This is a genomic window from Nocardia sp. NPDC056100, assembly GCF_042266325.1.
GTDB lineage: Bacteria > Actinomycetota > Actinomycetes > Mycobacteriales > Mycobacteriaceae > Nocardia.
The window spans coordinates 1877364-1918633 of record NZ_JBHJVY010000003.1; the positions used below are offsets into that span (position 1 = coordinate 1877364).

Sequence of the window (41270 nt, forward strand, 5' to 3'; positions counted from 1 at the left end):
GGGCCTCCCCGCCCCCCCCCCCCCAAAACAAACACAAAAACCACCCCCCCCGGGTGGGCCCCCCCCCCCCCCGGCCAGGGGGGGGGGGGTTGGGGCCCCCCCCCCCCAAACCCCCTATCATTCACGCCTCGGGCGTGGTCAGTGCCGGGTCGGCCCGACCACTTCCACGGTCGGCTGCTTACCGTCGGTGTGCTCGCCCTCGTGATTCATGGCGAGCGCACCGGCGATGGTCCCGCCGAGGGTGGCCGTAACCGCAATGGCCGCAACGAGTTTGCGGCGCGAGGGGATATCCTCGCCGCGCAGTCTCGGGACCGGATTGAAACGCACACTGCGCACCCGGCGCGCGGAGGGGCGCTCGGCGGCCAGCAGCACCGCGCCGCGGGTGGAGACGAATTCGGGTTCCGGATCGTAGATCAACGGCAGATCGAGCTGCTGTTCCAGCTCATCTCGAATGCTCTTGTTGCGGGTGCAACCCCCGAGCAGCGCCATCGCGGACGGGTGCACGCCGGTCTCATCGATCATCTGCCGCACGAACGACACCGAATGATGCACCCCCGCCGACACCAGATCGGCGAAGTCACTGCGGGTGATGACGGCGCGATGCCCGTTGATCGGATCGCACACCGTGATCACGCGATCACTGGCCAGGGCTTCCTTATGGCGGCGGCTGGTGGCCAGATCCACACTCACGCCGCCGCGGGCCAATAGCCAGCGTAGTAGCGAATCATGCCCGTCACCGCCGAGCACGGTACTGCGCTTACTGGCCAGAATCGCCTCGGTGCGGCAATCGATCTGGGTCAGCGTCAAACCGGAAGCGCCAAGGTCATAGAGCAGGATCGAGCCCTCGGCGGGCAGTCTGCCGGTGAACCGCAGATATCTGAGCTGCGCGACCTGCTCGTCGATCAGGGTCAGGCGATTGCGCCCCGCCGTGGTGCGAATGGCGTCCGCGTGCGTCGAACACCGGCAGGTGACCGCGATACCGGTAATGAATTCATCACGCCGAGCAGCGGATTTGCGCATCAGCCGGACGGCTTCGAAAACACCTTCCTCGATACCGCCACCAGTCCGGCGCGCCACTTTGCAGCGGTCGATGGGCGGCAGATGCGGCTGGTCGGAATGGGTGAGCATGGCGCGCGCACCCGCCGCGCCAGCTGACACCCCGAGGACCAGCACCATGGCCTCAATGGTGAACCTTTTGCGGTCCGATTCCAAGACTATGACGCAGGAAATTGGCTGACCGGATGCTGGACGGTTACTGGGCGGCCCATCTGGTCGGCGAGCCACCGCTGTCGAAGTCGCCTGCGGTCTGCCGGAATTCCGCCAGCAATCGCAGCAGCAGCTGTAAACGATCCGGTGGCAGGCCGGTATTCGCGAACACCTGCCGGTTCAGCTCGGTGGTGGCCTTGGACACCAATTCCCTTCCGGCATCGGTGATTTCGATCAAGGTCGCGCGCCGGTCACTCGGATGCGGCACCCGCTTCACCAAATGCGCGGCCTCCAGCCGATCCACGGTGTTGGTGACACTCGTCGGATGCACCTGCAAACGCGCGCTGGCAACCGCCATGGGCAGCGCACCCGTTTTGCTGAAGCTCAACAGCATCAGTAGCTCGTACCGGGAGAAGGTGAGCCCGGAGGGCTTGAGCGCCTCGTCGACCCGGGCCATCACGATCTGCTGCGCCCGCACCAGTGAGGTGACCGCGGCCATCCCGTCCGCGACCTCGGCCCAGCCGTGCTCGGTCCACTGGCGGTGCGCCTCTTCGATCGGATCGAGCGGCAGGGGACGTGGCCGAGACATGTCCACGATCATCGCATGCGAAGCACTCGTATTCCGCCGCACCGAGCCCTATTTCGGTGTCGTACTCTTTGCGGACAAGGAGGCAGTACGTGACCAACCCGCTCGGCCCGAAGTTCGACCCGGCATCATCCGCACCCCGGGGCCCGTACAGTGTGCCCTTCCCCGAATTCACACCGCGCAAGCCCGATCGCAAACCCCTCTTCATGGGCTTGGCCATCGCCGTGATCGCCGCCGGCGTCGCCGGAATTCTCCTGTGGCCGCAGAACGCCGGCGGCGACTCCGCAGCCGCCGCCGACGAATTCGTGCCCACCGCCACCGACCACGATCCCTCGACCCGGATCGACGGCGTGGTGCGCAAGGACTATCCGGCCGGTGTGCACGTCGCCGCGAACCAGCGCGTCGCCTACACCCAGAGCCCGCCCTTCGGCGGCGCGCACGACAGTTCGTGGCTGCCGTGCACCGGCGTCAACTACACCGTGCCGATCCGCAACGAGAACGCGGTGCACGCGCTCGAACACGGCGCGGTCTGGATCACCTACAACCCGACCACGCTCGGCGTCGACGGCGTCTCGGTGCTGACCGGACAGGTCGGCGCGAAGCCGTACATGCTGCTGTCGCCGTATCCGGGGCTGGACACGCCGATCTCGCTGCAATCGTGGGGTCACCAGCTCAAGCTCACCGATGCCCGCGATCCGCGCGTCGGCCAGTTCATCACCGCGCTGCGGCTGAACCCGTACACCTATCCGGAGCCGGGCGCGAGCTGCTCCAACCCCACCATCGACACCAATAACCCGCCGCCGTACGACCCGACACCGCCGGGACCGTACGCGGTCACCGAAGCCGGAGTCACCCCGCCGCCGCCTCCGCCGCCACCGGCTCCGGAACCCGCGCCCGAGCCGCCGCCCGGCCCGGAACCGGCGCCCGAAGGCTGATTGGAATCAGGCTGATTCGAACACTGGCCCCGAATGCGCACGCGCGGCATCATTTACAGCGATGCGGGTGTGACCGAGGGGCTAGGTAGCGGTCTGCAAAGCCGTATACGCGGGTTCGACTCCCGCCGCTCGCTCCAAAGGAAATGTCCCCCATGGAAATCCATGGGGGACATTTTCGTATGCCGCGGGGGTCTAGGCGCAGCGGAAGCGGAACGTGGCCGTCGGGATGATGCCGGGCACCGTGCTGACCTGCTGTGCCGCATCACCATCGAGGGAGCAGCCCATCGGCGTCGAGACCTGTACCCGATAGCAGCCCGAGCCGCCGATATAGGTGGCGCTGCCGTCCCGGCCCGTGGTGACGGTGCCCGCGACCGGGCCGCCCGCGCACGGGGTGACATCGGCGGTGACGCCCGCGATCGGGAACTGCTCCACCCCGTACACCGCCTGCACCTTCACCGCGGAGTCCCCGGCGGGCGGCGGTTCGGCGGCCGCGAGCGGGGCCAGGGCGACGGCCGCGCCCACGACGGACAGGGCGAACAGCATGCTGCGCAACGAGACTCCTCAGGTAGTACCCGGGGCAATTCGCCCCCGCGCCAATATAGGTGCTGGGCGACGTGTCCGGTGGGAGCACGCCGAGTAGACCGGCGGCGCTGTCACATTCACGCCGCGGGGACAGGCGTGAACCGGGCCGATTCCGCCTTTCCTGCGCGCTACGCGTAATCGCGTGCAGGCGCCGCTACGGGAAACGTCGTGGTGAAATCCCTCGCGTCGGGATGACGAGGCGAATGCCACGAGAACATGGCCGGACGCGGCACCAGGTTCGATGGGTCAGACGGTGAGCGCGTCTCGCACGCTGGGTGTGGGGTAGACGCCATTGGTCAACTGAGCGGCGGACGCGCACTGCTCGGCGGTGAATGCGACTGCCGCGCCGAGGACTTCGAGGTCCACGCGGTCTCCGACGGTCGGGGCGGCGACGCTGACGCGGCGCACCTGGATGGGGTCGGCGCGGCCGTCCAGGTCGAGGGTGAGCATGACGTCCGCACCGCGGAATTCGACGCCGCGCACCGTGGCACAGCCCGGATCGCCGTTCGAAACCACATGGGCGACAAGCTGTTCCGGTCGCATCATGACGGTCGCGGCACCGGCGGGGGCGTCCGGCTGCACCGGAATCCGGCCCAGGGCGGTCTCGGCGGTATCGGATCGCAGGGTCGCGTCCAGCAGCACGGTGTCGCCGAGGAATCCGGCCGTGAACAGATCGGCGGGAGCGGCGTACACCTGTTCGGGCGTGCCGACCTGGGTGAAGCGGCCGGTGCACATGACCGCGACCTGATCGGCGAAGGAGAGCGCCTCCTCCTGATCGTGGGTGACCAGAATGCTGGTCATGCCCGCCGCGCGCAGCGTATCGGCCACCGCCTGCCGGGTGGCGGCGCGCAGGCCGGTATCGAGCGCGCTGAACGGTTCGTCCAGCAGCATGAGATCGGGTTTGCGGGCCATGGCGCGGGCCAGCGCCACACGCTGCTGCTGCCCGCCCGAGAGCTGATGCGGCCGCCGATCCGCGTAATCCGCTCCCAGCGAGACCATATCGAGCAACTCGCGCACCTGGGCCGCATGCCGTCGCCGTCCTGCCAGTCCGCCGTTGAGACCGTAGGCGATGTTCTGCCCCACCGTGAGATGCGGGAAGAGCGCGCCGTCCTGCGCCACGTAGCCGATCCGGCGGCGATGCGGCGGCAGCGAGAACCCTTCCCGGGTAACCACTTCCGAGCCGACCGTGACCGAGCCCGAGTCCGGGTTCTCGAATCCGGCGATCACCCGCAGCAGCGTGGTCTTACCGCAGCCGGACGAGCCGACCACCGCGGTGGCGCTGCCGTCGGGCACCTCGAGCCGGATGCCGTCCAGCACCCGGGCGGGTCCGAAATTCTTGCAGACATTCTCGACGACAAGACGACTCATAGCCCGGCCGCCTTCCTGGATTGAGTGAACAGCAGATACGTGACCGGCACCGCCGCGATGATCATGATCAGCGCATAGGGCGCGGCCGCCGCGTAGTCCAGTTCGCCGGACAGCGACCAGAAGCGCATGGCCAGGGTGCGAGTTCCATTGGGGGCCAACAGCAGTGTGGCGGTCAGCTCGGTGGCCACCGCCACGAACACCATGGCCGCCGCCGAGGCCGCGGCGGGCGCGGTGAGCCGTAAGGTGATGCGCAGGAACGTCATCGGCCGCGAGGTGCCGAGCGCCTGCGACACCTCCTCCAGGCCGACCGGCACCTGCGCCAGGCCCGCGCGCACACCCACCAGCGCGCGCGGCAGGAACATCAGCGTGTACGCGGCGAGCACGGTGGCGGCGGTCTGATACAGCGCGGGCAGCCAGCGAATGCTCACCGTCACCAGCGCCAGCGCGATCACGATGCCCGGCAGCGAACTGGTGATGTAGTTGGCGCCCTCGATGATTCGCGCGAACCGCGAGGTGGAGCGCACCGCGATCCAGGCCACCGGGAAGGCGCACAGCGTGGTGATGACCGCGGCCGTGGCGGCCAATCCGATGGTCTGGCCCAGGGATTCACCGATATCGGCCATATCCCAGACCTTCGAACCACCCAGCCGCAACCAGCGGATGATGGTCCACAGCGGCACGCCCAGCGAGAACACCAGGGCGGCGGTCAACAACAGGAATACCGGAAACTTGTTGACGCCCAGCCGAACCCGGATGGCGGCACGCGGCACACCGCTGCCGATGCGGGCGTAGCGGGCATTACCGCGCGCCGCGGCCTCACCGGCCAGCAGCACCAGGCACAGCACCACCAGCACCCCGGCCAGCGTATTGCCCGCCGCCCCGGCGAAACTGGATTGGTACTGCTCGAAAATCGCGGTGGTGAACGTGGAGAACCGGATCATGGCGAACGCGCCGTATTCGGCGAGCAGATGCAGCGCGATCAGCAGTCCGCCGCCGAGAATGGCCAAACGCAACTGCGGCAGCACGATTCGCGCGAACACCGCGACCGGACCCGAGCCGAGCGCCCGCGCGGATTCCTCCACCGCCGGATCCAGCCTGCGCAGCGTCGCCGCGGCGGGCAGGTACACCAGCGGGAAATACGACACCGTCGCGATGAGCACGCCCGCCCACAGGCCGTGCAGGGACGGGAAGGCGCTCACCCAGCCGTAGCTGTTGACGAAGGCGGGCACGGCCAGCGGAGCCGCGAAGATCGGCCCCCACCAGGCCGCGCCCGGTACGTCGGTGCGCTCCACGATCCAGGCCAGCCCGATGCCGAGCACCAGGCAGATCGGCACCGTGATGACCACCAAACCCACCGTATTGCGCAGTAGTTCACCGACCCGCGGCCGGAAGATCAAATGCGCCGTCTCGGTGAATCCGGTGCTGAACAGCGTGGACACGATGTAGCCGAGCGGTACGAACGTCGCGGCCACCAGCAGCAGCGCGAGGATCGTGACGAGCAGCCCGGGCCGGGCGGCCCGGGTGGCGACAGCGGTCCGGACGGCCATGGGTTAGAGCAGACCCGCGTCGGTCATCAACTGGGTGACCTTCTTGGCGTCCAGCTTGCTGGGGTCGACCTTCGGCGCGTCCAGCGAAGCCAGCGGGGGCAGTGCCGGATTGGCGGCGACGGTGGCCGAGACCGGGTACTCCATCGAATCGCCGTCGCGCAGCACCTCCTGGCCCTTCTGCGAGGCGATGAAGGCGAGGAACTTCTGCGCGTTCTCCGACTTCTTGCTCGACTTCAGCACGCCGCCACCGGAAATGGAGACGAAGGCGCCCGGATCCTGGTTCTTGAAGTAGTACAGCTTGGTGTTGTTGCTGTTCTCCTTGGTATTGGCCTGATCGCGGTACCAGTAGTAGTGGTAGATCACGCCGCCGTCGAACTGCCCGGCATTGACGCCCTTCATGGTCGTCACATTGTTCTGCGAGGCGATCGCGTTGTCCTTCATGCCCTTGAGCCACGCCTTGGTGACGTCCTCACCCTTGAGAGCGAGCAGGGCGGCCACGATGGCCTGGAAGTCCGCGCCGGACACGCCCGCGCTCCAGCGGCCCTTCCACTGCGGCTGCTGCAGATCCAGCAGCGAATGCGGCAGCTGATCGGCCTGCACCTTGCCGGTGTTGTAGACGAAAACGGTTGAGCGGGCCGCGATTCCGGTCCACTTGCCGGTGGAGGGGCGGAACTGCTCTGGCACCTGCGCGAGCGTGTTGGGATCCACGTCGGCGAACAGTCCGGCATTCTCGACCAGCGCCATGGCGGGGGAGTTCTCGGTGAGGAAGACATCGGCGGGGGAGTTCTTGCCCTCGGCGACGAGCTGGTTGCCCAGATCGGTGTCGCCGCCTTGGCGCAGCGTCACCTTGATGCCCGTCTCCTTGGTGAAGGCCTCGGCCCACTCTTTGGTCAGCGATTCGTGCTGGGCGTTGTAGACCAGGATCTCGTTGTCGTCCTTGGACGAATTGGAGCATCCGGTTGCCGCCAGCAGGGTGATCGCGGCGACCGCGCCGGACACCAGTTTCCATCGAGCCGCTGCCATGACCGTCCTTTCGACATGCCAATCCTCATTCCTGAGGTTTGGCTAACCAACGTACCGTCTCTCGGGGCGGACAGATCCGGCACCCCACCGAATCGCAACCTATTTGCCGTAGTCTGCGGACATTCAGTGGTGGACCGATCGAAGGAAATCGATGACCCTGCCGCCCGGCGGACAACCGTACAATCCGGCAATGGACGTTCAGCGATCTGCTGGCAAACGCGGCGGGGGAGGTCGTAAACCACTGTTCGTCGGATTGGCCGTGGCGGCCGTCGTCGTGGTCGGCGGTGGCGTCGCCGCCGCGGTCTCGCTGTCCGGCAAGGATTCCCCGAGCGACAGCCAGCGCATCGACTCCGCCATTCGCGATTTCTACGGCACGCTGTCGGCCAAAGGTCCGGGCGTCGCGGTCACCAAGGCGTGCGCGGCGGATCGCGCCGAATACGATGCGCTGTCCACCGCGCAGAAGAGCGCGTCCGAACAGGGCCGGATGGATATCCGCATCGTGAGCATCGATCAGATCACCGTCACCGGGGATCGCGCGACGGCGAAAATGGTTGGCGCGCTCTCGGTTTCGGGAGCCGACGACAAGTCGACCACCGCGTCGGAGCATCTCCGCAAGGAGGAGGGCACGTGGAAGGTGTGCTCGACCGACGGCAGGTAGTGCGGTCGTGAACTGCTGCGGGCCGAACCGGCGCACCGTACTGGGTGCGCTCGCGGCGGCGACCCTGCTTCCGCTCGCCCGCCCGGGAGTGGTTCGCGCACAGCCGGGTTCGGTGATCGCGACCGATCTGGAGGTCGTCACGATCACCGCGGAGTCGGCGATCCTCACCTGGACGACGTTGGGGCCCAACGCGAATGGCGATCCGGTGCCGGTGGAGACCGACGCCGAGGTGTGGCTGGGCCCCGCCGACGGGACGAGTCTGCGGCAGGTGTTCGCCGATCCCGGGCCGACCGCGTACCACTACGCCGAGATCACCGGCCTGGAACCCGGCCGCCGCTACCGATTCGAGGCGCGCTCGGTGGGTGTGACCGCCGTGCCCGCGCTGAATGTGGCCACCTGGCTGCCGAATACGCCGGAGGCGAGCGGCGAGTTCACTACGCCGGTGCCGCCGCCGGGCCGACTGCTGCGCACCATCGCGCTCTGCAACGATGTGCACTACGGCGAGGAGATCAGCGGCCTGATCGCCGCCGGACTGCCGCCCGGCGTGCGCCAGGATCCCGGTCTCGCACCGTATCCCGAGGTCATGCTGGCCGCGATCCTCGACGATCTGCGCCGCCCCGACCGCGCCGCCGATCAACTGCTGCTCGCGGGTGATCTGACCGCGGAGGCGACGCCCGATCAGGTGCGCGGGGTGCATCGCGCACTCGCGGAATGGGGTGCGGCGGACCAGGATTGGTTCGCCTGCCGGGGCAATCACGACCGCCCGCATCTCGGCGGCGACTACGTGGGCTGCGCACCGTACGCCGATCACTTCGACTGCTGGGGCGAATCCTTCGGTCCCCGGCAGCAATTGGGGGAGTTCGAGGTGGGCGAGTTGCGCCTGCTGGCCCTGGACACCACCGAACTCGACGGCTCCGGCGGCAGTATCGACCGGCCGCAGCTGGATCGGCTGCGCGAGGTGCTGCTGGCCGATCCGGATCGGCCGACGCTGGTCTTCAGCCATCATCCGGTTACCGCCGAATCCGGCTGGACGAATATCGCGGGGCCGGGTTTTGTGCTCAACAGCGCCAATTCGGCTGAGCTGCAATCGCTCTACCGCTCCGCGCCCGGGGTATTCCTGCATCATTCCGGCCATACCCATCGAAATCGCCTTACCCGCCCCGACTTTCCCATTCCCGTCGAATTTCTCGAGGTGGCCGCGGCCAAGGAGTATCCGGGCGGCTACTCGCTGGTACGCCTCTACGAGGGCGGCTACACCGTCAACTTCTACAAGACCCGGACGCCGGGCGCGCGTCGCTGGAGCGCTCGGTCGCGCGGTGAGTACTTCGGTCTGCTGCCCGAGTACACCCTGGGCTCCACCGCCGACCGAAATCACACCGTGTCGCGCGATCTGTCGGGCCTGGTTCCGGCCTGACGGCAGTCTCGTTCCTGCCGGATGGCAATGGGCTGGGTCACTGGCCACGGCGGCAATGCTCATTTGCTGTTAATCTCGCAAACAGTTAGCTGTTTCGTTCGGCTGTAGCGCGAGAAGCGTTCGATCACCGGTGAAAGGGTGACGAGATGGGCGCGAAGTTCGCGTTGGTGCAACCCGTGAGCGTGTCCGAAATGCCTGATATACGCAGGTTCGACGGGATCCTCCAGCCTGCCTCCGCCTTCTTCGGGGCGGTGGTCGCCGGACTGTTGCTCATGGCCCCGCTCGATCTCGGCTGGTCCAATGACGCCCCGCTGGAACTCGACCTGCTGGTCATGAACATGCCGCGCGCCGCCGCGGCCGGCGGCATGTTCGCGGTCATCGCCGCCGCCCTCGCCGTCGCGCTCGGCCGCCGCACCGCCTGGATCGTCTCCTTCGGCAGCGCCACCGTACTGGCCGCCGATCACCTGTGGAATATGCGCTCGGCGCTGAGCGGCACGCTCATCACGGTCAATTACATCGACGCCATCTTCGGCGGCATCCTGCTCGGCGCACTGGCCGTCGCGGTCTTCGGAAAACCCATCGCCACCGGCGCGTACCTGCTGGGAGCGGTGGTCAGCATCACCATCGGCGACCTCACCGCGCTACCCGCGCCGGGGGCCGAGAGCCGCACCCTCATCGAATGGGCCTCCAGCGGCACCCCGCCGCTGTGGATGATCCTGGCCACCGCCGTACTGCTGGCCTGCGGGGCGCTCGGCGAACGCGTCGACCCGGCCGCCGATCCGGCGGAGAACGCAGACCTGCCCATCGGGCCGATTCTCGCGGCACTGCTGCTCGTCGGCGCGACCGCGTTCTCCACCGACTGGTACGTCCGGCACGCGGACACCGTCCCGCAGACCGTGCTGGCGGTGGGCGTCACCGTACTGGCCGCGTTCGGGGCCGCGCTGCTGCTGCCCGGGCGGGACGGGGTGCTGGTATTGCTCGCGGTGGCGGTCACCAATTCCGGCAGCTCCATCTTCACCGTGCCGCGTCCGGATTGGAGCGCACCGCTGCCCATCATCGCCGTGGCGATCGGGTGGTACGCGGGACGGCGCAGACATCTGCCCTGGGCGGTCTTCGCGGGCACCGGTGCGCTCGCCGTCTTCGCGGCCGGCACCTCGGGCAGCGCGCATCACGCGATGCTCATACCGCTGATCGGCATCACCGGTCTCGGCTTCCTCATGGGCTACTGCTTCGCCGGGCACACCCCGCGCAACGCCCCCAGCATGGTGGTCGCGCTGGCGGCGCTGGTGGTGCCGTGCCTGGTTATCGCGGTGCGCGGCAGCGGTTTCGGCCGGGTCGCCTACTCACCGCGCTGGTACCGCGACCCATCGAGCATCACCTCGGCCGCGCCCGGCTGGGTCGCGCTGGCCGTCACCGTCGGCTGCGCCGCCGGACTGGCGCTACTGTATCGGTGGCGACCCGCCGATCACCTGCCGAAGCGGCCGTCGACCCAGCTCAGCGCGTCCGCGTAGGACGCCTCCAGCACGCCACGGTGATCCGCGCCGGGATATCCGCGATACTGCACCGGCTGGCCCGCGGCGCGCTGGCGCACCACCATCACATCGGTGGCGGCCGCGGGCACCGTGGTATCGGCCCGGCCCTGCAGCACCAGCAGCGGCTGCGCGAAAGTCAGTGTGCTGGGATCGTTTTCATTCAGCACCCGGGTGAGCGCGTGAATATCACCGTCGGGTGCGAACACCTCGCTCGCGGTCAGCCCGCCCCACTGCTGCGGACTCCGCAGTTGCGCAATGCATCCCACGTCCGCCAGGGTGACCATGGCCGCCGCGTCCGGGGTCAGGAAGCGCGCCGGATCGATATCGGCGACCGTCTGCGCGCCCCGAATGATCAAGGGCAGGAACGCGGTCGACCCACCCGTGAGCGGACCGAGCGCGGTGGACGCGCCCACCGCCGTGGCCAACTGCGACGCCTGGATACCGATGCCCTGATGCGATGCGGGAGCCAGCGCCACCGCACCCAGCAGTTGGAGCTCCGGCGCCCACTGCTGCGCCTGCGCATCGGCGAAAACGGCCGCCTGCCCACCCTGTGAATGCCCCATCGCCACCCAGCGGGTGCCGATCTCCGGTTCGATCTGCCTTGCGGCCCTTGCCATATCGGTGACCGCGCGCTGCTCGGCGGTACCGATCAGATAGCCGTGCGGACCGGGCGTGCCCAGGCCCTGATAGTCGGTCTGCGCCACCGCGTAACCCGCGGATATCCACTGCGCCTGCACTTTTCGAACCAGGGAGGTGTAATCGTGCGCGGGGAAGTCGTCGGAGGTGTCGTGCGAGGGCGCGCAGGAATCATCGACCCCGGTGGTGCCGTGCGCCCACGAGATCAGCGGCCAGCCGCCCGGGGGCGGGGTGCCCTCGGGCACCGCCACGGTGCCCGATACCGCCACCGAATTCCCCTGCATATCGACGGATCGATACAGCACCAGGTAATTCCGTGCCCCCGGGATCCCCGGATCGCCGTCGATGGGCCGCAACTGGATCACCGAGCCGTGCGGACCGGCGATCCGATCCTCGGGCGCGGTGTAGAACGCCGCGACATCGGTGGTCTCATCCACGATCGCAATGGGGGTGACCGGGGTGGCATGGCCCGGCGCGACGGCGATGCAGGTTCCCGCGATGCCGGCCAGGGCCGCGCCGGCTATCGATCCGGCCCGTCGCGCATGTCGCCGCCGTGGTAGGTCCGCGCACCTCTCCTCGATGTCCGACATGCCCAAAAGATACCGGTCTGTTGGCCAATTAGGGGGCAAGGCAACACGCCCTGGTGAGTGTCAGCCCTCACCTCCGCGCGCCCGCCACCTGCCCGGACGAGTCCGAATATGCCCAGCGCAAGCGTTTATTTCACGGTGCGCGCATCCCTCGCGCGACACCCGCCACTGCGCCACGGTCGATGCAGAGATTCGCATGTCCTCACCCCACCGACGCAAGGACGCGACCATGACAGTCACCGACGAATACCTCGCCAACAACGCCGAATACGCGTCCCGCTTCGCCGGGCCGCTGCCCCTGCCGCCCAGTAAGCATGTCGCGGTGCTGGCCTGCATGGACGCCCGGCTCGACGTGTATCGCATTCTCGGCCTGGGGGACGGGGAGGCGCATGTCATCCGCAATGCGGGCGGTGTGGTCACCGATGATGAGATCCGCTCGCTCGCCATCAGTCAGCGCCTGCTGGGCACCACCGAGATCATCCTCATCCACCACACCGACTGCGGCATGCTCACCTTCACCGACGACGACTTCAAACGCACCATCCAGGACGACACCGGCATCAAGCCCGCCTGGTCCGCCGAAGCCTTCCCGGATCTGGGCGATGATGTGCGGCAATCGATTCGGCGCATCGAGGCCAGCCCGTTCATCACCGCGACAACGTCCTTGCGCGGCTTCGTATTCGACGTGGCCACCGGCAAACTCAACGAGGTCGTCGGCTGAGGTCGTATCGGCCCGAGACGAGAAAAAGGCCCCGATCGGCGAATGCCGTTCGGGGCCTTGCTCTTCGGTGCCCTCGGCAGGATTCGAACCTGCGGCCTTCTGCTCCGGAGGCAGACGCTCTATCCCCTGAGCTACGAGGGCGGGGGTGGACCCGCTCGGACTTCTCGACTTTCCGAGTGGGCTGGGAAAGCGTATCGCATTGCCTGCGCTGCGCCAAAAACCCGGGTGGACCGGGCGTTTTGCGACGCCCGGCACCGAACTCAGTTGAGCGGAAGCGGTGTGGCTTTGCGCTCGGCGAGCATCTGGGTCATCAAATCGGCTTCGCTGGACTGGGTTTTGGCCATGCTCTGCGCCAGTGAACGCACCACATCGATATCGGCGCGCTGCTCGGCGTATTCGATCATCGGCATACCGCCCTGATGATGCCGCAGCATCAACTGCAGGAACATGGTGTCCAGCGCCGGACCGGTGGCCGCGCGCAGCGCCGTGATCTCCTCGGTGGAGGCCATACCGGGCATGACCGCCACCGGACCCGAATGCTCGGCGGTGCCCATGTGGTGATGCGCCGACATATCGGTCATCCAGCCCATGTAGCCGCCCGTGGGCAGCAGCGGTTCGCCCCAGGATTGCAGCCACGCCTGCATGCGGCCCGCCTGATTGCCCTGGGTGGTGAGGATGTCATAGGACAGCCGCTTCACCGCCGGATCGGTGGTGCCGCTGAACGCGATCGCGGCCATCTCCACCGCCTGCGCGTGATGCACCGACATGTCCTGGCTGAAGCCGATATCCACCGCGCTGGGCTCGGGATCCGAGGCACGCAGATTGCCGACCATCAGGCCCGCGGCGAATCCTGCCAGCAGCACCGCGATCACACCGAGGATCAGCAGCGCGGGCCGCTGACTGCGGCCCGTCGCCTCCACGGGTTCGGCTGCCTCGGAATCGCCGGGCTCGTTCGCGTGCGACAAGAACGGCGGCATTACTGCGCCGGAGCCGGCTGCTCCGGCTGCGGGTCGCCGGTGGGCACGGGAATGCTCGGGATGCCGCCGGGCAGCGTGCCGTCGCCGCCGGGCGCGGTCGCGTCACCGCCGGGCAGGGTGCCGCCGGGGATGGTGCCACCGGGCAGGCCGGGGATGCCACCGGGGATGTTCGGCATGCCGCCGGGAATCTGGCTGCCGCCGGCACCGCCGAGCTCGGTGGTGTCCTTGGTCAGGCCCTTACCGTCCAGCGGCACCGCGTCCGGACCCGGCTTGGACGGATCGAACGGCGGCGGGTTGTTGGTGTCGAAGGTCGGGTTCGCGCAGCTCGCGCCGACCTCGGGGTAGGTGTTCGAGTTCAGGCGCAGATCCTTGATGAACCGGTCCACCCGCGAATCGTCGGCCTTCTGCAGCTTGAGCTGATGACCCCACGCCTGCAACGAGATCGGGGTGTCCAGACCCGGGTACGGCGACATCAGCATGTACTGCTGGCCTTCGACCTTCTTCTTCAGCGTGTCGATGGTCGCCTGATCCACCTTGTCGGGGTTGTAGGTGATCCACACCGCACCGTGTTCCAGCGAATGCACGGCATTCTCCGTGCGGATCGCCTTGGCGTACACATTGCCCATGCACGCCGCCCACGAACCGTCGTGCGGGCCACCGAACGGCGGTGCCTGGTCGTATGCCACGCGCTGCGTCGAGGACACGTGCAGCCCGGCCGGATAGTCCTTTTTGACCACGCCGTCGATATACGCGGAAGGGTTCTTGATCTCTTCCTTGGCGTTGTACTTCGGCACCAGGAATGCGGCGATTCCGCCGATCAGCGCCAGCACGGCCACCACCGCGGCAATGGTCATCCACGGGATGTTCCGTTTCACGGGCAGTTTGCCCCCGGACCCGCCTTTACGGCCCGATCCCGACGATTTGCCCGCGGCCTTAATAGCCTTGGCCGACTTGGCACTGGTGCTGCTCGGCATAACTAGTTGTGCTCTCTTCGACGTGTTCGGACAATCAAGCGATGCGGCCGCATCGTTTGCTGGGCGCCTGCCCGTGCGATGCCCGCGCGCGGCGTGCACCTGCTCAGACCATAGGATAGTGACTCGTGACTCCAGCTGACCTTGCAGATCTCCTTCGCGCAACCGCGGCGAAGGTACTTGTCGAACGTGGATCCGACCCTGCGGTCCTGCCCGACGAGGTCAAGGTGGAGCGTCCCCGTAACCCCGAGCACGGTGACTATGCCACGAATGTGGCCATGCAGGTAGGCAAGCGGGCCGGAATGAACCCGCGCGACTTTGCGAATCTGCTCGCCGAGGCGCTGGGCCAGACCCCCGATATCGAGGTCGCCGAGGTCGCCGGACCCGGCTTCCTGAACATCCGCCTGGCCAAGGCCGCGCAGGGCGCGATCGTGGAGAACATCCTCGCGGCGGGCGCGAAGTACGGCAGCGGCGACGCGCTCGCCGGGACCAAGATCAACCTGGAATTCGTCTCCGCCAACCCGACCGGACCCATCCACCTGGGCGGCACCCGCTGGGCCGCCGTCGGCGACGCGCTCGGCCGCATCCTGTCCGCCCAGGGTGCGGATGTCACCCGCGAGTACTACTTCAACGATCACGGCGCGCAGATCGACCGCTTCGCCAACTCCCTCGTCGCCTCCGCGAACGGGCAGCCCACCCCGGAGGACGGGTACGGCGGCGCGTACATCAAGGAGATCGCCGACACCATCGTTGCCGCGCATCCGGATGCGCCGGGTTTGCCCGCGGCCGAACAGCACGAGCTGTTCCGCCGCGAGGGCGTCGAGCTGATGTTCGCGCAGATCAAACAGAACCTGCACGAATTCGGCGTCGACTTCGACGTGTACTTCAACGAGAGCTCGCTGTTCGCCTCCGGCGCGGTCGAGAAGGCCATTCAGACGCTCAAGGATTCGGGCAAGCTCTACGAGAAGGATGGCGCCTGGTGGATCGCGTCCACCGAATACGGCGATGACAAGGACCGCGTCGTCATCAAGAGCGATGGCAAGTCCGCGTACATCGGCGGCGATATCGCCTACTTCCAGAACAAGCGCTCACGCGGGTTCGACCTGTGCATCTACATGCTGGGCGCGGACCATCACGGCTACATCGGCCGTTTGAAGGCCGCCGCCGCCGCGTTCGGCGACGATCCGGACACCGTCGAGGTGCTCATCGGCCAGATGGTGAATCTGCTCGAAGGCGATGTGGCCGTGCGCATGTCGAAGCGCGCGGGCACCGTGGTCACCCTGGACGATCTGGTCGAGGCCATCGGCGTGGACGCCGCGCGGTACTCCCTGGTGCGCTCCTCGGTGAACTCCAGCATCGATATCGATCTGGACCTGTGGACCAAGCAGGACACCGAGAACCCGCTGTACTACGTGCAATACGCGCACGCCCGCACCAACAACATCATCGGCAATTCCGCCGCGTTCGACTTCGCCTCGGTCGCACCGGATTTCAGCCTGATGACCGCAGACCGCGAGGGTGAGCTGATTCGCACCCTCGGTGAATACCCGCGCGTCCTCGCCACCGCCGCCGAGATGCGTGAACCGCACCGGGTAGTCCGCTACCTGGAGGAGCTGGCCGGGGCCTACCACCCCTTCCAGTCCGATAAGGAAATGCGCGTCATCCCCATGGGTGACGAGCCTGTCACCCCCCGAAACGCCGCTCGCCTCGAGCTGGTCAAAGCCACCCGCCAGGTGCTGGCCAACGGCCTCGGCCTGCTAGGCGTCACTGCCCCGGAGCGTATGTAGATGAGTGCACATCCCGCCGGTCCCCGCCACGCGGACATCCCGCCTGCTCAGAACCTTCCCGAGCGGCCGGAGAACACCCAGCAGATGATCACGCTGCCCGCGAATGTGTGGCCGCGCAACGCTTCTCGCGATGCCGACGGCGTCGTGCGGCTCGCCGGGGTACCGGTGCACGAGCTGGCCGCCGAATTCGCCACCCCGCTGTTCGTCATCGACGAGGACGACTTCCGGTCCCGCTGCCGCGATATGGTCAGCGCGTTCGGTGAGGGTTCGCGAGTGCACTACGCCTCCAAGGCTTTCCTGTCCGCCGAGATCGCGCGCTGGATTCGCGATGAGGGCCTGCACCTGGACGTGTGCTCCGGCGGCGAACTCGCCGTCGCACTGCACGCGGGCTTCCCGGCCGAGCGAATCGCGTTGCACGGCAACAATAAATCGGTTCCGGAGCTGGAGACCGCGGTCGCGACCGGCGTCGGTCACATCGTGCTGGACTCGCTGATCGAGATCGACCGCCTGGAAGCGGTCGCCAAGACCGCGGGCAAGGTCGTCGATGTGCTGGTGCGCGTCACCGTCGGCGTGGAAGCCCATACGCACGAATACATTTCGACCGCGCACGAGGATCAGAAGTTCGGTTTCTCGATCGCCAGCGGTGATGCCATGCAGGCCATCGCCCGGGTCTTCGAATCCGACAACCTGCGCCTGGTCGGCCTGCACTCGCACATCGGCTCGCAGATCTTCGAGATCGACGGTTTCGAGATCTCCACCCGCCGCATGCTCGGCCTGCTGCGCGAGGCCGCCGACAAGTTCGGCATGGAGCGCGCGGCGCAGATCAATGTGCTCGATCTCGGTGGCGGCCTTGGTATTTCGTACCTGCCGCACGAGGACCCGCCGTCGCTGGCGGACTTCGCGGCCAACCTGCGCCGCATCGTGGCCGAGGAGGCCGAGCGCGCGGGCCTGCCCATGCCGACCATCGCGGTCGAGCCGGGCCGCGCCATCGCCGGACCGGGCACGGTCACCCTGTACGAGGTCGGCACCACCAAGGATGTGGTGCTCGACGCGGGCGCGCGTCGCCGTTACGTCAGCATCGACGGCGGAATGAGTGACAATATCCGGCCCGCGCTGTACCAGGCCGAATACGATTGCCGTCTGGTCTCGCGCTCCAGCGAGGCCGCGCCGGTGGTCGCTCGGGTGGTCGGAAAGCATTGCGAGAGTGGGGATATCGTCATTCGCGATACCTGGCTCCCGGCCGATGTCGGCCCGGGTGACCTGGTCGCGGTGGCGGCTACCGGCGCGTACTGCTACTCGATGTCGAGCCGTTACAACATGCTCACCCGGCCCGCCGTGGTCGCGGTGCGAGACGGCAAGGCGCGCTTGATTCTTCGCCGCGAAACGGTGGAGGACCTACTCAGCTTGGAGGTGAATGCATGACCGAAATCGCCAAGACCGGCGTGTGGGGATCGGATCATCCGATCGGAATCGCGGTGCTCGGAATGGGCACGGTCGGCACCGAAGTGGTTCGCATCATTCGCAACCAGGCCGAGGATCTCTGCAATCGCGTCGGCGCGCCGGTCGTGCTGCGCGGGGTCTCCGTGCGTGACCTGAGCAAGGATCGCGGCATCCCCGCCGAGCTGCTCACCACCGATGCCGAAGCCCTCGTCGCCCGCGACGATGTGGACATCGTGGTCGAGGTCATGGGCGGTATCGATCCCGCCCGCGCGCTCATCCGCACCGCGCTCGAGCACGGCAAGTCCGTGGTCACCGCCAATAAGGCGCTGCTCGCCGACCACACCGGCGAACTGTCCGCCGCCGCCGAATCGCACCGCGCCGACCTGTATTTCGAGGCCGCCGTCGCCGGTGCGATCCCGGTGCTGCGCCCGCTCATCCAGTCGCTGTCCGGCGACCGGGTGAACCGCGTGGTCGGCATCGTGAACGGCACCACCAACTTCATCCTCTCGGCCATGGCCGAAACCGGTGCGGCGTATGCCGATGTGCTGGCCGAGGCCACCCGCCTGGGTTACGCCGAGGCCGATCCGACCGCCGACGTCGAGGGTTATGACGCCGCCGCCAAGGCCGCCATCCTGGCCTCGGTCGCCTTCCACACCCGGGTGACCGCGGCCGATGTCTACCGCGAGGGCATCTCCAAGATCACCGCCGAGGATCTGGAGACCGCCGCGGCCGTCGGCTGCACGGTGAAACTGCTGGCCATGGCCGAGCGCGTCACCTATGACGGCGGCAAGGAGTCCATCTCCGTGCGCGTCTACCCGGCGCTCATCCCGCGTAAGCACCCCCTGGCCTCGGTCAGCGGCGCGTTCAACGCGGTCGTGGTGGAGGCCGAGAACGCCGGCCGCCTGATGTTCTACGGACAGGGTGCGGGCGGCGCGCCGACCGCCTCGGCCGTGATGGGTGATCTGGTGATGGCGGCGCGCAACAAGTTCTACGGTGGCCGCGCTCCGGGCGAGTCGGTTTATGCTGAGCTGCCGATCGCCTCGATCGGTGAAACCCCGACCCGCTACCACGTGAATATGCAGGTCGCCGACCGCACCGGTGTACTCCAGGCGGTCGCGGGCGAATTCGCCAAGCATGGGGTCAGCATTTCGACGGTCCGCCAGGAAGGTCATGACGCGGGCGCCCGCCTGGTCGTGGTGACCCACCACGCGCAGGAATCGGCCCTTGCCGATACCGTGGCCGCGTTGGCCGAACTGGATTCCGTCACATCCGTGACCAGCGTTCTGAGATTGGAAGGCACCGAGGAATGAGTACGACTGCGCGGTCTGCCGTGCATACCCCGTGGCCCGGTTTGATCACCGCGTACCGGGATCGTCTGCCCGTGCCCGCCGACTGGGAGCCGGTGACGCTGTTCGAGGGCGGCACCCCGCTGGTGCCGGCCACGCATCTGTCCGAGCTGACCGGCTGTGAGGTGTACCTCAAGGTCGAGGGCGCGAATCCGACGGGTTCGTTCAAGGACCGCGGCATGACCATGGCCATGACCGATGCCAAGTACAGCGGTAAGACCGCGGTGCTGTGCGCCTCCACCGGCAATACCTCGGCCTCTGCCGCCGCGTACGCGACCCGCGCGGGTCTGCACTGCGCGGTGCTGATTCCGCAGGGCAAGATCGCCATGGGCAAGCTGGCGCAGGCGGTCATGCTGGGCGCGAAGATCATTCAGGTCGAGGGCAATTTCGACGATTGCCTCGAACTGGCGCGCAAGGTCACCGCGGACTTCCCCGAGGTCGGCCTGGTGAACTCGGTGAACCCGGCTCGTATCGAGGGTCAGAAGACCGCCGCGTTCGAAATCGTGGACGCGCTCGGCAAGGCTCCCGATGTGCACGTGCTTCCGGTCGGCAACGCCGGAAACATCACCGCGTACTGGAAGGGTTACGGCGAGTACTACGCCGACGGCACCTCCAGCTCGCGCCCGCGCATGCTGGGCGTACAGGCCGCCGGTGCGGCTCCGCTGGTCAACGGCGCGCCGGTGAGCGATCCGGAGACCATCGCCACCGCCATCCGGATCGGCGCCCCGGCGTCGTGGAATGCCGCGATGGCCGCGAAAGAGGAGTCCGGCGGCGCGTTCCGGGCCGCCACCGATGAGAAGATCCTGGAGGCGTACCGCCTGGTCGCCGCCACCGAGGGTGTTTTCGTGGAGCCCGCGTCGGCCGCTTCGGTCGCCGGTCTGCTCGCGGCGCGCCAGGAGGGCTGGCTCGATTCCGGTCTGACCGTGGTCTGCACCGTGACCGGCAACGGTCTCAAGGATCCGGATAACGCGCTGGCCGGTATGCCCGAGGTCAAGCCGATCGCGGTCGATCCGGTCGCCGTGGCGCACGCACTCGAGCTGGCCTGAAAGTGAATTCGCGCGAAGGTCAATTGATGACCAGGACGCTGCCCGCCGGAATCACCGTCACCGTGCGGGTTCCGGCGTCCAGCGCCAATCTGGGGCCGGGTTTCGACACCCTCGGCATCGCGCTGGGGGTGTACGACGAGATCGTGGTCACCACCACCGATTCCGGTTTGAACATCCGGGTCGAGGGTGAGGGCGCGGACGATGTGCCCTGGGGCCCTTCACATCTCGTGGTGCGCGCCATCGAACGCGGCCTGCAGGCCGCGGGCGTCTGGGCCGATGGCCTGGACGTGCTGTGCCGCAACGTGATTCCGCATTCGCGGGGGCTGGGCTCCTCGGCCTCCGCGGTGGTCGGCGGGCTGGCCGCCGGTCGCGGTCTGGCCGCGAAATTCGATGCCGCACTGGCCTATGACCAGGACGTCATGGTGCAGCTGGCGGCCGAATTCGAAGGCCACCCGGACAATTCCTCGGCCAGTGTGCTCGGCGGAATCGTGGTGTCCTGGACCGAAACCGACCGTCCCGACGCAAATGGCCTGGCGGACCACCACGTTCGCGCCTACCGCGCGGTGCGCCTGGAACCGCATCCGTCGCTGCGGCCGGTCGTGCTCATTCCCGAAGAGCGGTCCTCGACCGCGCACACCCGGGGTCTGCTGCCGGACAATGTCCCGCACGCCGACGCGGCCTTCAATGCCAGCCGTGCCGCGCTGGCTGTCGTAGCCTTGACGCAACGCCCTGACCTGCTGCTCCCCGCCACCGCGGACCGGCTACACCAGGGTTACCGCGCGTCCGCGCTGCCGCTCACCACGAAATGGATCGAACGCCTGCGCGCCGCGGGCATCGCCGCCACCGTTTCCGGTGCCGGACCGACCATTCTGGCCCTCGGGACCAGCGAATTCCCTGCGGAACTGCGCGAACTCGCCATTGCCGACGGACTGCGAGTTCTCGAACCCGGTATTGCCGGTGGGGTATCGGTGGATTGACAGCGCGCCTGCCTTGCCGATGTAAAGGCCGGGAGCTATCCTGAGCGAGTCCGTACATCGTGCGCGTCAGACGCCGGTGCTTCATCAGGGCAAATCGCTCCAGAGGCTCCTTGCTCAGGCTCGAGGCTTGAGGCTCGAAACTTGGGGGTAGCCAGTTCACTGGAATGATCTCTCCCACCTTTTCACTCGGTGGCGAAGCCCACGCGGTGGTAAAACCACCAATCCGGCGCAGCACGCGATACGGCATCCGAGTCCGGCATACGACCGGACTGCAGGAGGAACCCTCGAACAGGCACACGGCAGTCGAGGGAAGGAAAGGATTTCCGTGACAGATACGGACCTGCTCGCGACACCCGGGGTGGAAAGTGATTCAACCTCCTCGGATCGCGAAAGTGAATCCGGACAGATTTCGAAGATGAGCGAACACACTGACATCGCACGATCGGGGCTGACTGGAATGTTGTTGCCGCAGTTGCGTGCGCTTGCGGGGGAACTCGGAATTCGAGGCACCTCCGGGATGCGTAAGGGTGATCTCATCGCCGCCATCAAGGAGAATCAGTCCGGCGGCGCCGCGAAGGAGACCGGTGGCAAGGCCACCTCCACGCGGAATGCCAAGGGCAAGAGCGATTCTGCGCCGACCGGCGGGGAGTCCGCGTCGGCTGCGCCCGCTCCCGCGAAGGCCGAAACCGCTGCCGTGAAGGCCGAAACCGCCCCCGCGAAGGTCGTGGAAACCCGGGTCAAGACCGAGGTTCCGACGTACAACTCCGCCGAGAAGACCGCCGAGCCGCGTGAGGCGAAGCGGGAAGAGGCCGAGGGCACTCGCGCCGAGAGCGGTGACGACAACCGCGATGGCGGCCAGCGTGGCCGCGGTCGCCAGCGCCGGGGTCGCGATCAGCGTCCCGCCGGCGGAAATGCCAATGCCGAGGCCGCTGCCTCGGAATCCGCCCCTGCCGCTGAGAAGCCGGAGCAGGAGGGTGGTGAGCGTCGCCGCGAGCGCAATAACAATCAGCAGTCCGGCGGCCAGAACCAGAACAGCAATCAGAACGGCACCGCGCGCGGCGGCAACAACAACGACCGCGACCGCAATCGTGCCGCCGCCGATGACGACGAGGAAGGCGGCCGCGGTCGCCGGGGTCGTCGCTTCCGTGAGCGTCGCCGCGGGCGTGACCGCGACGGCGTGCCCGGCGAGGTCGGCAACAGCCGCGAGAGCCGCGAACTCGAGATCCGCGAGGACGACGTCCTGCAGCCGGTCGCGGGCATTCTCGACGTGCTCGACAACTACGCGTTCGTGCGCACCTCCGGCTACCTGGCCGGTCCGAACGACGTGTACGTGTCGATGAACCTGGTCCGCAAGAACGGCCTGCGCCGCGGTGACGCCATCACCGGCGCGGTGCGCGCTCCGCGTGACGGCGATCAGAGCAATCAGCGGCAGAAGTTCGATCCGCTGGTGCGCCTGGACACGGTCAACGGCTCGGATATCGAAAGTGCCAAGCGCCGGCCGGAATTCCAGAAGCTGACCCCGCTGTACCCGAATCAGCGACTGCGGCTGGAGACCCAGCCGAACAAGCTGACCACGCGCATCATCGATCTGATCATGCCGATCGGTAAGGGTCAGCGCGCGCTGATCGTGTCCCCGCCCAAGGCGGGTAAGACCACGATCATGCAGGACATCGCGAACGCGATCGCCGTCAACAATCCCGAGTGCTACCTCATGGTGGTGCTGGTGGACGAGCGTCCCGAGGAAGTGACCGATATGCAGCGCTCCGTGCGCGGCGAGGTCATCGCCTCCACGTTCGACCGCCCGCCGGGCGATCACACCTCGGTCGCGGAACTCGCGATCGAGCGTGCGAAGCGTCTGGTCGAGATGGGTCAGGACGTCGTGGTGCTGCTCGACTCGATCACCCGATTGGGCCGCGCGTACAACAACTCGTCCCCGGCGTCGGGCCGAATCCTTTCCGGTGGTGTGGATTCCACCGCGCTGTACCCGCCTAAGCGGTTCCTCGGCGCGGCCCGCAATATCGAGAACGGCGGCTCGCTCACCATTATCGCGACCGCGATGGTGGAGACCGGTTCCACCGGTGACACGGTCATCTTCGAGGAGTTCAAGGGCACGGGTAACGCCGAGCTCAAGCTCGATCGCAAGATCGCCGAACGCCGCGTGTTCCCCGCGGTCGACGTCAACCCGTCCGGCACCCGCCGCGACGATCTGTTGATGTCACCCGATGAGGCCGGGGTGCTGCACAAGCTGCGCCGCGTGCTGTCGGGTCTGGACTCGCATCAGGCCATCGACCTGCTCGTGGATCGACTCAAGAAGACCAAGAGCAATGCCGAATTCCTGATGACGGTCTCCAAGACCGCGCCGAACGCCATCGACGAATAAGCTTCGCGCACAGGCGATTCCATGTGGAACGATGCGGCGGCAGCCCCACTTCGGTGGGGCTGTCGCCGTTTCACGGGTAGATAGGTCGGCAGGTATCGCGGTTCGGGTCTCGGGCTGTAGAACGCCATTCCGATGACCGCGGCTCCGGCGATCATGACGGCGAGAATGGTCGCGGTCACGACGCCGGACGAATCCGGCGTCGTGACCGCCGTGTAGGTGAGCGTGCCGTCCCCGTGCGGCGGGGTAGGGGCCAGGGTCTGGTTTCCCGCCGCGCGACCGGACTCGTCCGGAACGGCACACCACCCCGCGATCACGATCAGGGTCAGCACTGCCAGGACCACCCCTGCGGCGATCTCCGCATCCTTCCTGGTCACAGCTGCCCTTCCCGTAGTCGCGAGGCTTTCACCTGCGATTACTTTATGAACATCAGTGTTCGTATTCACGAGTAGCGAACTACTCGTTCTTCAGCCTCGCTCGAGGACCGCGAACTCGCGTGCCCACAGTTTCTTGGGGGTACACGAAACCGACCCATCGGTTGGTTCACTGCCCGCTCGGATCGGCCCGGAATTTTTCGGGCCCGGGCATTGTCTATACTTTCCGTTTGGCAACCATGCCTAGTCGGTTCCGGTTCACGCCTCGCGAGGCGACCCGGCGCCATTCGAAAGGACACCATGAAGGCAGGAATTCACCCCACGTACGTCGATACGACGGTCGTGTGCGGCTGCGGCAACACCTTCCAGACCAAGAGCACCAAGGAGTCCGGCCAGATCTCGGTCGAAGTTTGCTCCCAGTGCCACCCGTTCTACACGGGCAAGCAGAAGATCCTGGACACCGGTGGCCGCGTGGCTCGCTTCGAGGCTCGCTACGGCAAGCGTACGAAGGCCAGCGAAGCCAACTAGCTACTCTGACGACGCCCGTCCTGTGCACAAAGCAGGGCGGGCGTCGCGGTGTTTCCAGGGTCGGCCGCGGACAGCAGCGGAAAGACCCGCAAACTATCTGTGAGCACGACCGACCCGAGGAGCAACCGCGATGGCTGACAAGACAGCCCCCAACGCGATCGACGACATTCTGGCCGAATACGGCGCGCTGGAAGCCCAGCTGGCCGATCCGGACCTGCACAACAATCCGGGCGCGGCGCGCCGGGTCGGCAAGCGCTTCGCCGAACTCGGCCCGATCATGGCCGCCTACAACAAACTCACCACCACGCGTGACGATCTGGCGGCGGCCGAAGAACTCGCCGCCGACGATTCCTCCTTCGCCGCCGAAATCCCGGGATTGCGCGCGCAGGTCGAGGAATTGGAGAAGACGCTCACCGATCTGCTCGCCCCGCGCGATCCGCACGACGCGGATGACGTTGTGCTGGAAGTGAAATCGGGCGAAGGCGGCGAGGAATCCGCGCTCTTCGCCTCCGATCTGGCGCGCATGTACATCCGGTACGCCGAACGGCACGGATGGAAGGTCGAGGTGCTCGACGCCAACATCACCGATATGGGTGGCTACAAAGAGGCGACCATCTCCATCAAGGCCAAGGAGCCGTCCCTGGACGGTGTCTGGTCCAAGCTGAAATTCGAGGGCGGCGTGCACCGCGTACAGCGCGTCCCCGTCACCGAATCGCAGGGCCGCATCCACACCTCGGCCGCCGGTGTCCTGGTGTACCCCGAGCCCGATGAGGTGGAGGAGGTGCAGATCGACGATAAGGATCTGCGCGTCGACGTGTACCGCTCCTCCGGTAAGGGCGGACAGGGCGTCAACACCACCGACTCGGCCGTCCGCATCACCCACCTACCCACCGGCATCGTCGTGACCTGCCAGAACGAACGTTCACAGCTGCAGAACAAGATGCGTGCCATGCAGGTGCTCGCCGCCCGGTTGCAGGCGCTGGCCGAGGAGCAGGCCGATCAGGAAGCCGCCGCGGGCCGCGCCTCGCAGATTCGCACCGTCGACCGCTCCGAGCGCATCCGCACCTACAACTTCCCCGAGAACCGGATCGCCGATCACCGCATCGGCTTCAAGGCGCACAACCTCGATTCGGTGCTCGACGGCAATCTGGAAGACCTCTTCCAGGCCCTCGGCGAGGCCGACCGCGCCGCCCGCCTCGCCGCCGAATAAATCGTCAGCTAACCGAATCCTGCCGGTCGGAACGGCTTTCGTGGGAATATGAATCGCTCGTCGGGACCATCCACCGGAGAGGTCGGCACATCATGAACCGCGCGCCGTTGCGCCCAGCGATCCGCGAGGCCGCGGAAGTGTTGGCGGCCGCCGGGGTGCACAGCCCCGGCACGGACGCGGAATTGCTCGCGGCGCACGTGCTGGGCGTGGACCGCATGCGCCTGGCCCTGGTGCCGATGGTCACCGCCGACCAGTTGGAGGAATTCCGCAAACTGGTGGCCCGTCGCGCCGAACGTGTTCCGCTGCAACACCTTACGGGTACGGCGGCGATGGGGGAGATCGATCTCGCGGTGGGGCCGGGCGTGTTCATTCCCCGTCCGGAGACCGAGTTGCTCTTCGCTTGGGCCCTGGCTCAATTGGAAGCGGTCGGCCACGAACACCAGCCGATCGTGGTGGATCTCTGCACGGGTTCGGGTGCGCTCGCGCTGGCGATCGCGCATGCCCGCCCCGATGTCCAGGTGCACGCGGTGGAACTCGACTCCGAGGCCATCGCCTGGGCGCGCCGCAATGCCCTGCAACTCGCGGACGAGGGCGACACCCCCATCGATCTGCACGCCGCCGATGTCACCGATCCGGAGCTGCTCACCCAACTCACCGGCACGGTCGACATCGTCGTGTCCAACCCGCCGTATATCCCCGCGGCCGCCGAACTGGATCCCGAAGTCGCGGACCACGATCCACACCGCGCCCTCTTCGGCGGCCCCGACGGCCTGGATGTCATCCGCCCCATGGTTCCGAATATCGCGCGGCTGCTGCGCCCCGGTGGCGCGGTGGCCATCGAACACGATGACACCAACGGTTCCGGAGTGGCGGCGCTGCTCACCGCCGCCGGGTTCACCGCGGTCGTCGAACACCCCGATCTCGCGGGCAAACCCCGCTTCGTGGTCGCCCGGTTCGCCGCCGAATAGGCGGCGGCGCGCACCGTCATCGGCGGACTTTCCGTCCGGGCGGTCGTGGAATTCGAGTCCGCGCCGCCCGCGACCCACCGCGACGAAGGACTCTCGAGGTATCCGTGCCAAGATGTTGCGCGTGAGTACCGTCTACGACTGTGCCGATTCCGATTCGCGGGCCGCTGGTTTGATCGCGGCCCGGAGTGCGCTGAAATCGGGACGGCTGGCAGTGATTCCGACCGACACCCTCTACGGCCTGGCCGCCGACGCCTTCGACAGCCAGGCTGTCAGCGCGCTGCTGGCCGCCAAGCGGCGTGGCCGGGATATGCCGGTGCCGGTGCTCGTCGGATCGTGGAACACGATCGACGGCTTGGTGTTCTCGGTCCGCCCGCAGGCGCGCGAACTCATTCGCGCGTTCTGGCCCGGTGGCCTGAGTCTCGTTGTGCAGCAAGCTCCTTCGCTCGCCTGGGACCTGGGGGACACCCGGGGCACGGTGATGCTGCGGATGCCGTTGCATCCGGTCGCGCTCGAGGTGCTGCGTGAGGTCGGCCCGCTCGCGGTGTCGAGCGCGAACGTCTCCGGGCAGCCGCCCGCCAAGACCGCCGCGGAGGCCAAGGCGCAGCTGGGCGATCTGGTCGGGGTGTACCTCGACGGCGGTCCCGCCGATCACGCGATCGCCTCCACCATCGTGGATCTGACGTCCGATGCCCCGCGCATTCTGCGCGAGGGCGCCGTCCCGACCGAGAAGGTGGCGGAGGTCCTCGGCATGTCGCCGGAGGAGCTGCTGTCCCCAGGCGAGCGGTGACGGCCCGATAAATGCTGTTGAGTCAGGGCGTTTTCAGCCAGGGCGCGGTCGTCCCGCTGCGGGAGCTGCTGCTGGTGCTGTTCGTCGCGTCGGTGGTGACCTTTCTCTGCACCGGCGGAATCCGGGTGGGGGCCATTGCCTTCGGCGCCGTGGCGGTACCGCGTGAGCGCGATGTCCATGTGAAGCCGATTCCCCGCATGGGCGGGCTCGGCATCTATCTGGGTGTCATCGGCGCGGTGCTGTTCGCGCATCAGCTGCCCGCGTTGCGCCGCGGCTTCGACTATCCGAAGGACATTCCGGCGGTGCTCGCGGCGGGCACGCTGATCGTGCTGGTCGGAATCATCGACGACCGCTGGGGTTTGGACGCGCTCACCAAATTCGTCGGTCAGGTGACCGCGGCCGGGGTGATGGCGGTGATGGGCCTGTCCTGGGTGGCCATCTACAACCCCTTCACCAATGAGACCGTGGTGCTGGATCCGCTGCAGGGCGGTCTGGTGACGGTCGGCATCACGGTGACGCTCATCAATGCCATGAATTTCGTCGACGGTCTGGACGGTTTGGCCGCGGGTCTGGGTTTCATCGCCTCGGTCGCGGTTTTCGTGTTCAGCGTCGGCCTGCTCTACGAAGTCGGCGGTTCGACCGATACCTATCCGCCCGCGCTGCTGGCCGCCGCGCTTGCCGGTGGTTGTCTGGGATTTCTGCCGCACAATTTTCAACCGGCCCGAATATTCATGGGCGACACCGGCTCCATGCTCATCGGATTGATGCTGGCCGCGGTGTCGACGGGTGCGTCGGGCCGAATTCCGCTGCAGGGTTACGGCCCGCGCGACATCGTGGGTCTGTTGTCGCCGCTGTTGCTGGTGGGCGCGGTGATGTTCATTCCGGTACTCGATCTTGTTTTGGCGATCGTGCGCCGAGTTCGCGCGGGTGTGAGTTTCTCCACTCCCGACAAAATGCATCTGCATCACCGTTTGCTGCAGATCGGGCATTCGCATCGCCGCGTCGTGCTGTTGATCTACTTGTGGGTGAGCGTGCTCGCTTTCGGCGCGGTCGGCACGTCATTGATGGATCGGCGCGTGGTGGTGCTGCTGTTCGCGGCGGGCCTGGTATTCGCGCTGATCGTGACCTCGGTGCCGTCCTGGCGCGAGCTCACCGCGCGTGCGGGACGCAAACCACCGCGCGGCCCGGACGCGACCGCCCGGTAGAGTTTGCTGACGTGAGCACGCCTTCCACCCCGGATCCCGACGCCCCGCTGCGGGCGGCCCTGCGCTACGGCCTGATGGGTTTGGCTGTGCTGGTGGTGGTTTCGGCAATTCTGTCGTCGATCATCGCCGGTGTGCCCGGCCTCTGGGGCGCACTGATCGGTTCGGCCATCGGCGGCGGATTCATTCTGACGACCGCCGCCTCGGTGCTCTTCAGCGCGAAGATCGAATCCGGTTTGCAGGGCATCGTGATCCTGGGCAGCTGGGTCGGAAAGCTGGTGCTGGCGCTCGTCGTCGTCGCGATTCTTCGCAAATTCGACTTCTACAGCCCGACCGCGCTGTTCCTGACCGTGGTCGGCGCGCTCCTGATCGTGCTCGGCGCGGAGACGTATGGCCTTCTGCGGCAACGGGTTCCGACGGTTCAGACCGAACGAGAGCTGTAACCGCGGCGCAGTTCACCGGCTGTTTATGCCACCCCCTACACGTTGTCGTAGATAACTTGATAAACTCTTTACTTGTAGCCGACCGAAGCACAAGGGGGGGTCACCTGAGACCCGCCTGAGAGCAGGTTATGCTTACTGCCGTACCGGACCCTTCGGGTCTTGGTTCTGCACCGTCGACGATGTCGCCGACGCGCGTACAGACGCCCGGGCGCAAGCCCCTCAGCTGCTGACGAACTTCGAGCCGACCTGAGTCGACCACCAGATCGTCAATGTCCGATCGAACCGCAGGCAAACCATTGCCTGCGGCCCGACCACGGGAGAGAACGCTGAGCGTCACCATTTTGGCGGGCGAGTTCCACGCGCCGTCGCTTAACGACTTCTTCCCTCCAGCAGTGCTGTTCGAGGGGACGCCTTTCGAGCTCGACCGTTTGATGCTCATTCGCATCATCATGGCGGCCGTTCTTGTGATCGTGATGCTCGCGGCTTTCCGTCGTCCGCAGCTGGTTCCGCGCGGTCTGCAGAATGTCGCCGAATCCGGTCTGGTGTTCGTCAAGGAACAGATCTGCGATGAGGTCCTGGGCAAGGAATCCGGTAAGAAGTTCTTCCCGCTTATCGCGTCGATCTTCTTCACCGTCCTGTTCCTGAACATCTCCGGTGTCATTCCGGGCCTGAACATCTCATCCAATGCGCGCATCGGCATGCCGCTGGTGCTGGCCGTCGTCGCCTACGTCACCTTCAACTACGTGGGCATCAAGAAGTACGGCTTCCTGAAATACATGCGCTCGAGCATCGTCGTGCCGAATGTGCCGCCCGCGCTGCACATCCTGCTGATCCCGATCGAGTTCCTCTCGACCTTCGTGCTCCGCCCGTTCACGCTCACCGTTCGTCTTCTGGCGAATATGCTGGCCGGCCACATCATGCTGGTGCTGTTCTTCAGCGCCACCCAGTTCTTCCTGTTCGATGCCGTCTCCTGGATGAAGGTGTTCTCGCCGTTCTCGCTGCTCGCGGGCTTCGGCTTCACACTCTTCGAACTCCTGGTGGTCTTCCTGCAGGCGTACGTGTTCGCACTGTTGACCGCTGTGTACATCGGTCTGGCGCAGCACGCCGACTCTCACTGACCGACCGCACTACCAAAACCTGCCTTACACGCCGCCCGGCGGGTGGGCGACAGAAAGGGAATGGAACACACATGAGCACCCTCTCGTACCTGGCTGCTGAAGTTGCCGAGTCCAAGTCCAAGGGCTTCGGCGCCATCGGTTACGGCCTCGCTGCGATCGGCCCCGGCATCGGTGTAGGCATCGTGGTCGGTAAGGCCATCGAGGGCATCGCCCGTCAGCCCGAGCTGCAGGGCACCATCCGGACCACCATGTTCCTGGGTATCGCGTTCACCGAGGCCCTGGCGCTGATCGGTCTCGTCGCCGGCTTCATTTTCTGATTCCGGCATAAGACTAGGAATCAACGATGAACAGCATTTATTTGCTCGCGGCCGAGGAGGATATCAACCCCCTCGTCCCGAAGACCTATGACATTGTCTGGTCCGCGATCGTCTTCATCGTTATCGCCTTTGTCTTCGCCAAGTACGTCGTCCCGCGCCTGACCAAGGTGCTGGACGAGCGCACGGAGAAGATCGAGGGCGGTATCGCCAAGGCGGAGGCCGTGCAGGCCGAGGCCCAGGCCACCCTGCAGCAGTACCAGGAGCAGCTGGCCGAGGCTCGCCTCGAGGCCGCGCGCATTCGTGAGGAAGCGCGCACTCAGGGCCAGACCATCCTGGCGCAGTTGCGTGCCGACGCGCAGGCCGAGGCCGACCGCATCGTGGCTTCGGGCCACACCCAGCTGGAAGCCCAGCGCCTGCAGATCGTGACCGAACTGCGTTCCGAGCTCGGCCGCACCGCGGTCGATCTGGCCGAGAAGATCATCGGTCAGTCGGTGGCCGACGAGGCCAAGCAGGCCGCGTCGATCGACCGGTTCCTCGCGGAGCTGGATGCGAACGCCGGCATCGGGGTCGGAAGGTAACGAACCGAAAGTGGGAAGCATGTACGCAGCGAGCCGTGAGGCGAGCTCCCGTGCGCGGGAAGCTCTTCGGGCCGCTCTGACCGGAAGCGACACCGTCGCGGCCACGACGGGCTCCGAACTGTTCGCCGTTGTCGCCGTCCTCGACGACCAGCGCTCGCTGCGTGTGGCGCTCGCGGATAAGTCGGTGTCCAGCTCGGCCCGCGCCGAACTGGCCGAACGCCTCTTCGGCGGCAAGGTCAGTGGAGCCACCCAGACGGTGCTGACCACCGCGGTGGCGCAGGACTGGTCCCGCGCCCGCGACCTGGTCGACAGCCTGGTGCTGCTCGGCAACGAAGCGCTGTTGCGTGCCGCGGAAGACCGCGGCCGTCTCGGCGCCGTTGAGGACGAGCTGTTCCGGCTGGGCCGGATCGTCGAAGACAACCCCGCGCTGGAGCAGGCGCTGACCGATCACGGCAAGCCGCTCGCGGCCAAGCGTGAACTGGTGCAGCGCTTGCTCGCGGACAAGGTCGAGGAGATCACCCTCGAACTGGTCCAGCAGGCGGTCGCCCGCAGCAAGAAGGGCGATATCGGCGAGGCCTTCGACCACCTGTCCGACCTGGCCGCGTCGCTCCGGGATCAGATCGTGGCGCATGTGCGCTCCGCGTCGGCCCTGACGACGCAGCAGCGTGAGCACCTTGCGGCCTCGCTGCAGCGCATCTACGACAAGCCCGTCACGGTGCACGTGCAGGAAGACCCGAGCCTGCTGGCCGGTGTCGTCGTGCGCGTGGGCGACGACCTGATCGACGGCAGCGCCGTCGGCCGACTGCAGCGCTTGCGACAGTCTCTCGCGTGAGACCACCGGCTTCGGCCGGTAGTCCGCAGAGACGCGAAAAGCGCACCAACACACCGACATTCGAGACCACAGCGAGAGCAGGAAGAACATGGCGGAGCTGACGATCTCCCCCGATGAGATCCGTAGCGCGATCGAGAGCTACACGCAGAGCTACACCCCGGAAACCTCCATCGAGGAAGTGGGCGTCGTCACCGACACCGGCGACGGCATCGCCCACATCAGCGGCCTCCCCGGCGCGATGGCGAACGAGCTGCTGGAATTCCCCGGCGGCGTGCTCGGCGTCGCGCTGAACCTGGAGGACACCGAAATCGGTGCCGTCGTCCTGGGTGAGTTCGACACCATCGAGGAGGGCCAGCAGGTCCGCCGTACCGGCGACGTGCTCTCGGTCCCGGTGGGCGACAACTTCCTGGGCCGCGTGGTGAACCCGCTGGGCGCCCCCATCGACGGCCTGGGCGAGATCGAGTCCGACGAGCGTCGCGTTCTCGAACTGCAGGCCGCCACCGTGCTGGAGCGCCAGCCCGTCGGTGAGCCCCTGGCCACCGGCATCACCGCGATCGACGCCCTGACCGCCATCGGCCGCGGCCAGCGTCAGCTCGTCATCGGTGACCGCAAGACCGGTAAGACCGCGGTCTGCATCGACGCGATCATCAACCAGAAGGCCAACTGGGCCACCGGCGATCCGACCAAGCAGGTGCGCTGCATCTACGTCGCGATCGGCCAGAAGGGTTCCACCATCGCGGGCGTCAAGGCCGCGCTGGAGGCCCACGGTGCGATGGAGTACACCACCATCGTCGCGGCCCCCGCGTCCGACTCCGCCGGCTTCAAATGGCTTGCGCCGTACACCGGTTCGGCCATCGGCCAGCACTGGATGTACCAGGGCAAGCACGTCCTGATCGTGTTCGACGACCTGTCCAAGCAGGCCGAGGCGTACCGCGCCATCTCGCTGCTGCTGCGCCGCCCGCCGGGCCGCGAGGCGTACCCGGGTGACGTGTTCTACCTGCACTCCCGTCTGCTGGAGCGTTGCGCGAAGCTGTCCGATGAGCTCGGTGCCGGTTCCATGACCGCGCTGCCGATCATCGAGACCAAGGCCAACGACGTGTCGGCGTTCATCCCGACCAACGTCATCTCCATCACCGACGGCCAGGTCTTCCTGGAGTCGGACCTGTTCAACAAGGGTGTCCGCCCGGCCATCAACGTCGGTATCTCGGTATCCCGCGTCGGTGGCGCCGCGCAGACCAAGGCCATGAAGCAGGTCGCCGGTTCGCTGCGTCTGGAGCTCGCCTCCTACCGTGAGCTGGAAGCCTTCTCCGCGTTCGCCTCCGATCTGGATGCCGCCTCGCTGGCGCAGCTGGAGCGTGGCGCCCGCTGGGTCGAGCTGCTCAAGCAGGACCAGTACGCCCCGGTTTCGGTTGAGGATCAGGTTGTTTCGCTGTTCCTGGTCGACGCCGGCTACTACGACTCGGTCCCGGTCGGCGATGTCCGCCGCTTCAACTCCGAGCTGCTGGAGAACCTGCACGCCACCGTGCAGCCTTCCTTCGACGCCCTGCAGGGCGGCGCGAAGAAGCTCGAGGGTGAGACCGCCGATTCGTTCAAGACCGCGACCGACAAGTTCAAGCAGGGCTTCCTTGCTTCGGACGGCAGCCGCGTCGTGAACGAGGCCGAGGCCGGCAAGCTCGATCACGAAGAGGTCGAGTCGCTTTCCGTCACTCGCAAGCACGTCGAGAAGTAAGAACGGCGAAGCTGATGCGACTGTCTGACTCGAGGAATGAAGGGAGTGTGAACCGCTAATGCCAAGCGTGCGCGAACTGCGCTCCCGAATTCGTTCCGTGAGCTCGATCAAGAAGATCACCAAAGCGCAAGAGCTGATCGCGACCTCGCGAATCAGCAAGGCGCAGGCCCGGGTCGCGGCGGCCAAGCCGTACGCGGAGGAGATCACCAAGGTGCTTGCCGAATTGGCAAGCGCCAGTGGGAATCTCACCCACCCGCTGCTCACCGAGCGGCCGAACGCGCGCCGTGCCGCGGTACTGGTGATCACCAGTGACCGCGGTATGTGCGGTGGCTACAACTCCAACGTGCTCAAGCGCACCGAGGAGCTGCTGACCACGCTGCGGTCCGAGGGCAAAGAGCCGGTGCTGTACGTCATGGGCGCCAAGGGCCTGACGTTCTACACCTTCCGTAAGCGTGATGTGAACGGCGCGTGGACCGGCTTCTCGCAGTCGCCGAACTATGTGGACGCCTCCGCGGCGTGCAACCACCTGGTCGAGGCGTTCATGGCGGGCGCCGACGGCGAAGTGGCCGCACCCAACGGCGAAGGCACCATGACCGGCGTCGATGAGCTGCACATCGTCTACACGCGTTTCGTGTCGATGCTGTCGCAGGTCCCCGAGGTCCGTCGCCTGGCTCCCATTCAGGTGAGCTACGTCGACGAGAACTTCGATCTGGGTGAGGACAGCTTCTCCGACGGGAACTCCGAGCCCACGGCTCAGTACGAGTTCGAGCCGGATGCGGACGTCCTGCTGGGCGCGCTGCTGCCGAAGTACATCAACACTCGGATTTATTCGTCGCTGCTCGACGCGGCGGCATCGGAGTCGGCTGCGCGCCGCACCGCGATGAAGGCGGCCACCGATAACGCTACGGATCTGGTGAATTCACTGACCCGTACCGCGAATTCGCTGCGCCAGGCCGGAATCACGCAGGAAATCACGGAAATCGTCGGTGGCGCCAACGCGCTGGCGTCGAGCTCGGACCGCGACTAGACACGGAAGAGAACCAATGACCGCAGCTGTCACTAAAGAAACCCGGGTGGGCGCTGGCACCGGCCGCGTCTCCCGTGTCATCGGCCCCGTCGTGGACGTCGAGTTCCCGCGCGGCTCCATCCCCGAGCTGTACAACGCGCTGAACGTCGACATCGCGCTCGCGTCCGTTGCGAAGACCCTGACCCTCGAGGTCGCACAGCACCTGGGCGACAACATCGTTCGCACCATCTCCATGCAGCCGACCGACGGTCTGGTGCGTGGGGTCGAGGTGCGCGACACCGGTAAGCCGATCTCGGTTCCGGTCGGCGATGTCGTCAAGGGCCACGTCTTCAACGCGCTGGGCGACTGCCTGGACACCCCCGGCCTGGGCCGCGACGGCGAGCAGTGGGGTATCCACCGCCAGCCGCCCGCCTTCGACCAGCTCGAGGGTAAGACCGAGATCCTGGAAACGGGCGTCAAGGTCATCGACCTCCTCACCCCGTACGTGAAGGGTGGCAAGATCGGTCTGTTCGGTGGCGCCGGTGTCGGCAAGACCGTTCTGATCCAGGAGATGATCACCCGTATCGCTCGCGAGTTCTCCGGCACCTCGGTGTTCGCGGGCGTCGGTGAGCGCACCCGTGAGGGCACCGACCTCCACCTGGAAATGGAAGAGATGGGCGTCCTTCAGGACACCGCCCTCGTCTTCGGCCAGATGGACGAGCCGCCGGGCACGCGTATGCGCGTCGCCCTGTCGGCCCTGACCATGGCGGAGTACTTCCGCGATGTGCAGAACCAGGACGTGTTGCTCTTCATCGACAACATCTTCCGGTTCACCCAGGCCGGCTCCGAGGTCTCGACCCTGCTGGGTCGTATGCCCTCGGCCGTGGGTTACCAGCCCACCCTGGCGGACGAGATGGGTCAGCTCCAGGAGCGGATCACCTCGACCCGTGGTCGCTCGATCACCTCGATGCAGGCGATCTACGTCCCCGCCGACGACTACACCGACCCGGCACCGGCGACCACCTTCGCCCACCTGGACGCGACGACCGAGCTTTCCCGCCCGATCTCGCAGAAGGGCATCTACCCGGCCGTCGACCCGCTGACCTCGACCTCTCGTATCCTCGAGGCTTCGATCGTCGGCGACCGTCACTTCCAGGTGGCCAACGAGGTCAAGCGGATCCTGCAGAAGTACAAGGAACTGCAGGACATCATCGCCATCCTCGGTATGGACGAGCTCTCCGAAGGCGACAAGGTCCTCGTCGGCCGTGCGCGTCGTCTGGAGAAGTTCCTGGGTCAGAACTTCATCGTCGCCGAGAAGTTCACCGGCCAGGAAGGTTCCGTCGTTCCGCTGGAGCAGACGATCGACGACTTCGATCGCGTCTGCAAGGGCGAGTTCGATCACCTGCCCGAGCAGGCGTTCAACTCCTGCGGTGGCCTGGACGACGTCGAGGCGGCCGCGAAGAAGATCGCCGGGAAGTAGTCCACCATGGCGGATATGTCAGTTGATCTGGTCGCCGTAGAGCGACTGCTGTGGTCGGGGCGGGCGAAGTTCGTCTCCGCCCAGACCACGGAGGGCGAGATCGGCATCCTGGCCGGCCACGAACCGCTGCTCGGTCAGCTGGTCGAAGCCGGCACGGTGACCATCGTGTCCGACAGCGATGAGCGCATCGTCGCGGCCGTGCACGGCGGATTCTTCTCGGTGACCGCCACTTCGGTGCGCGTCCTCGCCGAATCCGCTGATTTCGCAGGCGATATCGACGAGGCGGCCGCCAAGGCCGTGCTCGCCGACGCCGATGCGAGCGCGGATGCGCAGGCCAAGGCCCAGGGCCGCCTGCGCGCGCTGGAGAAGGCCGCACAGGGCTGATCCGAGTTTCCATTCGGCAAAAGAGCGGCGGCTCTGGGAAATATCCCAGGGCCGCCGCTCTTTTCGTTTACACTCAGCACCGGCCGCGGAGGTGATCTGACCCATTCCGCAATGCCTCGGCTATTTCAGCACTTTCAGCTTTACCTCAAATGAGTTGGCGCAGCGCGGTCTCGCCCGGGTATGAGCGGGTGTGGCCGCGCCTCGATGAGCGAGGGGTGAATGAACGGGCTTCGAATCAGCAGGTGGACCATCGCGGCAATGGCTGTCGCGGTAGGCATCGGTTTCTTTTCACCGGGGGCGGCGAACGCGGACGTCATCGTCCCGCTGCCCAACGGGCATATCGAGGGACCGGGCGTGAAAATCACGAGTGTCGGTGAGCGAGCGGTCATTTCGCCGTCGCTGGCGTCCAACGGCGCGGGCCGCACCTCGTGGGTGAGCGGCAATGTGATCGCCGATGTGGAGACGCCCGACGGTGAGGTGGGCCCCAATAACGGCCCCAGGAATTTTCCGGGTACGAATAATTCCGGTACACACGGTTCCTCCAACCTGACTGTGGGATATGTGGTCGGCTGTCAGGTTTCGCTCGGTGCGCTGAGCGCGAATGCGGCGGTGACGATCAGCACCACCCCGACGCTCGCCGCCGGATTCAGTTTTCCGCTGTCACCCGGACAGGTGGTGTGGCTGGCGATCAACAACATCGAATTGATCAAGAGCGGTAGTTATCAGATTCAGTATCAGGATCTGCCGATGGAGGTGCAGGGCTGCGCGGGATACGCCCAGGCGCGCCAGTTCTCGGTCGTCGAGATCATCGGCGTGGACTACGCCAAGGTCACCCTCTACGGCCAGCCGTTCAGCCTCGGCTGACGTCTCGCACTCCGACGCGAAAGGATCGCATGTTCGGCTCGAATCGAAATCCATTGAGCGGCAAGCTTTTCGGGGTCGCGCTGGCCGCGGCGGTGCTGTTCGGGCTGCACGCGCCGGGCACGGCGGCGGCCGACACCTTCATTCCGCTGCCCGGCGGGGTGATCTCGCGGACACTGGCGGACGGCACCGTCGTCACGCTCCGCATCGACAATGAATCGGCCAAGATCAATCCGTCCATGGGTGATACGCCGGTGCATCGCAATGTGTGGGTCAGCGGCCGCGGCAGCATCGATCTGGTCGGGCCGAGCGCCTCCGAGGCCACCATCAAGATCTCGCCCGGTTACGTCGTCGGCTGCCAGGTGGACATCAGTCAGTTCTCGCCGAGCGAGAATGCCAGCGAATCCGCCACATTGGGGTCGGGTGGGCTGACCAACCTCCAGCCCTCGGAAGCGCTCGGCGGCGGGATCACGGTCGCTCCGGGCCAGGCGGTGGCGCAATTGCTGCTGGATCTGGAGAAGCCCGACGACTACGGCCAGGAATCGCATAAGCGCTACAACAAGGTCCCGGGTCCGCACGCCAGCGTCTCCTGGGTCGACGAGACCTTCGCGGTGAACGGTTGCGGCGGGTATGCCCAAGCCCGTTCCTTCCTGCTCGCCGAGATCGACACCACCACCTTCATCGGCAACCTGGCGCTGTGGGGCGAGCCCTTCAGCATGGGTTGATCGATAGGTGAGCTGAACAGGGCATACGTCACATTCGGTGGATGGTGGAACCTCGTGTTCACACGGTCGCTACTATCGACCGAACACGGGGTCCCGCCGATGGCGGGTGTGTGAATCGACAGCCGAGGCTGATGTGAAGGGACGGAGCAACATTGCGGACCGGGATGGTGGTTCTGATCATTCTGGTGCTGTTGCTTGTCGGATTGGCCCTGGCTTCCACATATCGCCTGATCATGCTGCGTCGCGGCGGAACCGCAGCGCTGCTGCGGGTGCTCCCGGCGCGCGGTCACGGCGGCGGCTGGCGGCACGGATTGATCCGCTACGGCGAGGACACGCTTGTCTTCTACAAGCTCTCCAGCCTCAAACTGGGCCCGGACTCCACGATTCGCCGCCTGGGCATCGAGGTCGGCACCGGTCGCCGGGCTCCCGAGGGTGACGAGTTCGACATCATGAACGACGAGGCCATCGTCGAGGTCTCCGACGAGAGCGGTAGCTACGAGCTGGCTTTGGATCGCGGCGCGCTCGCGGCCTTCCTGTCCTGGGTGGAGTCCCGCCCGTCGGAGCGCATTCGCCGCCGGCGGTAATAGTGTGAACGCGTGAGTGTGCATCTGACGCGGATCTATACCCGGACCGGAGACGACGGGACCACCGGGCTCAGCGATTTCTCGCGGGTGGCCAAGACCGATCCCCGGCTCATCGCCTACGCCGACTGTGACGAGGCCAATGCCGCGCTCGGCGTCGCCATCGCGCTCGGGAATCCCGATGAGCGCATCCGCCGGGTGCTGCTCGCCATCCAGAACGATCTGTTCGACGCGGGCGCGGATCTGTCCACCCCCGTTGTCGAAGATCCCAAATATCCGCCGCTGCGCATCACGCAGCCATACATCGACCGCTTGGAGAAGTGGTGCGATGAGTTCAATGAGCCTCTGGCAGCACTGAATTCGTTCATTCTGCCCGGCGGCACGCCGCTCGCCGCGCTGTTGCACGTGGCGCGCACGGTTGCGCGACGCGCCGAGCGTTCCGCCTGGGCCGCGGTCGACGCGCATCCGGATGACACCAGCGTGCTGCCCGCGAAATACCTGAACCGACTGTCCGACCTGCTGTTCATTCTCGGTCGCGTGGCCAACCCCGAAGGCGACATCCTCTGGCGGCCGGGCGGAGAGGCCACGGGGGAGGGACAGGACCACTAGGCTGACCGTCGTGAGTGAACGGTTTCTGGTGACCGGGGGCAGCAGGCTCGTCGGTGAGGTCGCGGTAGGCGGCGCGAAGAACAGCGTCCTCAAGCTGATGGCCGCCGCGCTGCTGGCCGAGGGTACGACCACCATCACGAACTGCCCGGACATCCTGGATGTCCCGCTGATGGCGGACGTGCTGCGCGGTCTCGGCTGTGATGTCACGGTCGACGGCGGGACGGTCACCATCGTGACCCCGCCGGAACCCAAGTACCACGCGGACTTTCCCGCCGTGACCCAGTTCCGCGCCTCGGTGTGCGTACTGGGTCCGCTGATGGCGCGCTGTAAGCGCGCGGTGGTCGCGCTGCCCGGCGGTGACGCCATCGGTTCGCGCCCGCTCGATATGCATCAGCAGGGTCTACGCCTACTCGGCGCGACCAGCGAGATCGAACACGGCTGCCTGGTGGCGCGCGCCGACGAATTGCAGGGTGCGCGGATTCGCCTGGACTTCCCGTCCGTCGGCGCGACCGAGAACATCCTCATGGCGGCGGTGCTCGCCGAGGGGGAGACGGTCATCGACAATGCCGCGCGCGAACCCGAGATCGTGGACCTGTGCAACATGCTGGCGCGCATGGGAGCTCGGGTCGCGGGTGCGGGCACCTCGGTATTGACCATCGAGGGCGTGGACAAGCTGTCCCCGACCACCCACCGCGTGATCGGTGACCGCATCGTCGCCGCCACCTGGGGTATCGCCGCGGCGATGACGCAGGGCGATGTGCGGGTGACGGGGATCAATCCCAAGCATCTGTCCCTCGTGCTGGACAAGCTGCGCTCCGCGGGTGCGCGAATCTCGTTCGAGCCGGACGGTTTCCGCGTCGTGCAGTCGGATCGTCCGCGCGCGGTGAACTTCTCGACGCTGCCGTTCCCGGGCTTCCCGACCGATCTGCAGCCGATGGCCATCGGCCTGGCCGCCATCGCGGACGGCACCTCGATGATCACCGAGAACATCTTCGAAGCGCGTTTCCGCTTCGTGGAGGAGATGATTCGCCTTGGTGCCGATGCCCGTACCGACGGTCATCACGCTGTGGTGCGCGGGATTCCGCGGTTGTCGAGCGCTCCGGTCTGGTCTTCGGACATTCGCGCCGGCGCGGGCCTGGTGCTCGCGGGTCTGGTCGCGGACGGCGTCACCGAAGTCCACGATGTCTTCCACATCGACAGGGGCTACCCGGATTTCGTGGAGAACCTGCGGTCCCTCGGAGCCGAGATCGAGCGGGTCGGCACCGCCGAATGAACGGCCGGTGACGGGAAGGGTTCGCGAAAACCCCTCCTGAACAGCCGATTTGACATGCGAATGACCAACACGTAACTTTATTCGAGTCAGAGCGACACGGACACCAACCCGGACCGAGAGGTCAGGGAAACGAGGTTGGACGGCGAGCGCCTGACTGATCACATTGGCTCCTCCGAACAGCGGATTTGGTTCTGCTGCGCGGATCGGGCTAAGCTTTGAAAGCAGCCGCAGAGATCAACCGGGACAAAGAGCCCGTGAGATTCTGCGTGCGTGTGTTCTTTGAGAACTCAATAGTGTGTCGATGAATGTCAGTGCCAATAATTTATTGGTTCCGGCCTTCCACACCCCCGTGTGGATTGGTTCGGACATTTAGTCAGCAAATACTTTTGCTGGCGTTTGATTTTGCCAAGGTTTTCGGACTCTGGTTAATTCTTCCGATTAGCCCGCAAGGGCTGATTGAGAGTCTTCAACGGAGAGTTTGATCCTGGCTCAGGACGAACGCTGGCGGCGTGCTTAACACATGCAAGTCGAGCGGTAAGGCCCTTCGGG

At 66.4% G+C, this 41270-nt stretch carries 40 protein-coding genes, 2 tRNA genes and 1 rRNA gene; 32 read left to right on the forward strand and 11 right to left on the reverse strand.

Features of this window, described 5'->3' with window-relative positions; genetic code table 11:
• Nucleotides 1-138: 138 nt before the first annotated feature.
• Nucleotides 139-1176 carry a hypothetical protein gene (locus tag ACFC0O_RS30355; protein ID WP_375963649.1) on the reverse strand — a complete coding sequence of 346 codons (1038 nt, stop codon included), beginning with the start codon at nt 1174-1176 and terminating at the stop codon, nt 139-141.
• Between the two features lie 76 nt (nt 1177-1252).
• Nucleotides 1253-1795: a MarR family winged helix-turn-helix transcriptional regulator gene (locus ACFC0O_RS30360; RefSeq protein ID WP_375963652.1), complete on the reverse strand. Its 543-nt coding sequence runs from the start codon at nt 1793-1795 to the stop codon at nt 1253-1255.
• Nucleotides 1796-1884: 89 nt separating this feature from the next.
• Here ACFC0O_RS30360 and ACFC0O_RS30365 point away from each other — a divergent pair, with 89 nt between their 5' ends.
• Nucleotides 1885-2727, forward strand: a complete 843-nt coding sequence (locus tag ACFC0O_RS30365) for a DUF3105 domain-containing protein (protein WP_375963654.1) — start codon at nt 1885-1887, stop codon at nt 2725-2727.
• A 63-nt stretch (nt 2728-2790) separates the two neighbouring features.
• Nucleotides 2791-2864 (forward strand) — tRNA-Cys (locus ACFC0O_RS30370).
• A gap of 55 nt (nt 2865-2919) precedes the next feature.
• Here ACFC0O_RS30370 and ACFC0O_RS30375 read toward each other — a convergent pair.
• From ACFC0O_RS30375 to ACFC0O_RS30390, 4 genes are all read right to left on the reverse strand, one after another.
• The gene (locus tag ACFC0O_RS30375) at nt 2920-3279 is read right to left on the reverse strand and encodes a hypothetical protein (RefSeq protein ID WP_375963656.1); all 360 of its coding nucleotides are present in this window, start codon (nt 3277-3279) and stop codon (nt 2920-2922) included.
• Between the two features lie 276 nt (nt 3280-3555).
• Nucleotides 3556-4677 (reverse strand): ABC transporter ATP-binding protein, encoded by a 1122-nt coding sequence (locus ACFC0O_RS30380; RefSeq protein ID WP_375963658.1) that lies wholly within the window; start codon nt 4675-4677, stop codon nt 3556-3558.
• Entirely contained in the window at nt 4674-6224 is a 1551-nt protein-coding gene (locus ACFC0O_RS30385) for an ABC transporter permease (RefSeq protein ID WP_375963661.1), read from the reverse strand. The genes ACFC0O_RS30380 and ACFC0O_RS30385 overlap by 4 nt, the downstream gene beginning before the upstream one ends.
• 3 nt (nt 6225-6227) lie before the next feature.
• On the reverse strand, nt 6228-7247 hold the full coding sequence (locus tag ACFC0O_RS30390) for an iron ABC transporter substrate-binding protein (protein ID WP_375963663.1): 1020 nt from the start codon (nt 7245-7247) through the stop codon (nt 6228-6230).
• Nucleotides 7248-7437: 190 nt separating this feature from the next.
• Here ACFC0O_RS30390 and ACFC0O_RS30395 point away from each other — a divergent pair, with 190 nt between their 5' ends.
• From ACFC0O_RS30395 to ACFC0O_RS30405, 3 genes are all read left to right on the forward strand, one after another.
• Nucleotides 7438-7905: a hypothetical protein gene (locus tag ACFC0O_RS30395; RefSeq protein ID WP_375963665.1), complete on the forward strand. Its 468-nt coding sequence runs from the start codon at nt 7438-7440 to the stop codon at nt 7903-7905.
• Nucleotides 7906-7912: 7 nt separating this feature from the next.
• Nucleotides 7913-9319, forward strand: a complete 1407-nt coding sequence (locus ACFC0O_RS30400) for a metallophosphoesterase (protein WP_375963668.1) — start codon at nt 7913-7915, stop codon at nt 9317-9319.
• Between the two features lie 191 nt (nt 9320-9510).
• The gene (locus ACFC0O_RS30405) at nt 9511-10830 is read left to right on the forward strand and encodes a hypothetical protein (protein ID WP_375963670.1); all 1320 of its coding nucleotides are present in this window, start codon (nt 9511-9513) and stop codon (nt 10828-10830) included.
• On the opposite strand, the gene ACFC0O_RS30410 is transcribed toward ACFC0O_RS30405, so the two are convergent.
• Nucleotides 10785-12077 (reverse strand): alpha/beta hydrolase family protein, encoded by a 1293-nt coding sequence (locus tag ACFC0O_RS30410; protein WP_375963673.1) that lies wholly within the window; start codon nt 12075-12077, stop codon nt 10785-10787. The genes ACFC0O_RS30405 and ACFC0O_RS30410 overlap by 46 nt on opposite strands.
• A 226-nt stretch (nt 12078-12303) precedes the next feature.
• Between ACFC0O_RS30410 and ACFC0O_RS30415 the strand changes: the two genes are divergently transcribed.
• On the forward strand, nt 12304-12795 hold the full coding sequence (locus ACFC0O_RS30415; protein ID WP_375963676.1) for a beta-class carbonic anhydrase: 492 nt from the start codon (nt 12304-12306) through the stop codon (nt 12793-12795).
• Between the two features lie 68 nt (nt 12796-12863).
• Here the strand turns inward: ACFC0O_RS30415 and ACFC0O_RS30420 are convergent.
• The 3 genes from ACFC0O_RS30420 to ACFC0O_RS30430 all read right to left on the reverse strand — a co-directional run bounded on the left by ACFC0O_RS30420 (nt 12864) and on the right by ACFC0O_RS30430 (nt 14746).
• Nucleotides 12864-12936, reverse strand: a tRNA-Arg gene (locus ACFC0O_RS30420).
• A gap of 119 nt (nt 12937-13055) precedes the next feature.
• Complete coding sequence (locus tag ACFC0O_RS30425; RefSeq protein WP_375963679.1) at nt 13056-13772, reverse strand: DUF305 domain-containing protein; 717 nt, start codon at nt 13770-13772, stop codon at nt 13056-13058.
• Nucleotides 13772-14746 carry a DUF3105 domain-containing protein gene (locus ACFC0O_RS30430; protein WP_375963681.1) on the reverse strand — a complete coding sequence of 325 codons (975 nt, stop codon included), beginning with the start codon at nt 14744-14746 and terminating at the stop codon, nt 13772-13774. Before ACFC0O_RS30430 ends, ACFC0O_RS30425 begins: the two co-directional genes overlap by 1 nt.
• 125 nt (nt 14747-14871) lie before the next feature.
• On the opposite strand from ACFC0O_RS30430, the gene argS reads away from it, so the two are divergent.
• From argS to rho, 6 genes are all read left to right on the forward strand, one after another.
• A complete protein-coding gene (gene argS / locus ACFC0O_RS30435; protein ID WP_375963684.1) occupies nt 14872-16530 on the forward strand; it encodes an arginine--tRNA ligase in 1659 nt (552 codons plus the stop codon).
• Nucleotides 16531-17952: a diaminopimelate decarboxylase gene (gene lysA / locus ACFC0O_RS30440; RefSeq protein WP_375963687.1), complete on the forward strand. Its 1422-nt coding sequence runs from the start codon at nt 16531-16533 to the stop codon at nt 17950-17952.
• Nucleotides 17949-19280: a homoserine dehydrogenase gene (locus tag ACFC0O_RS30445; RefSeq protein ID WP_375963689.1), complete on the forward strand. Its 1332-nt coding sequence runs from the start codon at nt 17949-17951 to the stop codon at nt 19278-19280. Before lysA ends, ACFC0O_RS30445 begins: the two co-directional genes overlap by 4 nt.
• On the forward strand, nt 19277-20362 hold the full coding sequence (gene thrC, locus ACFC0O_RS30450; RefSeq protein WP_364646449.1) for a threonine synthase: 1086 nt from the start codon (nt 19277-19279) through the stop codon (nt 20360-20362). The genes ACFC0O_RS30445 and thrC overlap by 4 nt, the downstream gene beginning before the upstream one ends.
• Nucleotides 20363-20388: 26 nt before the next feature.
• Nucleotides 20389-21339, forward strand: coding sequence for a homoserine kinase (gene thrB, locus ACFC0O_RS30455; protein WP_364646452.1), 951 nt, complete (start codon nt 20389-20391; stop codon nt 21337-21339).
• Between the two features lie 325 nt (nt 21340-21664).
• Nucleotides 21665-23719 (forward strand): transcription termination factor Rho, encoded by a 2055-nt coding sequence (rho, locus tag ACFC0O_RS30460; RefSeq protein ID WP_375963693.1) that lies wholly within the window; start codon nt 21665-21667, stop codon nt 23717-23719.
• On the opposite strand, the gene ACFC0O_RS30465 is transcribed toward rho, so the two are convergent.
• Nucleotides 23617-24093, reverse strand: coding sequence for a hypothetical protein (locus ACFC0O_RS30465; protein ID WP_375963695.1), 477 nt, complete (start codon nt 24091-24093; stop codon nt 23617-23619). The two genes, rho and ACFC0O_RS30465, sit on opposite strands and share 103 nt — an antisense overlap.
• A 297-nt stretch (nt 24094-24390) precedes the next feature.
• Here ACFC0O_RS30465 and rpmE point away from each other — a divergent pair, with 297 nt between their 5' ends.
• The 20 genes from rpmE to ACFC0O_RS30565 form a co-directional block, all read left to right on the forward strand.
• Nucleotides 24391-24618 (forward strand): 50S ribosomal protein L31, encoded by a 228-nt coding sequence (gene rpmE, locus ACFC0O_RS30470; RefSeq protein WP_375963698.1) that lies wholly within the window; start codon nt 24391-24393, stop codon nt 24616-24618.
• A gap of 130 nt (nt 24619-24748) precedes the next feature.
• Nucleotides 24749-25828 carry a peptide chain release factor 1 gene (gene prfA, locus ACFC0O_RS30475; protein ID WP_364646461.1) on the forward strand — a complete coding sequence of 360 codons (1080 nt, stop codon included), beginning with the start codon at nt 24749-24751 and terminating at the stop codon, nt 25826-25828.
• Nucleotides 25829-25920: 92 nt separating this feature from the next.
• A complete protein-coding gene (gene prmC, locus ACFC0O_RS30480) occupies nt 25921-26796 on the forward strand; it encodes a peptide chain release factor N(5)-glutamine methyltransferase (protein WP_375963702.1) in 876 nt (291 codons plus the stop codon).
• Nucleotides 26797-26917: 121 nt separating this feature from the next.
• On the forward strand, nt 26918-27583 hold the full coding sequence (locus ACFC0O_RS30485) for an L-threonylcarbamoyladenylate synthase (protein WP_364646466.1): 666 nt from the start codon (nt 26918-26920) through the stop codon (nt 27581-27583).
• Nucleotides 27584-27594: 11 nt separating this feature from the next.
• The gene (locus ACFC0O_RS30490; RefSeq protein ID WP_364646470.1) at nt 27595-28788 is read left to right on the forward strand and encodes an MraY family glycosyltransferase; all 1194 of its coding nucleotides are present in this window, start codon (nt 27595-27597) and stop codon (nt 28786-28788) included.
• An 11-nt stretch (nt 28789-28799) separates the two neighbouring features.
• Nucleotides 28800-29228 (forward strand): hypothetical protein, encoded by a 429-nt coding sequence (locus ACFC0O_RS30495; protein ID WP_364646473.1) that lies wholly within the window; start codon nt 28800-28802, stop codon nt 29226-29228.
• A gap of 269 nt (nt 29229-29497) precedes the next feature.
• Nucleotides 29498-30346 (forward strand): F0F1 ATP synthase subunit A, encoded by an 849-nt coding sequence (gene atpB / locus ACFC0O_RS30500; protein WP_364646476.1) that lies wholly within the window; start codon nt 29498-29500, stop codon nt 30344-30346.
• A gap of 71 nt (nt 30347-30417) precedes the next feature.
• Nucleotides 30418-30663 (forward strand): ATP synthase F0 subunit C, encoded by a 246-nt coding sequence (locus ACFC0O_RS30505; RefSeq protein ID WP_067562316.1) that lies wholly within the window; start codon nt 30418-30420, stop codon nt 30661-30663.
• A gap of 26 nt (nt 30664-30689) precedes the next feature.
• The gene (locus ACFC0O_RS30510; protein WP_364646480.1) at nt 30690-31241 is read left to right on the forward strand and encodes a F0F1 ATP synthase subunit B; all 552 of its coding nucleotides are present in this window, start codon (nt 30690-30692) and stop codon (nt 31239-31241) included.
• A gap of 19 nt (nt 31242-31260) precedes the next feature.
• Nucleotides 31261-32073: a F0F1 ATP synthase subunit delta gene (locus ACFC0O_RS30515; protein ID WP_364646483.1), complete on the forward strand. Its 813-nt coding sequence runs from the start codon at nt 31261-31263 to the stop codon at nt 32071-32073.
• A gap of 88 nt (nt 32074-32161) precedes the next feature.
• Nucleotides 32162-33802: a F0F1 ATP synthase subunit alpha gene (gene atpA / locus ACFC0O_RS30520; protein WP_364646486.1), complete on the forward strand. Its 1641-nt coding sequence runs from the start codon at nt 32162-32164 to the stop codon at nt 33800-33802.
• A 58-nt stretch (nt 33803-33860) separates the two neighbouring features.
• The gene (locus ACFC0O_RS30525; RefSeq protein ID WP_375963707.1) at nt 33861-34829 is read left to right on the forward strand and encodes a F0F1 ATP synthase subunit gamma; all 969 of its coding nucleotides are present in this window, start codon (nt 33861-33863) and stop codon (nt 34827-34829) included.
• Nucleotides 34830-34845: 16 nt separating this feature from the next.
• Nucleotides 34846-36288, forward strand: a complete 1443-nt coding sequence (atpD, locus tag ACFC0O_RS30530) for a F0F1 ATP synthase subunit beta (RefSeq protein ID WP_067702204.1) — start codon at nt 34846-34848, stop codon at nt 36286-36288.
• A gap of 6 nt (nt 36289-36294) precedes the next feature.
• Nucleotides 36295-36672 (forward strand): F0F1 ATP synthase subunit epsilon, encoded by a 378-nt coding sequence (locus ACFC0O_RS30535; RefSeq protein ID WP_364646492.1) that lies wholly within the window; start codon nt 36295-36297, stop codon nt 36670-36672.
• A gap of 258 nt (nt 36673-36930) precedes the next feature.
• Nucleotides 36931-37536: an MspA family porin gene (locus ACFC0O_RS30540; protein ID WP_375963710.1), complete on the forward strand. Its 606-nt coding sequence runs from the start codon at nt 36931-36933 to the stop codon at nt 37534-37536.
• A 29-nt stretch (nt 37537-37565) separates the two neighbouring features.
• Nucleotides 37566-38258 carry an MspA family porin gene (locus tag ACFC0O_RS30545; protein WP_375963712.1) on the forward strand — a complete coding sequence of 231 codons (693 nt, stop codon included), beginning with the start codon at nt 37566-37568 and terminating at the stop codon, nt 38256-38258.
• A 164-nt stretch (nt 38259-38422) separates the two neighbouring features.
• Nucleotides 38423-38842, forward strand: coding sequence for a DUF2550 domain-containing protein (locus ACFC0O_RS30550; RefSeq protein WP_364646501.1), 420 nt, complete (start codon nt 38423-38425; stop codon nt 38840-38842).
• Nucleotides 38843-38854: 12 nt separating this feature from the next.
• Nucleotides 38855-39448: a cob(I)yrinic acid a,c-diamide adenosyltransferase gene (locus ACFC0O_RS30555; protein ID WP_375963714.1), complete on the forward strand. Its 594-nt coding sequence runs from the start codon at nt 38855-38857 to the stop codon at nt 39446-39448.
• A 10-nt stretch (nt 39449-39458) separates the two neighbouring features.
• Nucleotides 39459-40721, forward strand: a complete 1263-nt coding sequence (gene murA / locus ACFC0O_RS30560) for a UDP-N-acetylglucosamine 1-carboxyvinyltransferase (RefSeq protein WP_375963716.1) — start codon at nt 39459-39461, stop codon at nt 40719-40721.
• Between the two features lie 466 nt (nt 40722-41187).
• Nucleotides 41188-41270, forward strand: a 16S ribosomal RNA gene (locus ACFC0O_RS30565); the annotation flags it as partial.

Coding starts and splice junctions, on each gene's coding strand:
- ACFC0O_RS30545 (WP_375963712.1), top strand. CDS start 37,566: ATGTTCGGCTCGAATCGAAATCCATTGAGCGGCAAGCTTTTCGGGGTC.
- ACFC0O_RS30505 (WP_067562316.1), top strand. CDS start 30,418: ATGAGCACCCTCTCGTACCTGGCTGCTGAAGTTGCCGAGTCCAAGTCC.
- ACFC0O_RS30550 (WP_364646501.1), top strand. CDS start 38,423: ATGGTGGTTCTGATCATTCTGGTGCTGTTGCTTGTCGGATTGGCCCTG.
- ACFC0O_RS30425 (WP_375963679.1), bottom strand. CDS start 13,772: ATGCCGCCGTTCTTGTCGCACGCGAACGAGCCCGGCGATTCCGAGGCA.
- thrB (WP_364646452.1), top strand. CDS start 20,389: ATGACCAGGACGCTGCCCGCCGGAATCACCGTCACCGTGCGGGTTCCG.
- ACFC0O_RS30540 (WP_375963710.1), top strand. CDS start 36,931: ATGGCTGTCGCGGTAGGCATCGGTTTCTTTTCACCGGGGGCGGCGAAC.
- ACFC0O_RS30410 (WP_375963673.1), bottom strand. CDS start 12,077: ATGTCGGACATCGAGGAGAGGTGCGCGGACCTACCACGGCGGCGACAT.
- ACFC0O_RS30390 (WP_375963663.1), bottom strand. CDS start 7,247: ATGGCAGCGGCTCGATGGAAACTGGTGTCCGGCGCGGTCGCCGCGATC.
- ACFC0O_RS30385 (WP_375963661.1), bottom strand. CDS start 6,224: ATGGCCGTCCGGACCGCTGTCGCCACCCGGGCCGCCCGGCCCGGGCTG.
- ACFC0O_RS30525 (WP_375963707.1), top strand. CDS start 33,861: ATGCCAAGCGTGCGCGAACTGCGCTCCCGAATTCGTTCCGTGAGCTCG.
- rpmE (WP_375963698.1), top strand. CDS start 24,391: ATGAAGGCAGGAATTCACCCCACGTACGTCGATACGACGGTCGTGTGC.
- ACFC0O_RS30380 (WP_375963658.1), bottom strand. CDS start 4,677: ATGAGTCGTCTTGTCGTCGAGAATGTCTGCAAGAATTTCGGACCCGCC.
- ACFC0O_RS30355 (WP_375963649.1), bottom strand. CDS start 1,176: ATGGTGCTGGTCCTCGGGGTGTCAGCTGGCGCGGCGGGTGCGCGCGCC.
- ACFC0O_RS30490 (WP_364646470.1), top strand. CDS start 27,595: ATGCTGTTGAGTCAGGGCGTTTTCAGCCAGGGCGCGGTCGTCCCGCTG.
- ACFC0O_RS30535 (WP_364646492.1), top strand. CDS start 36,295: ATGGCGGATATGTCAGTTGATCTGGTCGCCGTAGAGCGACTGCTGTGG.
- prmC (WP_375963702.1), top strand. CDS start 25,921: ATGAACCGCGCGCCGTTGCGCCCAGCGATCCGCGAGGCCGCGGAAGTG.
- ACFC0O_RS30360 (WP_375963652.1), bottom strand. CDS start 1,795: ATGTCTCGGCCACGTCCCCTGCCGCTCGATCCGATCGAAGAGGCGCAC.
- ACFC0O_RS30445 (WP_375963689.1), top strand. CDS start 17,949: ATGACCGAAATCGCCAAGACCGGCGTGTGGGGATCGGATCATCCGATC.
- ACFC0O_RS30395 (WP_375963665.1), top strand. CDS start 7,438: ATGGACGTTCAGCGATCTGCTGGCAAACGCGGCGGGGGAGGTCGTAAA.
- lysA (WP_375963687.1), top strand. CDS start 16,531: ATGAGTGCACATCCCGCCGGTCCCCGCCACGCGGACATCCCGCCTGCT.
- atpA (WP_364646486.1), top strand. CDS start 32,162: ATGGCGGAGCTGACGATCTCCCCCGATGAGATCCGTAGCGCGATCGAG.
- ACFC0O_RS30405 (WP_375963670.1), top strand. CDS start 9,511: ATGCCTGATATACGCAGGTTCGACGGGATCCTCCAGCCTGCCTCCGCC.
- ACFC0O_RS30430 (WP_375963681.1), bottom strand. CDS start 14,746: ATGCCGAGCAGCACCAGTGCCAAGTCGGCCAAGGCTATTAAGGCCGCG.
- atpD (WP_067702204.1), top strand. CDS start 34,846: ATGACCGCAGCTGTCACTAAAGAAACCCGGGTGGGCGCTGGCACCGGC.
- atpB (WP_364646476.1), top strand. CDS start 29,498: ATGTCCGATCGAACCGCAGGCAAACCATTGCCTGCGGCCCGACCACGG.
- ACFC0O_RS30515 (WP_364646483.1), top strand. CDS start 31,261: ATGTACGCAGCGAGCCGTGAGGCGAGCTCCCGTGCGCGGGAAGCTCTT.
- ACFC0O_RS30415 (WP_375963676.1), top strand. CDS start 12,304: ATGACAGTCACCGACGAATACCTCGCCAACAACGCCGAATACGCGTCC.
- thrC (WP_364646449.1), top strand. CDS start 19,277: ATGAGTACGACTGCGCGGTCTGCCGTGCATACCCCGTGGCCCGGTTTG.
- ACFC0O_RS30510 (WP_364646480.1), top strand. CDS start 30,690: ATGAACAGCATTTATTTGCTCGCGGCCGAGGAGGATATCAACCCCCTC.
- prfA (WP_364646461.1), top strand. CDS start 24,749: ATGGCTGACAAGACAGCCCCCAACGCGATCGACGACATTCTGGCCGAA.